Origin of the sequence: Actinobacillus porcinus (assembly GCF_901764995.1) — a bacterium.
Classification (GTDB): domain Bacteria; phylum Pseudomonadota; class Gammaproteobacteria; order Enterobacterales; family Pasteurellaceae; genus Exercitatus; species Exercitatus porcinus.
Genome location: NZ_CABFKI010000008.1, coordinates 57,407 through 115,077, shown reverse-complemented (window position 1 = coordinate 115,077; position 57,671 = coordinate 57,407). Strand labels below are relative to the sequence as shown.

Genomic DNA, 57,671 nt, shown 5'->3' with positions numbered 1-57,671 from the left:
TGCGATATCACCTGCACGAACTTCTTTGATTTCTTCACGTTTGTTTGCGTGCATCTGTACGATACGACCAAAACGTTCACGTTTATCTTTTACAGAGTTCAATACGGTTGCACCGGATTCAATGAAACCTGAGTACACACGGAAGAATGTTAAGTTACCAACGAATGGGTCAGTTGCAATTTTGAATGCTAATGCTGAGAATGGCTCATCATCGCTTGCATGACGCTCACCTTCAGTTTCATCCGGATTAATACCTTTAATCGCAGGAATATCTGTAGGTGCCGGTAAATAATCGATTACTGCGTCAAGCATTGCTTGAACACCTTTGTTTTTAAACGCAGAACCACAAGTTACTAAGATGATCTCAGTTGCTAATACGCGTTGACGAAGACCTGCTTTGATTTCTTCTTCAGTTAATTCTTCACCACCTAGGTATTTTTCCATTAACTCTTCTGAAGATTCTGCAGCTGCTTCAACAAGGTTTTGATGCCATTCTTCACAAGCATCTTGCATATCTGCAGGAATATCTTCGTATGTGAATGTCATACCTTGGTCAGCTTCGTTCCAGTTGATTGCTTTCATTTTTAACAAGTCAACCACACCGGTGAAGCTATCTTCTGCGCCGATAGGAAGTTGTAAAGGAACAGCATTTGCACCTAAACGGGTTTTGATTTGTTCAACAACACGTAAGAAGTTAGCACCTGTACGGTCCATTTTGTTTACGAACGCGATACGTGGAACATGATATTTGTTCGCTTGACGCCATACTGTTTCTGATTGTGGTTGAACGCCACCAACCGCACAGTAAACCATTACCGCACCATCAAGAACACGCATTGAACGTTCTACTTCGATTGTGAAGTCCACGTGTCCCGGAGTATCGATAACGTTGATACGGTGTTGTGGGTATTGTTGTGACATACCAGACCAGAATGCAGTTGTTGCCGCAGAGGTGATTGTAATACCACGCTCTTGCTCTTGTTCCATCCAGTCCATTGTTGCTGCACCATCGTGCACTTCACCGATTTTGTGACTTACACCAGTGTAGAACAAGATACGCTCAGTCGTTGTGGTTTTACCCGCATCGATATGCGCACTGATACCGATGTTACGGTAAAGTGAAATAGGGGTTGTACGAGCCATTATTATTACCTTGTTTGGGTTTAATATTGAAATTCTTTATAAGGGTAAGGCTTCATCACAATGATTGAGATGAAGCCCTGAAGTAATATTGTTAACCGATTACCAACGGAAGTGAGCAAACGCTTTGTTTGCTTCAGCCATACGGTGAACATCTTCACGTTTTTTCACTGCTGCACCTTTATTTTCCGCTGCATCAGATAATTCGTTTGCTAAACGTAAAGCCATTGATTTGTCACCACGTTTACGAGCTGCTTCAACAATCCAACGCATACCTAATGCGTTACGGCGAGTTGGGCGAACTTCAACCGGTACTTGGTATGTAGAACCACCAACACGGCGAGATTTAACCTCAACGGTTGGACGTACGTTTTCTAATGCAACTTCAAATGCTTCTAACGCATCTTTACCGGTACGTTGAGCTAAAGTTTCTAATGCATTATAAACAATTGATTCTGCAATTGATTTTTTACCATCAACCATTAAAACGTTGATGAATTTTGCAAGTAATTCTGAACCGAACTTCGGATCTGGAAGAATTTTGCGTGGTTCAATACGACGACGACGTGGCATTGTAAGTTTCTCCGATATATATTCAGGATAATCCAAAACTCATTAAAAACTGACCGCACTTTAATGCTGTGGGTCAAATTGATACTGGAGTTTATGGTTTAAATATTAATAATTTAGACGTTTGGCCTTACTTAACGGAGAACCATTAAGCTTTAGGACGTTTAACGCCGTATTTAGAACGACCTTGTTTACGATCTTTAACGCCAGCACAGTCTAATGCGCCGCGAATAGTGTGATAACGCACACCCGGTAAGTCTTTAACACGACCACCACGGATTAATACCACGCTATGCTCTTGAAGGTTGTGACCTTCACCACCGATGTATGAAGTTACTTCATAACCGTTTGTTAAACGAATACGGCATACTTTACGTAATGCTGAGTTCGGTTTTTTAGGAGTTGTAGTGTACACACGAGTACACACGCCACGTTTCTGCGGGCAAGCCTCTAATGCAGGAACGTTGCTTTTTACAACCTTTTTCACACGCGGTTTGCGTACTAATTGGTTGATAGTTGCCATTAATTAAGCTCCAGTTAATAAAATTCTAAAAGAATGATAGTTAAAAATCTACTTCATAAAGAAATAGACGCTAAATTTTAATCACAAACAATCCTACTGTCAAGTTTAATGTCACTAATGCCTTCCATAGAAAAAAAGATAAATTTTACATCTTAAATGACTTATCAAGCCCTGCGGGCACTATCTGCAACTTATTGAATTTAAATCAAATAATGTGTAAATAAATTTAAAATTCATTGCTTAGAAAAAGAAATTTCGATAAATAAAGAAGTGCCTTATCCGTCAGTTCATCAAGACTAAATAACGGCAATCATGTCAATTTTGTGATCTTAATTCCAAAACAAGAACGCAAAACTTGTTTAATTATGGGAAATTGGCATAGTAATTTTAATTGAAAACCCTTTACAGCATGATGAGGTGTATTATGCAATTCTTGAAAGATAGTGCAGACGAAGTCCGTCATTTTATGAGTGATCTTCTTAACAAAGAAATCGTGATTAAACCGCTATTCATTGGTAATGGCGTATTTTACGATAATCTCATGTTTGGAATTTATGTCAATCGCGCTTTCCATCTCAAAGCAGAAGGAAAACTGGCTGAGCTTCTTATAAAAAATGGGGCTATTCCTTGGAACTATGCACCAAGAAAACACATAGTAACAGGTTCTACTTATTATCGATTACCTGAAACGATTTACCAAAATCCAGCGATTCTCAAAAAATTTATCTTATTGTCGATAGAACAAATCAAAGCGAAAAAGATTAACGCCGAATTAGCCAAAAAAAGTACCATCCGTGAACTCCCTAACCTGAGTGTCAAACATGAACGCGCTTTAGCTAAAATTGGGATCAATAATGTTGCCGAACTAAAAGCTTGTGGTGCTATTAATGCATTTATTCAATTAAAACAGTCAGGCAAAGATATTAATATTGCTTGGTTTTGGGCAATTCTTGCTGCGTTAGCAAATAAGCATGTTAATGTGCTTTCGCTAGAAGAACGAAAAACGGCATTCGATCAATTAAATCGGATATTAGCGGAAAAGGGAATGCGCTCAATTAAGCCACAAGCCTTACTGAATCAGCTTGCAGATAGACCGTAAGATAACGTTAAATCAAAAGCAGAGCTAACATCCATATTTATAGAATGTTAGCTCTTACTGAGTGTTAATCTAACAGCCTACAAATTATTTTCAAACCAACTCTCTAAAATCAAGCAAGCCGAAATACCATCCACTTTGCCTTTTTTCAAAGCACGAAAGCCGCCGCGTTCAAAAATTTCGGTACGTGCTTGTGTGGTGGTGAGACGTTCGTCTTGCCATTGTACGTTGACACCAAAACGGGCGTTTAAACGGTTGCCAAATTTGCGTGCGCGGTGGGTAAGATCCTGTTCTGTTCCATCCATATTTAAAGGTAAGCCAACAACCACAAAATCAGGTTTCCATTCTTTCAGGCATTTCTCAATGGCATCCCAGTTAGGAATACCGTCTTGTGCTTTGAAAGCGGGCAAGGCTTGCGCAGTGCCTGTAATACTTTGTCCGACTGCGCAGCCAATACTTTTTGTGCCAAAGTCAAAGGCGATCACTGTTTTTCCCATTAGCAATGTCCTGCCTGGCTGGCGAGATTGTAGCTATCAAAACCAAGCACTTTTTGTGCTTCAATCCAGCGTTCTTCATAAGGGGTCTCAAACATAATGCGCTCATCGGCAGGCATCACTAACCAAGAATTTTCTGCAATTTCGCGCTCAAGTTGGTTCGGCGTCCAAGCGGCACAGCCCAGCGCAACGAGATATTTCTCCGGCGCATGGGGTGTGCCGAAAGTATCGATAATATCTGCAGATGTAGTCAGAATAATGCGATCAGTAATCTTAAAGCTGTGCTGAAACGGGTGATCCGTTGGGGTATGCAAAATAAAGCCATGCTCACCGTTAACCGGCCCGCCGGCCAAGACGCATTTATCAGGAAAAGTGCGGTCGGAACTCATCATAAAATGCAGTTTTGCCACCAACTCCGCAATGCTTAAATCCGTAGGTTGGTTTAGCACTAAGCCCATGGTGCCTTTGTCGCTGTGTTCGCAAAGATAAATGACGCTGCGCTGAAAATAATCGTCCCCCATATTTGGCATGGCGATCAATAAATGATTTTGTAATTTCATCATAATGTTATTATTTGGGAAAAGTGCGGTCAGTTTAGCGCAAATTTAGTTTTGTTTCCATTTCGCAAATGCAGGGGAATGGATAACTGCTTGAACGTTGTCATAAGCCACCACTTTACCATTATCCATTAACACCATACGTTCAGCTAATGCGGTTAATTCATCTAAGCTATGCGTGACATATAAAATCGGAATTTCAATTTTTCGAGACAAGGTTTCTAAATAGGCCAGTAATTCCCGTTTACGTGGCAAATCTAAGGCAGAAAGGGGTTCGTCCATGAGCAAAATATCAGGATTAGACAGTAGCGCACGCCCGATGGCAACCCGTTGTTTTTCGCCGCCTGAAAGGGAAAAAGGGTAACGTTTTAATAAATGTTCAATACCCAATAGGCGCAAAATACCGTCAAAATCCACCGCACTTTTATCTTTTACCCCATACAGCAAATTGCCTTTCACGGAATAATGGGGAAACAAGCGCGCGTCTTGAAACACATAGCCAATATGGCGTTTTTCGGGAGCGAGACAAATGTGTTGTTCCGTGTCCACGAGTGTTTTGCCGTTTAATCGAATATAGCCTTTATCGGGATGAGATAAGCCGCTCACCAAATTAATGAGCGATGATTTTCCTGCGCCGGATAGCCCAAAAATTGCCGTTACACCGCGGGTGGGAATATGTAAATCCGCCACCAACGCTAAGTCGCCTAATACTTTTTTGAGATTAATTTCAAGCATGGGTTATCCCTTGTGATTGAGATTTTGCTGCGCACCTTTGGCTAACCATTCGGAAATCAGCAGCGAAATTAAGGAAATAATGATGGCAATAATACATAAACGCGCCGCCGCACCTTCCGCCCCTGGCGTTTCGATAAAAGAATACATGGCAAGGGGAATGGTGCGTGTGACATCGGGGATATTTGACGCAAAGGTGATCGTTGCGCCAAATTCACCCAGCGAACGAGCAAAACCTAAAATCACGCCGGCCAAAATCCCCGTGCTGGAAAGGGGTAGCGTAACGGTAAAAAAGGTGCGGAATGGCGAAGCCCCAAGGGTTCGAGCCGCTTGTTCCAACTTGATGTCCACGCATTCAATGGCAAGACGGATTGAACGTACCATCAGTGGAAAGGTGACCACCGCGGATGCCAGTGCCGCGCCGTGCCAACTAAAGGCAAAACTAAAGCCAAACCAATCCAGCAAATATTTGCCAATTAGCCCATTGCGTCCCATTGCCACTAACAAAAGATAGCCAATGACCACAGGTGGTAACACAAGGGGTAAATGAATAAGGCTATTTAAAATAGATTTACCCCAAAAATCACGGCGCGCCAGTAACCAGGCTATAGCAATGGCAAAAGGCAAGCTACAAACAATCGCCCAAAACGCCACTTTTAGGCTTAAATAAATGGCGCTGAGTTCCGTATTGGATAGGGTAATATATTCAAGCATATAATGAAAATCTCGCCAAAAAAACACGAGAAAATCTCGTGTTTTGGGGTGTTTTATTTACGCGCAATCGGCGGAACGAAAGTTAAACCTAAATCCCAAGGTTGCTCAATCCAAGTATTTTGTGGAATATCGACCACATAATCATCCACAAGCTCTGCACCGGCTGGTTTAGCAAACACGGTGACAAATTTTGCTTTTGGATACATTTTACGGATTTCTCTGGCTGTGTTGCCTGTATCCACCAAGTCATCCACAACAATAAACCCTTCGCCATCAGTGTCTGCGGCATGTAATACACGTAATTCGCCTTGTTGATCATGATCGTAGCTCGCGATACACACGGTTTCAACGTGACGAATGCCTAATTCGCGCGATAATACTGCTGCCGGGAATAAACCACCACGACTTACCGCGATAATGCCTTTCCATTGTGATGCCGGCAATAAACGCTCTGCAAGTTTACGTGAATGCATTTGGAACATATCCCAAGTGACAATATATTTTTCGCTCATAATTGTTTCCCTTTTAATTGGTTTAAAAAAATTGGCTAAGGATAACCCGAAACGCGTTTTTATGCTATTCTTTTAAGAAAAGTGCGGTAAAAAAATCAATATTTTTTAAGGAGAATTCATTATGTCAGCAATTCAATCATTACAACCTGCCCAATTATGGCATTGGTTTGATCAAATTTGTGCCATTCCACATCCGTCTTATCACGAAAATGCCTTAGCGGAATTCATTGTGAACTGGGCAAAAAGTAAAGGTTTCTTTGTGGAACGTGATGACGTGGGCAATGTGTTAATTCGTAAACCCGCCACGCCGGGAATGGAAAATCGCCCTTCTGTTGCCTTGCAAGCGCATTTAGATATGGTGCCGCAAGCCAATGAAAGCACACAGCACGATTTTCTCACCGATCCGATTTTGCCACGTATTCAAGGCGAATGGGTAACAGCAACAGGCACCACTTTGGGCGCAGATAATGGTATTGGTATGGCTTCCGCTTTAGCGGTTTTGGATAGCGATGATATTGCCCATCCTGAACTGGAAGTGTTGCTCACAATGACGGAAGAAGCGGGAATGGAAGGCGCGTTGGGCTTACGTGCCAATTGGTTAAAATCCAATTTAATGATCAACACGGACACAGAAGAAAATGGTGAAATTTATATTGGCTGTGCCGGTGGTGAAAACGCAGATTTAAGTTTGCCGGTTCATCGTCAACCGAATAAATTCCCACATTGTTTTCACATTGCGATCAAAGGGTTAAGCGGCGGTCACTCAGGGTGTGATATTCACACGCAACGCGGCAATGCCATTAAATTATTGGGCGTATTTTTGACCGCACTTCGTTATGTTACCGAAGATTTTGCCATTGTGGATATACGCGGCGGCTCGGTGCGTAATGCCATTCCACGCGAAGCCTTTTTAACGTTGGCGTTGGATGACGCTACCTTATTGACGATGGTGGTGGAAAAATTCAAAGACGTGCTTCAACAAGGGTTACCTGAAGATCCGAATGCTGAGATTATTGTGACAGCACAAGCCTTACCTGAAGAAACCTTTGATATTCCTACCACGCAAACCATTGCACATATTTTAAGTGCGTTACCAAACGGCGTGCAGGCAATGAGCCAATCCGTTGAAGGCGTGGTGGAAACCTCTTTAAGTATCGGGGTGTTAAAAACTGTTGATGATGAAATCAAAGGTACCATTTTATTGCGTTCGTTAATTGAAGGCGGTACCGATGAAGTGAAAGCGGAGTTAACCGATCTTCTACAAAAAAGTGGGGGTAACGTGAAATATTATGGTTATTACCCGGGCTGGGCACCACAACCAAATACAGAAATTGTCACCCTAACGAAAAAACACTATACAGAAATTTTAGGTCATGAACCTGAAATTAAAGTGATTCACGCGGGATTGGAATGTGGTTTATTGAAAAAAATCTATCCAAATTTAGACGTTGTTTCCATCGGCCCAACAATTCGCAACGCACATTCGCCGGATGAAAAAGTTCATATTCCGGCGGTGCAAACCTATTGGCAATTGTTGACTAACGTATTGGCAAGTCTTTAATTACCGCGCATAAAATAAAAGTCGGGACAACCCCGACTTTTTTATATTAACCCGCAACACTCGGCAAAACCCCAGCCTGCATTAAGAATGGGATAACAATAATGATAATCCCCATAATCAAAGCTAAGGCTAAGCCGATATTTCCACCTGCGACGCGATAAGGCAAGTTAGGGTGTAGCTGACGCGTTCTCCACGCTAAGCCGATCGGTAAAATCAATCCATAGAAGGCAAAGAGTAAACCGGCGTAACCTAATGCCGCAATAAAGCCGTTTGGATAGAATAAAGCAAAGGCAAGTGGCGGAATAAAGGTTAATGGCGTAAGCATAAAGCGGTTGTGCGGTAATCTTACTCGTTTTAGTAAATCGCTAACCCCTTCAAAAATGCCCATCGCAACGCCAAGGAAAGAGGTAATTAACGCAAGTGCGGAGAAAATTCGCACCATTTCGCCTAAGATTGCGCTGCCTGTAATTTGGCTTGTCGCTTTTACTAAGCCGTTTAAGGTTGGATCTTGGTTTAGTAAGGTAACAAATTCATTTTGACTTAATACACCGTGGGTTGCCAATTGCCATAATAAATAGGCTGAAAGTGGGATCAAGGTACCAATTAAAATCGCGACACGAATTTTACGAATATCCGCTTCAAGATAGCTGTTAATACTGCCCATAATCACGTGGAAACCAAATGATGTGAAGAAAATCGGCACGGCTGAAATCACGAGTAAATTATCTAATGGCACGGCAGTTAAATTTTCTAATTTTGCTTTTGGCAACATCATCAGTAAGACAAAAACAAAAGCAATAATTTTACCGATAAAGAGTAAACGGGTTAAACCATCTACGCCTTTAATGCCCACAACAACGAATGTGCCTAAAATAAAGGTAAATAATAAAATCCCGATTTTAAGATTGGTATCCCCTTCCGCTTCAGGCAGTAGTCCTGACACTAACGAACCGCCGCCGGTGATATAAGCGGCTAATAAGGCATATAACAAGATAAGCAAACTTACGGTGGCTAAGACACGTCCTGTCATTCCAAAGTATTGTTCTGCAAGGCTTGCAACCCCGACATCAGGTCGTTTAGCGGTTTGATAGGCTTCCATAAAGAGCAAGCCTGTGTAAGTGAGTAATAGCCATAATCCCACTAATAATACCAAAGTCATACCAAAACCCATACCGGCTGAAGTCAGCGGCATCGCAAGCATACCGGCGCCAATGGTGGTGCCTGCAATCATTAAAGCACTACCTAAAATTTTATTCTTCATTTTTTCTCCTATATAACCAATAAAGTGCGGTTGGAATTTTCAATAAAATCGTAGGGATACCACGCTTGGCGTCCCTACATTGTTCATCAATACAAGCGGTCAAATTTTTGCAAATTTTACCAAAATTCCACCGCTTGAAACCGCAATCATTAACCCACAACCTGCGGTAACCAGCCTTGTTCAATTAAGAACGGCACAACCACAATAAACACGCCAATCGCCAAAGCAATAATCAGCGAAGCATTGCCGCCTTTCACACGATAAGCTAAATCAGGTGATTGGCTACGTAATTTCCAAACCATCGCAATCGGTAATACAATCGCATAGAAAGCAAACATTTGTCCTGCATAGCCTAACGCGGTAATAAATCCTTTTGGATAGAAGAATGCAAAAAGCATTGGCGGAATAAAGGTTAATAAACCTAATGTTTTACGCCCTGCATTGATTTTCACACGTTTGAGCAAATCTTCTAATGCTTCAAATAAACCCAATGCCACACCTAGGAAAGAGGTGACCAAAGCTAAAGCAGAGAAAATTTTTACCACGACACTAATCATCGTGCTGCCCGTAATTTGGCGTACCGCTTCGGCTAAACCATTTAAGGTTGGATCTTGTTCTAAGATTTTCAAAAATTCCGTTTGGCTTAATACGCCGTGAGTAGCTAATTGCCACAAAATATAGGCGATAAGCGGAATAGAAGTTCCCACTAAAATAGAAATGCGTAATGCTTTCACATTCCCTTCCAAATATTTATTTAAACTTGGAATTGAACCGTGGAAACCAAATGCCGTGAAAAACACAGGGCTTGCCGAAATCAATAACGCATTGTTAATCGGCATTTCCAATAAATTATCAATAGAGACTTTTGGCAACAGCAAAAACAATACCAACACAAACGCCAAGATTTTTGTGGTAAACAAAATACGATTAATTACGTCCACGCTGGTTGTACCGATAACAATAAAGGAACCAAAAAACACCGTGAAAATCACACCGGCAATTTTGGTCGTGGTTTCCGCATCCACAATGGTTGGCAACACACCGGCTAAAATTGAACTACCGCCCGAAACATAAGCGGACAAAATCGCATATAAGAAAACGATCAATACGGTGGTCGACACAATACGACCAAAAGTGCCGTAATATTTTTCCGCTAAAGTCCCAATCCCCGCATCACTTTCTACGGTTTGATAAACTTCCACAAACAACAACGCACTAAAACACAACAATAACCATAAAGCGACTAATAACGCCACGGTAAAACCAAAACCAATCCCGGCTGAAGTCAGCGGCATTGCAAGCATACCCGCACCAATCGTTGTTCCTGCAACGATTAAGGTACTTCCTAATGTTTTATTTTTCATATAAACACCTGTCAATAAAAATGAACAACCCGATTGTAATAGAAAAAAGCGTTTTTTCCACAAAAAAATGAGGAAAATGTAAAATATTTTTGATATTGTAAAGATTTGTTTACATCAGTTGATTATTTAACACAAAAAGGTCGTGCGAGAAGTGATTATGGCAATGGATAAAGCGTATAGAAGCTAAAAGTACAAAAGCCCAAAAACTAAGGGCTGTTTATGTCGCCATAAACAGCCCTCGTCATTACATACCGATAATCACGCAACTTGCGATGGAAGCGGCTTGTTTTTGAACATTCGCCGTGGCAGGGCGGTCGCCAATAGGGCCAACTAACACGCGGTTCCACTTACCGCTTTCGGTAATGCGTGCATTTAATCCCGTCATGGCTAATTTTGCCTGTAATGCTTCTGCTTTGGCGCGATCATTAAAGGCGCCGCATTGAAGCCCAAATTTTCCGGCAGAGGATGATTTAACTTCTGATTTTGCGGATTCTGTCGTTTTTGTTGCTTCAGCCACTTTTGCGCTTTCAGCTGCTTTTAAGGCTTCAGCTTTTTTCGCGGCTTCTTGTTTGGCTAATTCCGCTTTTTTACGTTGTTCCGCCACTTTCTTTTCTTCCGCAGCTTTTGCAGCTAGAGCCGCTTCTTCCGATGCAGTTGGCACCGCGTCATTAACGTTACTCTCGTTTTTAGGGGCAGATTCAGTTTTCGCTGCAGCGGATTCTGCCGCAGCTTTCGCGGCTTCTTCCGCTTTTAACGCTTTCTCTAATGCCGCTTTCTTTTCCGCTTCTTCTAAACGGCGAAGCTCTTCTTTTTGTTTTTCATTGAGCTGAGCGGATTTTGCCAGAGCGGTACTGTCTGTTGGCACCGTTCGGCTTTCTAATTCTTTAATATAAGACCAAGTTTCTTCAGGGCGACTTGGAAGCTGACTTTTCGGTTTAGCTTTTTCTTGCACTTCCCCTTGCATTTCAGCCACTTCCGGTGATTTTTCTTTAAGCAAATAAAGCCCAAAAGCAAATCCCGCCACGACAATTGCCGCTACCATTAACAATAACGATTTGCTCATTCCATTTGATTTTTTCTTTCTTGAACCGCCACGCGCGGCATAATCTCTCTGCGCCACAATAATCCTATCTCACTGAATTGCTATAAAAAATAGCGGTAATTCTACTCAATAATCCTAATACTGGCTAGTGCTTAGCCTGTTTTTTTACCTAACTTTACAAAGCTAGGAAAGATCCAGAGGATCCACGTCCAAATTTAACCGCACTTGGCTCGTTTTCGCTTCCCATTGCCCGTTGAAATCTGTTAACGCCTTTTGTAACCACGCCCGAGAGGGATGTTGCAATAATAATTGCCAACGGAATTGATCCGCTTTTTTGGCAAAAGGCGCGGGCATTGCGCCAAGAATTTGTAAGTGCGGTTGATTATTCGACTGTTTCCATTGGTAAAAATAAGCGGCAATATCATTTAGCAAGGTTTCCGCATGGGCACTTTGACGGCTTTGCGCTTTAAATAACGCCTGCGCACTAAAGGGCGGTAAGCCCATCGCATGGCGCATTTGCAAAGCATCTTGCGCAAAAGCCGGGTAGCCGTTGGTCAGCAATTGTTGCAACAACGGATGTTCGGGGTAATGGGTTTGTAGCACCACTTCCCCTTGCTTTTCCGCACGCCCCGCGCGCCCGGCCACTTGCACATAAAGCTGTGCCAATCGTTCTTCCGCACGAAAATCCACGCTGAACAAACTGCTATCCACATTAATCAACGCCACCAATGTCACATCAGGAAAATGATGCCCTTTTGCCAACATTTGCGTCCCAATCAAAATTTGGCTTTTCCCCTGTTGAATATCGGCTAAATGTTGCTCTAATTTTCCCTTGCGAGCGGTGCTATCGCGGTCGATACGTGTAATACCGTACTGGGGAAAACGCGCCTTTAAGGTCTCTTCCAGTTGCTCAGTGCCCAACCCGGTTGTCACCAAATGGGTTGAACCACATTCCCCACATTGGCGCGGAATGGCTTTTTGTGTGCCGCAATGATGACATCGCATGGCGCGTTGATGTTGATGATAGGTGAGTGGCTTATCACAATGGGAACAGGTGGAAATCCAACCGCACTCGTGACAAAGCAACACGGGCGCAAAACCGCGGCGGTTGAGAAACAACAGCACTTGATTGCCCTTTTGCAAATGTTCATCCATTTTTTTCAGCAATGCGCCCGACAATCCGTTCACCAGATGTTGATGTTTTAAATCAATCAGTTGGCTTTGGACAGCCAACGCATTGCCCGCCCGTTGCGAAAGGGTGATATGGCGATATTTGCCCAACTTAACATTATTAAGGCTCTCTAAACTTGGCGTTGCCGATCCCATTAAAATGGGAATGTTCAATTGCTTCGCATACACCACCGCTAAATCACGCGCATGATAACGCCAGCCATCTTGTTGTTTAAACGAAACATCGTGTTCTTCATCAATCACAATTAAGCCAAGGGCTGAAAAAGGGGTGAAAATCGCCGATCTGGTGCCAATTATCACCGCACTTTGCCCCGAACGCGCCCGTTGCCACACCTCAAGACGTTGTGTATCGTTCAAATTAGAATGTAACACATCAATGTCCACATGAAAGCGCGAACGAAACCGTTGCACTGTTTGTGGTGTTAAGCCAATTTCAGGTACTAACACTAAAACTTGCTGACCTTTTTTGAGCGTTTCTTCAATCAGTTGCAAATAAATTTCTGTTTTACCTGAACCCGTTACCCCCTCAAGCAAAAACGCCCCAAAACCTTGTTGGAAGAGTAACTGACTTAATACCAACGCTTGTTGTTTATTCAAGGTCAAACGATTTTCCGCTTTTGCGATTTCTTGCCCTTGCAAACGAACTTGCCAAGAAATAGATTGAACCGGCTGCTCAACTTCTTCCACAAAGTGTTTTTCTTTTAATGCCGACCAAATGGCCGCCGCAAATTCATTATTCCCTTTTTCAAGGGGCATATTTGCTAAGGCTTCTGCCGCGGCAAGCTGTTTTTTCGCTTTGTTTAAGTTGCCATTTACCAAGGCTTTCTCACCAAGTGCGGTTAATTTCCAGTAAATTTTGGCTTTTTCCACCGCACTTTCGCCATTGCGCAATTTCACCGGCAACGCGGAAAGCAACACGTCCCCCAAGGGTGCTTGATAATAATTTGCCGCCCAATGCAATAACGCCCATAATGGCTCGCTAAACACAGATTGTTCATCCAATACGTCAATAATCGGCTTCAATTTTTCAGCCGGCAAATCACTTTGTTCAGGAAAGTCCACCACAATCCCAACACGTTTTTGTGTACCAAATGGCACAAGCACGCGCGCGCCAATCGCCGTAGCCTTATCATCAGGCAACAGATAATCAAAACAACGCATAAGCGGTACGGCAAGGGCGATGCGGATAAATTTCATTTTTTATTTGTAATTCCCTAAATAAATGTTTACTATTTCGGCACTTTGTCGGAGGATATATGACAATCAATCAATCAATCAATCAATCAATCAATCAATCAATCAAGATTTTCATCATTAATTTAGAAAAAGCAACTGATCGCCGTCAATTTATGCAACAGCAATTCGATGAATTGCAATCTCAACATCCCGATTTTCACTTCAATTATGAATTCTTCACGGGTATCAATGGGAACGAAAACCCGGATTACCCACTCTTTCGTCAATACAATGCCCAAAAACGTCAAAATCGTAAAGGCAATGAGATGTCTTTATCCCAACTGGGTTGTTTTGCGAGCCATTATTTACTTTTTGAAAAATGTATTCAATTAAATGAACCCATTGTTGTCCTTGAAGATGATGCCGTATTGCTTGATAAATTTTATGATGTAATTAAATTCATTCCACAAGTCGCGGATCAATTTGAATTTTTCCGCTTAAGCAATCGATCCGCAGGAAACGATATCAAATCAACCCCATTATTACAAATCCCAAATACGGCATTGCATATTTCCAAAGTGTACAAAGGTTGGGCGAATTTAACGGGCTATTTTATCACGCCACCCGCCGCAAAAAAATTTTTGAACCAAATGACAGAATGGGTTTACAACGTGGATATTGCAATGGATCGATATTGGGAAAATAAGGTTCATTTTTGCGCGGTATTGCCGAATGTTGTGCGTCCACAAGGTGAATTTGTCAGCCAAATCCAAATGGATCACTCGAAACGTAGTCTCAATGTCAAAGTGAAACGTGAAATTTTTGCGATTTATGATCGGATCCGCAAATTTCTCTTCGATCTTACCCATTAAACCCACTTGAACAAAGAAAAATTTTCGGTATAATTTGCAACCTATTTCGCTTGCCGTGCGTAATCACGCGCGGTGTAATATTAACTTCGTATGGTGTAAGATGGCATTTAGCTGATTTTATAGCGATACGGCTTCAATTTGAGGTTTTCCAATGAAACAAGGTATTCACCCAGAATATAAAGAAATTACTGCAACTTGTTCTTGCGGTAACGTAATCAAAACACGTTCTACTTTAGGTAAAGACTTAAACTTAGACGTATGTGGCAACTGCCACCCATTCTACACCGGTAAACAACGTGTTGTTGATACCGGTGGTCGTGTAGAACGTTTCAACAAACGTTTCAGCATTCCAAGCACAAAATAATTTGTTTTGGTTTAACCCCTGCAGTTGCGGGGGTTTATTTTATCCAGCATAAGGAAAGAGAGATGAAAATAGGCATTAATACCTTAGCGTTGCGCCAAGGCGGTGGCGTGGAACGTTATATTTTGGATTTAATTAATGGCTTTCACCAAGCACAAATCACACCGCGCGTTTATACCTGTAAAGCCGATGCATCCTTGCCTGAAAATCAATTTATTGAGTTAATCAAACATTCTCTCGCTTTTGTGCCACGTAAATTACGCCACACTTTTTTATCCTCTTTTGTCCGCAAAAATCGCCGTCCTGACGAAAAAATCCTGTCGTTGTTTTATCTGTATTGCGATATCTTTATTTGTGGCGGCAACCACAAAGGCTACTTGGCATCTCTCAATCGCCAACCCAATTTCTACGAGCGTTTTATTAAAATTCCTTTTGAGCAAAAGGTATTGAATGAATGTCAACAAGTGATTGCCCATTCACGTTTAATGAAAGAAGAATTAATGCACTTCTACAACGTGCCTGAACATAAAATTCACGTGCTTTATCCCCCTGTTGATACGAAAAAGTTTCAACCTATTTCACTGGAAGCGCGCCAAACGTTACGCCAAAAATGGGGTTTTGCCGAGAATGAAATCATTTATTTATTCCCGTCAACAGGCCATAAACGCAAAGGCTATGACATTTTAAAAGCCTTTTTCAACGCCACGGATTTACCGGTGAAATTGGTGGTGGCGGGCTCGCCTGTAGAGCCGAGTAACAATGTGATTTCCCTCGGTTTCTGCCAAAATATGCCCGAACTTTACCAAGCCGCCGATTTCACCATCATGGCATCCGGCTATGAACCCTTTGGTTTAGTGGGTTTGGAATCCGTGCTTTCAGGCACACCGATTATTTTTTCAGAAAATATGGCCTGTTTAGAAGTCTTCCAAGGGAATTTCGGCTTCACCTTCAACCGCCATGAACCCCAAAGCCTGGAAAGTGCGGTGAAAAATTCCCTTGATTTATGGCAAAAAGGAAAAGCCCGCATTGAACATCCGCAGGCTTGTTTAAGCTACAATCCCGAGCTTTCGGTGCATATTGATGCGTTGCTAAAAATGATTCAGCATGGGAATTAGAATGCGAATATAAAAAATAACCCTGTCGTTGATACAGGGTATTTTTTAATGACTAAATATGCGGCATAAAATCGTCTTTACCGCCTAATTTGTTAAAGGCGCGGCGTCTTGGGTCTTCCAGTTTGGATTTTTTAATCATCGGTTCAATGGTGGAACCCTGTACTAAGATTGAAAATGTCACCACAGAATAGGTCATCAATAAAATCAAATCTCGTACGTCTAAGCTCCCTTCGCTACTTGAAATCATCACCGTGCCGGTCGGAATGGCTAACGCCATGGCTAAGGCTAAACCGCCGCGTAATCCGCCCCAAGTTAGAATACGTAAGGTATAAGGATTATAAGAAGCAAAACGTTTTAACACTTGGTAGGGTAACCAAAGGCTCAAATAGCGCGCTAATAAACAAACGGGGATCGCGATCACCATTAAAATACCGCCGATGGTCGTGAAGTCCACGAGTAAGGCACTTAAACCGATTAATAAGAATAATAAATAGTTTAAAGAATGATCGATCATTTCCCAAAAATGATCTAAATATAAGCGGCTTTGTTCGGAAAAACCTTGGCGGCGAGTCCAGTTGCCGATCATAATGCCTGAGACTACCATAGCTAATGCGCCTGACACATGTAAGTAGTTCGCCACCACAAAGCCAACTGTCGGAACCGTGAGAGTAATCAAAATTTCTAAACTACCGTCATCGGTGGCAGAGATAAATTTATGTGCCACAAAACCGGTGAACAAACCAAAGAGAATACCCCCCACCGCTTCTTGCAAAAATAAACCTAAAATGCCGCTTAGGGTTGCTTCTTGTCCTTCAAAAGCCACGGCGAATACAGTGGTAAAAATCACTAAACCGATACCATCATTAAACAGCGATTCGCCTTCTACTTGCATAGATAAACGTTTTGGGGCTTTTAAACTTTTGATGATGGCAAGAACGGCGATCGGGTCGGTCGGTGAAATGAGCGCGCCGAATAACAGACAATACACAAAACCGATATTAAGCCCAAACAACATCACGATAACGTAAATCAATCCGCCGACAAAAAAGGTTGAAGCCAGGGTTGAAAATAAAGCATACACCGCAATTTCACGGCGTTGTTCTTTCATTAGGGGCAATTTTATGCCAAGGGAACCGGCGAAAAGCAGGAAGCCGAGCATACCGTTTAATAAGAAGCTTTTAAAATCAATTTGTTCCACAATTGAAATGGCCAGTTCATCGACTTTGAGCCAGCTTAATGATCCCAAGGTTAACACCAAAAATGACGCTACAATGGCGGAAGCGGTAATGGCAATGGTGGTTTGAATGTTGTCCGTTAATTTTCGTGTAAAAAAAGAAATGAACATCGATAGTCCGAATAAAAGGCAGATATAAGCGTAGAGTTCCATATTAAGACCTGTTAAGAGAAAAATGGCGTAAGAATACTCCCCATATTTTGGGAATTATATACCTAATATGGGGAGTATAGAGATTACTTTTTCCAACCTTTTAGCGCGTCTGCAAAGGCATTATTGGCAAATTGATTGCGCTGTGGTTGGCGGTTGTCACGTTGTTCTGAGCGTGGTTTGGCACTTAAAGTGCGGTCAGATTTTTCACTATTTTTCACCGCGCTTTCGTCTAATCGCATGGTCAAGGCAATCCGTTTACGCGCTACATCTACTTCCAACACTTTCACTTTCACCACATCGCCCGTTTTCACTACTTGATGCGGATCTTCCACAAACTTGTCGCTTAAAGAAGAAATATGCACTAAACCGTCTTGATGCACGCCAATATCCACAAACGCACCGAAGTTGGTCACGTTGGTAATGGTGCCTTCTAAAATCATCCCTGCTTTTAAATCCGCAATGTCTTCTACGCCGTCCATAAAGGTGGCGGTTTTAAATTCACCGCGCGGGTCGCGCCCGGGTTTTTCCAATTCTTTGAAAATATCCATCACCGTTGGCAAACCAAATTGCTCATCGGTAAATTGTTTTGCATCCAATTGGCGCACCGCACCGGCATTGCCCATAAGATCTTGAATCGATTGTTCAGTCGCTTGTAAGATTTTTTCCACCACCACATAAGATTCCGGGTGAACACCTGAGGCATCCAATGGATTTTTACCATTGGTAATACGCATAAAGCCTGCACATTGTTCGAAAGCTTTCGGCCCTAAACGCGGTACTTTTTTCAATTCCGCACGGCTGTTAAAACGTCCGTTTTCATCACGGTATGCCACGATATTTTGCGCCAAGGTTTTGGTCATCCCCGCCACGCGTGCCAATAATGGTGCAGAAGCCGTATTTAAATCCACACCCACCGCGTTAACACAATCTTCCACCACCGCATCTAGTTTACGCGCCAATTGGGATTGGTTTACATCGTGTTGATATTGCCCCACACCAATAGCTTTCGGTTCGATTTTCACTAATTCCGCCAACGGGTCTTGTAAGCGGCGCGCAATAGATACCGCGCCACGCAAGGATACATCTAACTCAGGGAATTCTGCTGCCGCCAATTCTGATGCGGAATACACAGAAGCCCCCGCTTCACTCACCACCACCGTTTGTGGTTTATTTTCTTTGATTTCCTTGATCACTTCTTTAGCAAAACGTTCCGTTTCACGCGAAGCCGTACCGTTACCAATGGCAATTAATTCCACATTGTGAGCTTTAATCAGTTTGTAAATGGTGACTAATGCGGCATCCATTTGTCCTGTATGTGGATAAATGGTAGCGGTTTCCAACAATTTACCGGTGTTATCCACCACGGCAACTTTTACCCCGGTACGCAAACCCGGGTCTAAGCCCATAGTGTTTTTCGCGCCGGCAGGGGCGGCCATTAAAAGTGCGGATAAATTGCGGGCAAAAACATCAATGGCTTCCTCTTCCGCTTTTTCGCGCAATGCGCCCATTAATTCGGTTTCTAAATGCAACGCCACTTTAATTTTCCACGTCCACGCGATGACTTGCTCACGCCATTTATCCGCAGGCTGTCCGCTGAAACGCACATTTAAATGTTCGCGAATAATCTCTTCACAATAGCTCGAACGGCTGCCTTCTTCTGCATCAGGATCGGCGTTCAAACTTAATTGCAAAATACCTTCGTTACGCCCACGGAACATGGCTAGCGCGCGGTGAGAAGGCACATGGCGTAAAGGTTCTTGGTGATCAAAATAATCTTGGAATTTTGCCCCTTCCGCTTCTTTGCCTTCCAAAACTTTTGAAACCAGCACCGCACTTTGCTGCAAATACGTCCGCACTTTCGCCAACAATTGCGCATCTTCCGCAAAACGTTCCATTAATATATAACGCGCACCGTCTAATGCTATTTTGGTATCGGTCACCCCTTTTTCTGCATCAACAAATTGTGCCGCGGCAGTTTCCGGATCATTGCTCGGTTCATTCCAAAGTAAATCCGCCAACGGCTCAAGACCGGCTTCAATAGCCGCTTGACCTTTGGTGCGGCGTTTTGGTTTGTAAGGCAAATACAAATCTTCTAATTCGGTTTTGCTTTGCGTTTGCAGAATTTTTTCGCGTAACTCATCCGTTAATTTGCCTTGTTCATCAATGGATTTCAAAATGGTTTGGCGGCGATCTTCTAATTCGCGCAAATAAATTAAACGGGTTTCAAAATGACGTAATTGGGTGTCATCCAAGCCACCGGTCACTTCTTTACGATAACGAGCGATAAAAGGAATGGTGTTGCCATCGTCTAATAATTGAATGGCGGCGAGAATTTGTGCGGCGCGAACATTAAGTTCGTCAGCAATAATTTGGCTAATTTGTTGGTTTAACATTGTGTTGCCTTTTTATGAAAAAATTGGCGATAGGATACTGTTTTTATCTCTTGAGCTCAACCTATAAAAAATTTGAATAAAGACTAGCGATTTATCAGATTATGGCACATAATCAGGAAACAATTTGTTCACTTTATAAGGAAATATTATGACAACACAATTAGACGCACTTAAACAAATGACCGTTGTGGTGGCTGATACCGGCGATATCGAAGCCATGAAACTTTATAAACCTCAAGATGCCACAACTAACCCATCTCTCATTTTAAGCGCATCGGCGTTACCACAATACGCCTCACTTATTGATGATGCGGTGGCTTATGCAAAAGCGCAAAGTAGCGATAAAGCTCAGCAATTAATTGATGCCGAAGATAAATTGGCGGTGAATATCGGGTTAGAAATCTTAAAATTGGTTCCGGGACGTATTTCAACGGAAGTGGACGCACGCCTTTCTTACGATACTCAAGGTACCATTGAAAAAGCACGCAAAATCATTCGCTTATATAATGAAGCCGGTGTTTCCAATGATCGTATCTTGATCAAAATCGCATCAACATGGCAAGGTATCCGTGCTGCTGAAATTCTTGAGAAAGAAAATATTAACTGTAACTTAACCCTATTATTCTCTCAAGCGCAGGCGCGCGCTTGTGCAGAAGCAGGCGTTTATTTAATTTCGCCATTTGTGGGGCGTATTTTAGACTGGTATAAAGCCAATTCAGACAAAAAAGACTACGCACCGGCAGAAGATCCGGGTGTGATTTCTGTGACGCAAATCTACAACTACTACAAACAATATGGCTATAATACGGTGGTTATGGGCGCAAGTTTCCGCAATGTGGGTGAAATTACCGAACTTGCAGGTTGCGACCGTTTAACCATTTCACCGGCTTTATTGAAAGAATTACAAGAAAGCGAAACGCCATTAGTGCGTAAATTGGACTACCAAGGCGAAGTGAAAGCCCGCCCTGCCCCAATGACTGAAAGCGAATTCTATTGGGAACACAACGCAGATCCAATGGCCGTAGAAAAACTGGCTGACGGCATCCGTAAATTTGCCGCAGACATTGAAAAATTAGAAGCTATGTTGGCAGCGAAGTTGTAATTTGTCGTTCAAACTACAAAGTGCGGTGAAAAATCACCGCATTTTTTGTTTAAGTTGATATTCTTTAGCAGTCTGTACGGCTAGATTGAGATTAGTGTTAATTTTGATTAGAATATCCTTAAAATTTCTACGTAAATCAGGTATTAATATGGCAAATTGGGACGGTAAATATATTAGCCCTTATGCGGAACACGGAAAAAAAAGCGAACAAGTTAAAAAAATCACCGTATCTATTCCAATTAAAGTATTGGAAATTTTGACTAACGAACGCACACGCCGCCAGCTAAAAAATTTGCGCCATGCGACAAATAGCGAATTACTATGCGAAGCCTTTTTGCATGCATTCACAGGGCAACCTTTGCCAACGGATGAAGATTTGCTTAAAGAACGCCACGATGAAATCCCCGAAGACGCAAAACAAATGATGCGTGATTTGGGGATTAATCCTGATGAGTGGGAATATTAATAAGAAAAATAACCAAAAAAACAACCGCACTTTTATGGCGCTAAGCTCGCTGTAAAGTGCGGTTGTTTTGTTTTATGTTTTTAATCGGCTAGAACTAAAATTTCGCCACAAAATCGGCATAGGCGTTGATAAAACCGTTTAGCATACCTTTGACGGGTTCTGACACAATTTCACCGTTTTCACCAATAACGCCGTTGAAAATACCGCCTACGTTTGCTGCAAATGGTGCAGTTGGCATGTTGATGAAAGTGCCGGAGCAAATGGTACGAAGTTGGTCTGCGGCACGTACGCCACCTGCTGCACCGGCGGCAACAGAAACGATACCGGCAGGTTTGCCGATCCATAAACTTTGACCCATTGGACGCGAGCCAATGTCGATGGCATTTTTGATCATCGCAGAGAAGCTACCGTTGTGTTCCGGGGTGATCAATAACACGGCATCAGCTTTCGCAATTTCACCGCGGAAGCGGTTGTATTGTGCGATGTCTTGTGTGTCTAAATCGCGATCATAAAGAGGAAGATCAGCGATTTGTACCATGTTGAATTGAATGTTTGTCGGGGCAATGCTTTATAAATAACGAGCCACGATTTGGCTAACAGATGTTGCGCTGTTAGAGCCCACTAATACTGCAATTTGTTTTGTCATAATATATTCCTTTTAGATAAAAAATCGGGTTGAACACCCGATTGTATGATTATTTTGTGATTTTTGCATCAAGGGATAATTTGCCTGCGCCTGTAACAAAGATGAATAAGAATGCCATACAGAAAAGTACTGCAGGTTCACCTTTATTTGCAATAGGATCAAAGAATGTTTCTGCGCTGGCGTGGAACATTAAATAAGCCACCGCCATTTGACCGGCTAATAAGAATGCAGCAGCGCGGGTAAATAAACCCACAATAATTAATAGGCCGCCAACGGTTTCAATTAAACCGCCGATGCCGAAAAGTGAGAATAATGGCATATCGCCTGTTAGTTTTTGTAAACCATGTAATACCATAATGTAACCAATCACCACACGAGCGATTAATAATGTCATTGGGCTTAATGCGTCTGAAAGTTTTTCAAATAATTTGTTCATAATGTTTCCTAAATTGTGAATAAAAATCATGTTTGTGAGTGGCGCGTATTTTATTGAAATACAAAAATGCAACAAGTCACATTTTTGCAAAATCATTTTGCATAAATAGAAAGATAGTTCCCTGCGCCTTGCACAGGGAAGCTATTTTTAACGTGCAATTGAGCCAAATTTACCGTTTTGTACATCATTAAAGGCTTGGACAATTTCTTCGCGCGTATTCATCACAAATGGACCATAACCCACAATCGGTTCGTTATGCGGTTCACCGGTTAAAATGAGCAATTTCGCGTCATTGTTTGCTTCAATATGTACATCCGCTTCACCCCGTTCAAAGGTGACCAATTCACCACGGCGTGCAATGTCTGCCCCATTAAATTGCACCGTGTCGTCCAACACTAACACAATCAAATTATGGCTGGCAGGAACGCGGAAGGTATGGTTTTTACCTGCATTCATTCGCACATCCCACATATTCACCGGACTAAAGGTGCTGGCTGCACCTTGTGTGGCTTCAAAATCCCCCGCGATAATGCGTGCGATACCGGTATTGTCACCAAAGGCAACTTCCGGAATATCCGCCGCCTTAATGGCTTGGTATTTTGGTGTGGTCATTTTATCTTTTGCCGGTAAATTGACCCAAAGTTGCACCATTTCAAACATACCGCCTTCTTGCGAGAATTTTTCTGAATGAAATTCTTCGTGCATCACACCGGAACCTGCGGTCATCCATTGCACATCCCCTGTTCCAATCGTACCGCCACCGCCGTAAGAGTATTTATGCGACACTTCGCCTTGATAAGCGATGGTTACGGTTTCAAAACCACGATGTGGATGTTCGCCCACACCACGATAATCGGATTTGCGACCACCATCAAAATGGCGCGGTGGGTTGTAATCCATCAAAAGGAATGGATCTAAGTGTTTATCGGTATCGTGATAACTAAACATGGATTGAACTTGGAAACCGTTACCCACCCAGTGTTTTTGTGGGGCTTGATGTACTTTTGCAACTTTTTTCATACTGTACTCCTTATTCTGTCTGACATTAACACGTTATTTTTATCTCCTAACGCGTTTCGATGTATGCATTTTAATTGAATACAAAATTGCAACAAGATACAATAACGAGAATTTATTTTCCAAAAATGGAAAGATGAAAATGGATAAAATCAGTTTAGACGACATACGATTATTTGTTTCCGTGGTGCAATCCGGCAGCCTAAGCCACGCCGCGGAATTAACAGGCATCCCCGTGTCGCGCTTAAGTCGCCGTTTAACCCAATTGGAACAAGCCTTAGGCACACAATTACTTAATCGCGGTAAAAAAGGGGTTCGTTTGAATGAACTGGGTGAGCGTTTTTTTGAGCGTGCGCAGGCGATGTTAACGGAAGCGGAATTGGCGATTGAAAGCGTACAAAACAGCCTAGTCAAACCGAGTGGTTTATTACGCATTTCTGTGGCAGCAGATATTTTTCATTTGCTTATCGAACCGCACTTAGGGCGTTATTTACAAGAAAATCCCGATGTGAATTTGGATATCAATCTCAGCCACCAAAAAATTAATATGATCCAAGATGGCATCGATTTGGCCATTCGCGTGGGCACCATTGATAACGACAATGTGGTGGCAAAACCTTGGATTTATGCGGAACTTGGGCTATTTGCCAGTCACGACTATTTAATCAAACACAAAGCGCCACAAACCCCTAACGAGCTTTATCAGCATAATATTATCGGGCAGTCATACACTTTTCCGTGGCAATTTAAACGCGAGCAGCATGAAATTGCCATTATGCCCACTTGCCGTTTGGTGTCGAATGATTTTATTGCCATAGAAAAACAAATTCAGCGCGGTGTGGGAATTGGAGCATTACCGATTTTCACCAACCATTCACGCCCCGATTTAGTGCAAATTTTACCTGAATGGCAAATGAAGATTTCCCCGGTTTCTTTGCTTTACTACAAAAATCGCGGCGCCGTGCCTGCGGTGCGCAGTATGGTGGAATTTTTGCAGAGTTTGGTTTAGCCACAGCATAAAGTGCGGTGTCAAATTGCTGACAAAGGTTATATTTGACTAATAACCTAGCACGAGCCGTGCTAGGTTCATTAAACCCAGCCCCGCTGGGGCTGAAAAAAGAGCCGCAGAGCGGCTCAGATTAAGTAACCCTATACGGCTCGTATAGGGTTTGTCAGCGGTCTATCACCACATAAAGTGCGGTCATGCGCTGAAATGCCTTATGGTTCGACAAGCTCACCAACCGTCATTTCAGCTTTATATAATGTTAAAATAAACGTAAAAATAACCGCACTTTTGCAGTATGGATTATGAATTGGAAGGGAAATAATGGAAAAACTCTTTGATATTAACGAACAAGGTCACAGTATTCGTTGCAAATTATTTTATGATAAAGATCCGCACCACGCGGAAAATGTGGTGTTGATTTTACACGGATTTGGTTCAAATAAAGACCTAAAATCCAACAGCAAATTCGGTGAGCGTTTAACGGCAAAATATAAAAATTTTGCGGCTATCGCCTTTGATTTTCCGGCTCACGGCACAGACGCGCGGAAAAAATTGACCGTGGCGGAATGTTTGGATTATATCCAATTGGTGTTGAATTATGCCAAAGAAAAAATGCAGGCGCAGAATGTGTCGGTGTACGCCACCAGTTTTGGCGGTTATTTGATTTTGAAATACCTCGCTGAACAGGGTAATCCTTTTACCAAAATTGCTTTACGCGCGCCGGCCTTGCAAATTTATCATTCCCTTTGGCAGCGTCTAACAGAAGAGGAACAACATAAAATCAGCAAAGGCAAAGAAATTATGTGGGGCTTTGAGCGTAAGATGAAAATAAGCAAAGACTTTTTTGACGACTTAGCACAGGGCGATATTCAGCAATATGAATTTTTGGATGTAGCGGATAATCTGTTAATCGTTCACGGAACCGCGGATGAAATGGTCGATATTTCTGTGTCGCAAACTTTTGCGGAAAACAATGTCATTGAACTCATCACCATTGAAGGCGCTGATCATCCTTTCTCTAATCCTAAACATATGGATGTCGCTATTGGAAAAATAGTGGAGTTTTTGGGAAATTAAACACAAATCAAAGCTAATCCTGCCATTTAATATGTTTTAAATGCCCCAATAAAAAATACCGCCACGAATAAACTTAGGCGGTATTTTGATTTATTTTAAATTATAAAACCAAGGCAACCAGTTTGAAATCGTGCAATTCATTCAAAGTATGATTTTCACTCATTATAGTAATATTACCTTGTTTATCAATACAGAATAATGGAATAAACTCTTTATTATCAGCTTGATATTGCTCAAAACTATAAGTGTCTGTGATATTTGTGACTTTCACATTAGCATTTTTTGACAGCATACTCGATAGTTTTGCATAAGTCGCATTTTGATTAAATAACCAACGGGACTGTAAGTCTTTGTGGCGTTGGTCTTGTTCACGTCTATTGTTATCTTCACTAAATTTTAAGCGGTAAATATTTTCTGCTCCAAATTCATGGCGATAATGCATTTCTGATAACGCATTAAGTTCTCGATCCGTACTCATAGCAAGCAAAATACCGATACCCACTAAGTCAAGATGAGTATCTGCATGCGCTGAAATAGGGCTACCATAATAAGTTCGAAGACCAAGCATACGCGCCTTTGCAATATTATCGTAATTATGAAAAGCAACGACCACATCTATATTTGCTTCTTGCAATGCTTTAGCGACCATTAATGCAACAGGGTTCGAGCCAACAATTAATACGCCATTATTTTTAGCTTGACGTACATTCAGTAAACTAGCCATCGTTTTTGCACTTAGCCCTTGTACAATTACCGTCCCAATAATAATAGTAAATACCAACGGAACAAGTAACTCTACTCCTTTTAAATCACTCTGTTGTAGTCGAATTGCAAAAAGTGATGAAATTGCTGCGGCAACAATACCTCTTGGACCGATCCAACTAATCATTAATTTTTCATTTAATGTTAAATTAGAACCGATTGAAGAAAAGAATACCGCCAGTGGTCGTGCAACAAACATTGCCACCAACAATAAGACTAAACCAGAAAAACCAACACTGATTAATGCCCCTAAATCAACTCGAGCAGAAAGCACAATAAATAACGTGGAAACCAATAATACGGTTAATGATTCTTTAAACTCTAAAATATGATCTTTGGGAAAATCTTTCCAGTTAGCTAAGGCTACACCTAAAATAGTAATCGTCAACAATCCGGATTCATGCTCAACTGCATTAGAAAATGCAAATAGCAATAAAATAAATGCTAACGTAAAAACATTACGTAGATAATCGGGTACCCAGTTCTTTTTTATTAATTGGGCAAGTAGAAACGCACCTATAACTCCTAAAGCGGTTGCCAATACTGCCATTTTTAAGAAGATCAATACGCCTTCTTCACCACTACCAGTGACAATATATTCATAAACTAACACAACAAAAATTGCGCCAATCGGGTCAACAATAATACCTTCCCATTTCAATACATTGGCAATATTGCTATTTGGACGAACGCTACGTAGCAATGGGGCAATCACTGTCGGACCTGTCACACAAACAAGTGAACCAAATAACAATGCAATCTCAAGATCTACATCAAAGAGAACATAGGTTGCGATAGATAAGACGATAATTGTGATTAATGCACCTAAAGTCACAAGTAATTGTACGGTTTTTCCATGTCCTTTGATCTCCTTAAATTCTAATGTTAGCGCACCTTCAAATAAAATGACGGCAACGCCAAGTGAAATCATAGGAAAAAGCAAATCGCCAAAGACAGCATCAGGATTAAAAATGCCTAACACAGGTCCAGATAAGATACCGATAAGAAGTAAAAATAAAATTGATGGTTGTTTAAGATACCAAGCTAACCATTGTGCGAAGATACCTAATCCAACGATAATAGAGAGCAATAATGCTGTATCCATAAAATACCTTATAAAATTTGAAGTTTGTTCATTTAAAATCACGATAAATCTGAATAGTGATACTATAAATCTTTAACACTGTTCTGTTTGTTTTCCAATTCCGTCTCTCCATATTGTATTAAATTCTCTTGGTATCGTTGTACCAATTCATCATCAAAGGGAACTTGTGGTTCTGTACTCATTTCCAGCTCATCTATTGCAGTAGCAGTTGCCATTGGAGTAAAAAGTTGCATTTCAACACGTTCTGATTTAGGTATTGGTTTGGTTCGAACTGCACAACATAGTAAAACAACTGAACAGATACAAAAAAAAGTATAAAAACCGTATTCAGGTGAAAATGCCATGGCTATACCAAGAAGCGGTGGAGCAATCAGCGCGCCAATTCCATAACAAAATAGTAATCCTCGACTGACTTCAACAGTATTCATATTATTTGGCAATTCATCATTTGCACGAGCAATGCTCAACGCATAGAGTGTAAATAAACTACAACCAAAGAAAAAAGCAATAATATATTGATACCAACTACTTGTAGTTTGTAGAAAAAGTATAAATAACCCTATACCTGCTGTAAGAGTTGCAATACTACTACAAATCAAAATGGTATTACGTCTTCCTAGCTTATCAGATAGGCTTGCAACGGGTAATTGACTAAGAAACCCTCCGATCATCGCTGCCATTAAATATAATGAAATTTCACTCAGACTAAAATGTAGCTTTAACATAAAGACTGATACCATTGTGAAAAAGCCATTTACCAACATGCCACTAATAAAGCTCGTTACAAGTGCCAATGGTGAAATTACAAATAAAGAAGGCAAACTAATACGTTCACGTTTAGGCAACTCAGGTTGTGTCATTTTGGTGAGCGCAATAGGGATCATTGACATCACCACTAATATTGTTGAAAGCGTAAAAATATTATTACTTGATAAATCAAAACTTAATAAACTTACACCTAAAATAAAGGCTAGATAGAAAATAATATTATAAGTCGCTAATGCTTTTCCTCGAGTATTAATATTGGTTTTATCGCTTAGCCAGCTCTCCACTAATAGCAATAAACTATAATGACAAAAACCAAGTACTATACGTAAAATTCCCCATATCCATAAATTTTCTAACATCATATGGCTTAGGGCAGCAATTGCAAACACTGCCCCAAAAACACTAAATGAACGAATATGCCCAACACTTGATACGATACGTTGAGCAAAAATGGTGCTCATTGCCGCCCCCATAAAAAAGGCAGCATTTAATAAGCCGATAACCACATCGCTCACCCCCATTTCTGCGAGTTTGATACCCGCAGAATTGAGAAACAGACCGTAACCAAAAAATAAAAAGAAAATCCCTGAAAAAAGCGAGTAAAAAGTGGGTTTCTGCATAAAATCTCCTAAAATGGGGTTCCCCATTGTTATACGGATTTGTTTTCGTCCATATCTTCCAGTTCAGAGTTTGTTTCCATGAAACTTTCCACATCAGCCGTCATCAATTCATGGCTTTCATCCATAGCTAAATTCATAAAGCGTTCGTATTGTTTTAATACATCTGCAATCAACTCATCTTTGGTCATATATTGCACATCATAACCGTAGCGACCATCAAAGAAATAAGTGATCGGCTCATAAATTTGGCTCTCTTCAATATTCGGCACATTGCTATCTTCTACCACTAAATCAGATAATTCACGAGCTTGGCATTCTATACCATATAAGAAATTACGTAAGTTTTCTTTCACCACCTCAAATTCAATTTTGGGATTTTTACCCTCAATAAATCGCATTTGTGCAGTTAAGCCATGCCCTTCAAATTCTTCCACCAACTCTTTAAAGGCTGGGCGTGCTGTTTTTAATAGAAATTGACGAATATCTTTACGATTGGTTGGATTCACGATTTTTTCTAACCGCACTTTCCAATTTTCGCCTGTCCAGTTGCTACTACCGTGCGTAAACTTCTTGCTGGAATATTGGCTATCAACCATAAGCCCTTTCCACAAACCAAAACAAAGGACAATCATAATTGCCATAAAGGGTAAAGCAATGAGTAAGGTCATGGTCTGCAACGATGCTAATCCACCTGAATAAAGTAACGATAAACCTAGCACGGCAAGTAATACTCCCCAGAATATACTTTGCCATTTAGGTGATTTTTCTTCCCCTTGTGAAGCAATATTATTAAGCACAAAAATGCCCGAGTCTGCTGATGTCACAAAGAAGATAGAAATAACGGTTACCGCAACAATAGAAGTTATCGTACCAAATGGTAATTGATTAAAGAAACCAAATAATAACGCTTCTGTGTTATTGCTGAGTGCGGCTAATGCTCCATCGGTTTGTTGATCAAGCCAAATTGCCGAACCGCCAAAACTTGTCATCCACAAAATATTGAATAAAGACGGCACAAATAACACGCCTAAAATAAATTCACGAATCGTGCGCCCTTTTGATATTTTAGCAATAAACATCCCCACAAATGGCGCCCAAGATGCCCACCATGCCCAATACACCACAGTCCAACTATTTAGCCAGCTCTGTTTTTCAGGTTCATAAGCAAAAGTACGAAAACTAATTTCTAATAATGAACTAAAGTAATAACCTAAATTCTCAGTGAAACTGGAAAGTAAATGTAAAGTAGGCCCTGCCACAATAACAAATACAAGTAATAACCCTGCTAAGAGAAGATTAGTTTCACTTAAAATTTTAACGCCCTTTCCTACCCCCGAAATAGCAGATATGACAGCTAATGTCATGGCAATAACCACTATAATAGCAAGCACACCAAAATCATTACTTGTTAAAAGACCAAGATTGTTAAATCCGGCATTAACTTGCATTGCGCCATAGCCTAAGGTTGTCGTTAAACCAAAAATAGTACTGCACAGTGCAACGACATCAATCAAATGTCCCCAAAATCCTGAAATACGATTTTTGAGTAAAGGGTAAAAACCCGAACGAACGGTTAAGGGTAATTTATAGCGAAAACCAAAATAAGCCAAAGCTAAAGCAATAACCGCATAAATCGCCCAAGCATGAATGCCCCAATGATAAAATGTTGTCATCATGGCTTCCTTGGCTCTTGTTGCTTCATCTAACCCTGCTTCTGTTGGTTTTAAGTAATGTAAGATAGGTTCCGCCACACCAAAATACATCAAACCAATTCCCATTCCTGCTGCAAATAACATTGCAATCCAAGACATAAAGGAAAACTCTGGTTCATCTGTATCAGCCCCTAAACGAATGCTACCTAAAGAACTTACACATAAAAAAATCAAAAACAGGAAAAAAATCGAACCGGCTAAAATATAAAACCAACTAAAATGAGTAAAGACAGATTGCTTTACTGTGTCTAAAGTTGTTTGTGCCTGCTCAGGAAAAACTGAACAAAAAATTGCGACAATCGCAACAAAAACCACCGTAGGCACAAAAATTGGGGCTTTTAATGTGCTTGATGCACGAAGTCTATTAATAAACGACATATATGCTCCATTTTTGGATAAAAAAACGACCGCACTTTAGCTACAAAAAGCGATAATGTGCGATGAATAATAAAAATTTAATTTACAGACACCCTACAAGATAGGGGATTTTGAGTGCGGATATTTTAGAGAATATTCGCTTAAGATAGTCAGATGACTAAATTGAAAAGTAGCATCACTACAAAATTAGATTTTGTATCATGCTACACAATTAGACATAAAAAGTCAAATTGCACAAAAAATGACGTATAATATCTCAAAAGAGGAGAAATAAATGAAAACAGCGTTAGTCCTTGAAGGCGGTGCCATGCGTGGGTTATTTACCGCCGGTGTGTTGGATGTGTTTTTAGATGAACACATTCAAGTCGATGGAATGGTCACGGTTTCAGCCGGTGCATTATTTGGCGTGAATTTCCCGTCTCAACAGCGTGGTCGTGTGTTGCGTTATAATTTGAAATATCTTAATGACAAGCGTTATATGGGGTTACATAGTTTATTCACCACAGGCAATATTGTTAATCGCGATTTCGCTTTTTATGAATTGCCTTTTACTTTAGATCCTTTTGACCAAACAAGGTTTTCTCAATCCAATATAGACTTTTGGGTAACGCTCACCAATGTGGAAACAGGCGAAGCGGAATATGTGCCAATTACCGATGCCTTTGCGCAAATGGAAACATTACGCGCCACATCTGCGATGCCCATGGTGTCAAGAATGGTGGAAGTAGATGGTCAACGCTATCTTGATGGGGGGATTGCCGATAGTATTCCGCTGCAGAAAACGCTGGCATTAGGCTATGACAAGATTATTGTGGTGTTAACGCGTCCGTTGGACTACCGCAAAAAACCGAGCTCCACCCTATTGTTTAACTTGATGTATCGCCACTATCCTAAACTCTGTGAACGTTGGGCCAATCGTTATTTGGAATATAATCAGGCGGTGGAACGCGTGATGGAGTTAGAACAACAGGGTAAGATTTTTGTTATTCGTCCGTCTGTAGATTTGCAGATTAGTCGTTTGGAGAAAGACCCGACTAAAGTGCAAGCCATGTATGATTTGGGAATCGCTGATGCTAAAAAACACATTCAAGCATTAAAAGATTATTTGGCTAATTAGGGCTTGTTGATGTTTTGAGGTTGCAAAACCTTAATATCTCAGCATAGCAGAGCCATACTGGGGTACGCATAAATCAGCCCCTTTGGGGCTGAGAATTAGAAACCAACGTTTTGTGCAAAACAAGTAGAAAAACTGATCTTATCGATATTTATCCAAAAAGCGGTAATAAGGAATCCCCACTTTCAAGGCGAGTTTTTTCACAAATTTGCCGCCATAAATGGACGGAATTTTTAGTTGCTCAAACACGCGTAAACGTTCATCATTGCCCAAAATGGCTTCGGCAATAATGCGCCCTGCCAAGCCGGTTAAAGCAACGCCGTGCCCTGAATAACCATGCGCAAAGTAAATATTGGGCTTAATGCGCCCAAAGTGCGGTTGGGAATTCATGGTCATATCAATCGGGCCGCCCCAACCGTAATCAATTTTAACATCCGCTAATTGCGGGAAAACCTTGAGCATATTGCGGCGCATGACCTGCACCATATCTTTATTTGAGCTACTATCGGAGCCAAACAATAAACGATTATCCGCGCTTAAACGATAATAATCTAACAGCAAATTGTTATCACAAACGGACATGCCATTATTGATCACGCTATCCGCCACGGTTTGTTCAAGGGGTTCGGTCGCAATAATAAAACTTTCCACCGGTAAGATTTTGCGTGCGGTGCCTCGGTGAATAGAACGCGGCAAACCTGCGATATAGGCATTGGTCGCAATCACCACATTTTGTGCGGTCACCTGTGCTTTTTTGGTTTTCAACATCACTTTATCCCCTTGGGTTTTCATATCCACCACCGGAGAATGCTCGAAAATTTGTACACCTAAATCCAAACAGGCTTTTGCCAAACCCAGACAATAGTTCAGCGGATGCAAATGCCCTGAATTGCGGTCAAACAAACCGCCCACATAAATGTCAGAGCCCAAATATTGCTTGAGTTGCGCCTTATCCCACAATTGCATTTTGTCATAGCCAAACACTTCGCGGCTGGATTTTTCAATGGCCAGTAAATCATCCATGCGGCGATGATTGAGTGCCAACGTGGCGTAGCCTTTTTTCCAATCGCATTGAATGCCGTATTTCGCAATGCGTTCATCAATAATATCAATGGCTTCTAAGGACATTTGCCACAATTTTTGGGTCATTTCAAACCCAAATTGTTCCACATATTCATCAATGCCATCTTCAAAGCCATTAATCGCTTGCCCACCACTACGTCCGGAAGCACCAAAACCAATGCGCGCGCCTTCCAGTACAATCACGCTTTTGCCCTGTTCCGCCAGTTCTAACGCCGCGGATAAACCGCCAAATCCTGCGCCAATAACGCACACATTCGCCGCTGCGTTTTGCGCTAAGTGCGGTCGAATAATGTCCAGATTTCGGCTGTCGTAATAATAGGTTTTTTTGTGTTCTTGATGAGCAAAGTTAAGCATAATGATTTTCCTAAAGTAATTGGATGGGGATCTTACTCGGCTGAGCGTATATGTCAACGCTTTCCAACTATGCTATAATCTTTTCAAATTCTGACCGCACTTTAAGGAGTACACATCATGAAAGCGATCCTTTCTCGTTCATTAAAAAGTTTAATGCTTTCAGCCATTGCGTTATTTTCTGCACAATCTTGGGCTGAAGAAATCCGTATTTATAACTGGACAGACTACATTCCATCCGATCTCATTGCTGCCTTTACGAAAGAAACCGGCATTAACGTCAATTATTCTACCTTTGAAAGCAATGAAGAAATGTATTCTAAAATGAAGTTAATGCAGGATGCCGGCTATGATTTGGTTTTCCCATCCAGCTATTACATTGGCAAAATGGTCAAAGAAGGGATGTTGGAGAAAATTGATCACAGCAAACTCAGCAATTTTCACCAAATTCCGGACAACCTCTTAAACAAGGAATTTGATCCAAATAACCAATATTCTTTACCTTATGTTTATGGTTTAACCGGTATCGGCGTTAATATTGCGGCGGTTGATCCAAGTAAAATCAGCGGTTGGGGCGATTTATGGAACCCGGAATACAAAGGCAAGGTATTGTTGACCGCGGATGCGCGCGAGGTGTTCCACATTGCCTTATTGTTAGACGGCAAGTCGCCAAATACCACTAATGAAGAAGAAATCAAAGCCGCCTATGAACGTTTGACAAAATTATTACCGAATGTGGCAACCTTTAACTCAGATACGCCTGAACTGCCGTATATTCAAGGGGAAGTGGATTTGGGGATGATTTGGAATGGCTCGGCTTATATGGCGAATAAAGAAAATCCTGATATTAAATTTATCTACCCGAAAGAAGGGGCGATTTTCTGGATGGACAACTACGCCATTCCTAAAGGTTCAAAACACGTAGACGCTGCCCATAAATTTATTGATTGTATGCTTCGCCCGGAACACGCCAAAATCATTATCGAACGAATGGGTTATTCGATGCCAAACAAAGGCGTTAAAGCGTTGCTAAAACCTGAAGATGCAGCAAACCCATTATTATTCCCACCGGAAGAAGAAGTGAAAAAAGGTATTTTCCAAGCAGACGTAGGCAACGCTGTGGATATTTATGAAAAATATTGGAATTTATTAAAAACGCAAAAATAAGGATACCCCCATACGAGCCGTATGGGGTTGTTGAATCTGAGCCGCTCTGCGGCTCTTTTATTATTCAAATACGGTCAATACATCCAAAGGATAACCGTCCCCATGCAAATAATCCTGAATCGCTTGTATCACCAAAGGATTACGCGCACATTGCCCATCTTGCGCAATATAAGCATTAAATTCCTCTAAGGTCAGCCACAAACCGCGTGTAATATCACTGTCCAAGGGGGTAACCTCAACCCAATCATCCAGTTCCAACGCAAACACAAAACGCAAATAATCCGTTTGACTGCGCGGCGCATGCCATTGATAGATTTTGACCAATTTTTGCATTTCAGCACGAATCCCCGTTTCTTCATAAAGCTCACGGCTCGCCCCTTGCAAAATACTTTCATCCTTTTCCAAATGCCCGGCAGGCTGGTTCAACGTACGCTTGCCGTATTCGATTTCTTCCACAAACAAAAACTTACCTTTGCAATGCACAACGCACGCCATCGTGATATTGGGTTTATGCATAATTTATACCTTGATAATCATCTTTACTTTCAACCAAATAAAAAAGCCTATTTAAAAACAGGCTTTCTCATCGTTATTTAATGACTGTTATCGTCCATTTAGCGTCATCGATTTGCTCAAAGTCAGTGACTTCATAACCCTCTTCTGCCGCCCAAGCCGGAATGGCTTCCGTTGCTTGTGTGCAATCAAATTCAATAACAATACCATCCCCTTTATTTAATTTCGCCATTGCTTCTTTGGCTTCCATTAATGGAAAAGGACAAACTAAACCCGCTGTTTCTAATTTTACTAACATATTATTTTCCTTTTATTTTTATTTCGCGCGGCGAACGATTGTAAAATACGCAGCCACCCAAGTACCTAAAATCATAACGGGTAATGAAACCCAACCTTGCCATGAAAAGAACGAAGTTTCTACCATCCCATTACCAATGGAACAGCCACCTGCCCAAGTTGCGCCAATACCCATTAAAACACCACCGGCTGCACTTTTCAATATCGTATCCACATCCGGCACGCGGAAGCGGAATTCATTTGCACCTTTTGCTGCCACAAAGGATCCAATCAAAATACCTAATACTAAGAACACGCCCCAGTTAATAAATTTGCTGTCGCCGGTCACCAAAAATTGCATGATATTCGCAGATGGCCCCGTAATACCTAACCCAAATTCACGTCCGGTTGCGACACTTAACGGCCAGGCGGCAGTGGCGATCAATCCGATAATCACAGCGGTCACAAAAGGGTTCCAGCGTTTTTCAAATAAAATATGCGCAAGCCCCGTTTTCTTTGGTTTCATCGTGGCGAGTTTCACTTTCGGTTTTGAAAGTTGTTGATAAACTAAGAACAGTGTGACCGCACTTAATACGACAACTAAAATCCACGGCGAAACACCTAAGGTTTCATAAATGGTTTTCTGCTCTGTAGTCGCCAAACTTTTCAAGCCGGAATTTAGCTCACCTAATGGGCCAGTGCGCATCATCGCGCTAAATAGCATATAAACAATTAATGCCACCCAGCTACCGATCAAACCCTCACCGGCACGATACCAAGTTCCCGTTGCACAACCACCCGCCAACACAATGCCAACTCCAAACACAAAGGCACCAATCAACACAGCAATAGGGGCAAAGTTTTCCGCGGGCGCGACATTCAACACACCGATTTCCTTAAGCAAGAAAAAACCGACTGATTGCACGGTGATCGCGATAAGCAACGCAATAAACATCTTGTTATTTTTTGTGACATACATATCGCGAAATGCGCCAGTGATACAGAAACGCCCGCGTTGTAACACAAAACCAAACAAGAATCCACATAAAAGACCTGTAATCATAAAAGCTCCTTAGAAGATAAAGAGTTGTATTGTTATCAATTTGTTGCAAACTTGCCAATAACTTTTTATGCTTCGTTATAGCATTTGATTATTACATCTTCATCAACCTAAAAACCCGCTCAATTTCCACCGCGCTTAATTCGCGATATTTTACAATTCCAATGAGTCAGTTTATTACTAGGCACTTTCTCTTTTTATAATATACGTATCAAGTAAAATTGCGTTTTGCGTGTCCCTGTCAGGAAAAGACAATAATTCAAGTAATTTTTTCCCTGCTATTTGTCCTAATTCAGCATAAGGAATATGTAATGTTGTTAATTTCGGATAGGTAGTTTCACTACATTCTAACCCACCTAAACCAATTATCGCGACATCATAAGGCACTGAAATATGCTGTCGTTGCGCTTCAAATAATGCCCCACAAGCTAACTGATCAGATAAAAAGACAAAGGCATCAATTTTTCCCCAACTAGAGAGCGCATCATTAAATAATTTAGCCCCTGTTGAAAATGAAATGGGATCAGAACAATGTAAAACCTGATGTGAATTTAAGTGATGATGATGTAATGCTGTATGCCAACAGGCTAGATATTGTTGAAAGATAGCTTGTTCTTGTTGTGCACAAAGTAACCCAATATCGTGATACCCCTTACTCACTAAATAATCAATCACTTTTTGTACCGCACTTTTTGTATCAATACCAATATTTATCCCCACCGTATTGGTGTGTTTTGAGCCAATTTCTAAGCATACTATTCCACTATTTTGAATCCACTCAGCTTCTTCTTGGGGACAGGATAAATTTAATAATATCACCGCAAGTGGCATATTGTTAATTAACTTATTTAACCAAGAATATTCATTAGCGACTAGAATAACCAATTGAAAATTAGACGATTTTAATTGATTCTGTAATGATTCAAGAATTAAGCTATTTTCTATTGAAAGTAAAGATGATGTTACAACAACGATGTTTCTCGATGAAGCAGAAGCTAACTCTCGCGCTGCAGTGTTTGGAACGTATCCTAATTTTTTGACGGCAAGCTGAATTTTCTCACGAATCGTTTCTGACACCATTTCGGGTGTCCGTAAGGCTCGAGACACAGTCATTGTCCCTACGCCAGCTTCTTTTGCTACATCTGCTAATGTTACTTTGCCTGTCGAACGCCGATGCGTTAAATGAGAATATAACGACATAAAATCTCTCCTACTAATAACAGGGATTCATTTACCCTTTAATAAGATGCCCCCTAGAATATCTATTAAAAAAGACATGGACAAAACTATTTTCTACTAAAATGTGAAGCAGATCACAAAAATAAATTTTAATCATTGATAACGCTATCATTTAGTTTTACATTGACTTCATCGCTAATGGTTGAGGTGTCTATGTTAAAACAATTTTTACCGTTAAGTCATATTCAATTAATTGATTCTGTGGACAATTGGCAGCAAGCGGTGCAATACTGTGCTGAGCCGTTGCTTTCTGAACATCTCATTGAACCGAGTTATGTCGAATGCATATTTCAAACTCATCAAGAATTAGGCCCTTATTATGTGATTGCCCCACAAATTGCAATGCCACATTCTCGCCCTGAAGACGGCGCCAATGAACAGGCTTTATCTTTAGTTGTATTAAAACAAGGTATCAATTTTGGTTCAGATAATGATCCTGTCCATATTATATTGATGTTAGCAGCAAAGGACAGCAAATCTCACTTGGAAATGCTTTCTGTCGTTGCTGAATTGCTTTCTAATGAAGAAGCTGTTCAGCAAATTATTCAGGCAAACAGCATAACTGAAATCACCGACATTCTTTATCGTTACTAAAACAGGAGATTACTATGAAAATTATGGCAGTTTGTGGTCACGGCTTGGGCAGTAGCTTTATGATGGAAATGAACATTAAAAAGGCATTAAAAGCACTTGGAAAAGAAGCAGAAGTTGATCATCAAGATTTAGCTTCTGTGTCAGTAAATGACGCTGATTTATTTATCATGGGCGCAGATATCGCAAGTAGTAGCAACTTACCTGCAGAGAAACTCATTGTGGTAAAAAACATTGTTAGTGTTAAAGAGTTTGAAGAAAAACTCGCAGAATATTTCAATAAATAGGAGTGACTTATGGAATCCATACTTTTCTTTATTTTAGATATTCTCAAAGTACCAGCCGTATTAGTTGGACTTATTGCTTTAGTCGGTCTCATTGCACAGAAAAAATCTGCACCTGACATTGTGAAAGGCACAATCAAAACGATTCTTGGCTTCCTTGTGTTAGGTGGTGGTGCAACGGTTTTATTAAGCTCACTCACACCATTAGGCGGAATGTTTGAACACGCATTTAATGTTCAAGGGATTATTCCAAATAACGAGGCCATTGTATCAATGGCATTAGAAAAATATGGTACTGCAACCGCACTTATTATGGCGTTCGGTATGCTTGCTAATATTCTTGTCGCACGTTTTACGCGTTTAAAATTTATTTTCCTAACAGGTCATCATACATTTTATATGGCTTGTATGATCGGTGTTATTCTTACTGTTGCTGGCTTTGAAGGTATCCAATTAATCTTTGTCGGCTCACTAACCTTAGGATTAATAATGGCGTTTTTCCCTGCTTTAGCACATTTCTATATGAAAAAAATCACGGGCAGTGATGACGTTGGTTTTGGGCATTTCGGTACAATTGGTTATGCACTTTCGGGAGCCATTGGTCAGATTGTTGGTAAAGGTTCAAAATCCACCGAAGAAATGGATTTACCAAAAAATCTAAGTTTCCTACGTGATAGCTCAGTATCCATTTCATTAACTATGATGGTAATTTATTTTGTATTAGCGATTGCGTCCGGTAATGAATATGTATCAGCTAACTTTAGTAATGGTCAGCATTATTTAGTTTATGCAACGATTCAAGCTATCACCTTTGCGGCAGGTGTATATGTTATTTTAGCGGGTGTACGTTTAATCTTAGCTGAAATTGTTCCTGCATTTACAGGTATTTCAGAGAAATTAGTCCCGAATGCAAAACCTGCTCTAGATTGCCCAATTGTATTTCCTTACGCACCTAATGCCGTATTAATTGGTTTCTTATCAAGCTTTGTTGGCGGCATTGTCGGATTAGTATTGCTCGGTCAATTAAATTGGGTATTAATTCTACCTGGTGTTGTTCCGCACTTCTTCTGTGGTGCAACGGCGGGTGTGTTTGGTAATGCAACAGGGGGACGCCGTGGCGCAATTCTAGGCGCATTTGTACACGGTGTATTAATCACATTCTTACCTGTGTTCTTATTACCGGTTCTAGGTTCATTAGGTTTTGCTAATACCACTTTCTCTGATACTGATTTTGGTGGTGTTGGTATTGTATTGGGCAATATGGCGCAATTTATGTCTAAAGATATGATTATGGCAACCATTATTGCGATATTCTTATTACTTGTCGCTTACAATTATCTCGCTAAAAAACCAGCAAAACAGGAAGAATAATCCCAAAAGATAAGGCGGCTATAGTCCGCCTTAATTCATTGATAAATAGTCACTTTCTTATTATTTAATAACAGTAATCATCTATTTTACAGGTACAAATCTGTATTACATCTTCATCAACCTAAAAACTCGTTCAATTTCCACCGCGCTTAATTCGCGGTATTTGCCGTTTTCAATGCCGTCTATGGTTAAGCCCGCTGTGGCGTAGCGCACTAAGCGCAAAGTCGGAAAGCCAATATGGGCAGTCATACGGCGTACTTGGCGGTTTTTGCCTTCGCTGATTTTGATTTCTAACCAACTAGTTGGGATTTGTTTACGTTCGCGAATAGGGGGAACACGTTGCCATAAATTCGGTTCGGAAATTAACCGCACTTTAGCGGGCTTGGTTAAGCCGTCTTTGAGTTCCACGCCGTGGCGTAAAAAACCCAAATCCTGTTCCGTAGGAATCCCTTCCACTTGGACCCAATAGGTTTTTTCTGTTTTAAATTTGGGATCTGCTAAACGGTGTTGTAATGCGCCGTTGTTGGTTAAAATCAACAGTCCTTCACTGTCGCGATCAAGGCGACCGGCGGCATAGATATTCGGAATGGGAATAAAATCTTTGAGTGTGGCGCGCCCGTTTTCATCGGTGAATTGAGTTAGCACATCAAAGGGTTTATTAAACAAAATAATTTGGGTTTCCGCTAAAGAAAGGGGTGTAGAATGCGGTTTAGTCGGTGTTTTTTTACGTTGGCGATAAAATATTGGCGTTTTCATAAGCAAAATGAATAAGAAATTTAAACGCCAATATAGCAATTATTCCCTTGGTCTGGCAACCGAACTGCGCGCGATAACTTCAGGTTTGAGAACTAAAGTGCGGTTTGTTTTTTCAGGGTTTTTGATGCGTTCTAACAACGTCTCTACCGCTAATTTGCCCAATTCTAGTTTGGGCTGGTGCACGGTGGTTAACGGCGGTGCAAGGTATTGAGCCAAATCGATATTATCATAGCCAATAATAGATATATCTTTTGGCACGCTTAATTGATGTTTCCAAAGGGTTTGATACGCGCCCACGGCGATGGTATCGCTACAAGCGAATACGGCAGTCGGGCGTTCTTTTTGTTGCAGCAACTTCTCCATTCCCACAATACCGCCCTCAAAATCAAAATGGCTTTCCACAATCCAATGATCATTTAAGGGAATTTGCGCTTCGGATAGGGCTTTTTTGTAACCATTTAGACGATTTAACGCCAGCGGTTTTTGCAAGTTTCCTGTGATAATCCCGATTTTTTGGTGCCCCTGTTCAAGCAAATATTTTGTAGCAAGATAACCGCCCAGCTCAGAATCTTCTAAAATTTTGTCCGCACTTAATGCCGTTGGCCACCAATCCATTACCACCGCAGGAATATTGATTTCAAGAGAAAGCTGCTCCGCTAAATGGGTTTCTGTACTCATCAGCAACAAACCGTCCACTTGTTTTTGGATTAACATCTGCAAACTGCTTTGCAAGCGTTGGCTGTCGCCATTGGTGTTAGCCAAAATGAGATTGTAATCATTTTGGGCGCAATAGCCTTCCACCGCCGCCACTACTTCGGCAAAAAAAGGGTTATTGCTGGCAGTAACCAACATACCGATAGTTTGGGTTTTTTTGAGTTTAAAACTACGGGCTAAAGCAGAAGGTTGGTAATTCAATTCACGCACCACCGCCATAATTTTTTCACGCATTTCATCACTCACAAACCGCGTCCCATTAATCACGTGGGACACGGTTGAGGTGGAAACTTGCGCGATACGCGCGATGTCTTTCATTGTCGCCATAAGTTCAAAACTCTAATGTTGCTGAGCCAAAAAATCCAAGGCTTCCTGTCTTGACGGAATAGACGGTTGCGCCCCTTTGCGCGTCACGCTAATCGCCGCCGCTGCGTGAGCAAATTTAATGGCTTCGAAGGTGGTTTTTCCGTCTAAAAGTGCGGTTAAAAATGCGCCGTTAAAGGTATCTCCTGCCGCCGTGGTGTCCACGGCATTAACCCGAAAACCTGACACAATTTCGCCCTTCCCGTTTTCGCTAACATACACACCTTTTGAGCCTAAGGTAATCAACACCATCGCAATGCCTTTTTGGTGAAAAACTTGCGCCGCTTTAACCGCACTTTGTTCATCTGTCACGGTAACACCCGTCAAAATTTCCGTTTCTGTTTCATTCGGGGTGATAATGTCGATTTGGCGTAATAATTCATCAGGTAAACTCCGTGCTGGTGCAGGATTTAACACGACTTTTGTGCCATGGGCTTTTGCTAATTGGGCGGCTTTAATAATAGCCGGCAAGGGCGTTTCAAGTTGCATCAGCAAGGCATCCGCTTGCGTGATTTCATCGGCAAACTGCGCCACTTGTGCTTCATCCAAACTTCCATTAGCACCGGCTGAAATCACAATACTATTCTCACCGCTCGCCGCCACTTGGATCATCGCAATGCCTGTGGTTTGCCCTGGTTTTTCCAAAATAGGCGCAACATGAATACCGTCATCCGCAAAGGCTTGTTTCATCGTTCGCCCAATGCCATCCGCTCCAATACAACCAATAAAGCTAATGGCTGTTGTCGATTTATCGCACAAACGCGCCGCCGCCACCGCCTGATTTGCCCCCTTGCCACCATAAGCAATATGGTAATCCGAGCCTGTGAGCGTTTCCCCAGGTTTAGCAAAGTGCGGTACAGAAATCACATGATCTGCGTTAATACTGCCTAGAATTGTGAGTTTTTTCATAATGTGACCTTGGTAAAAATAGGGCGTAAATATACGCCCTTTGAGTTAACTCATTATTCCGTTACGACTTTTAATGCCACTGGAATTTTCGCTTCAACTTTCTCGCCTTTTAAGATTTTATCAGCTGTTTCTACGCCAAGGCTACCGATTAATTCAGGTTGTTGTGCCACGGTTGCCGCAAGTTTGCCACTTTTCACCGCTTTTACACCATCATCGGTACCATCAAAACCCACAACGAGCACTTTTTTATTTGCCGCGCCAATCGCACGCAATGCACCTAACGCCATTTCATCATTTTGCGCAAAGATAGCTTGAACATCACCTTTGCTTGCTAACAGATTTTCTGTCACATTCAAACCTTTGGTTCGGTCAAAATCTGCCGGTTGGCTGGCAAGTACAGCAAATTTATGTTCATCAACCGCTTGTTTAAAACCTTCCCCGCGTTCACGCGCAGCTGATGTACCGGCTAAACCTTCCAGTTGAATCACTTTTGCGCCATTTCCTAATTTTTGCGCAATGAAATCACCAGCCATTTTACCGCCAGCCACGTTGTCTGACGCAATATGGCTCACTACATCACCTTTTGCCGCACCACGGTCTAAGGTAATAACAGGGATTTTGTTTCGATTAGCAATCGCCACTGCATTACCTACCGCGGCACTATCTGTTGGATTAATTAATAATACTTTGGCTCCACGAACCGTTAAGTCTTCTACGTTTGAAAGTTCTTTTGCAGGGTCGTTTTGACTATCTAACACCACTAATTTATAGCCTAATTCATCTGCTTTTTTCTGCGCACCATCTTTTAATGACACAAAAAATGGATTATCAAGAGTGGATACGGTTAATGCGATGGTCTCTTTTGCCAATGCAGCACTACTTAATGCGAAAGATAATGCTAAAGCCGATGCAATTGTTGTTAATTTTTTCATAGGATTCTCCTGTGATGGTTATACTTTTTTACTACCAAGATAATTGTCTGCGAGTACCGCCACTAAAATCACTAACGCTTTAGCAATCATTTGGTAATAAGATGAAATATCTAATAAATTTAATGCGTTATTTAGGAAACCAATAATTAAGGCACCGATAAGGGTTCCCATAACGCGCCCTTTACCGCCCATTAAACTTGTTCCGCCAACAACGACCGCAGCAATCGCGTCTAATTCATAAGAAACGCCGGCTGTAGGTTGTGCTGATGATAGACGTGAAGTCACGATCAAACCCGCTAAGGCAGACAAGAAACCGCTGACAGCAAAAACAAATACTTTGATTTTATTGACATTAATCCCTGAAAGTTGCGTTGCGGCTTCATTGCCCCCTAAGGCATAAATATAACGTCCAATTCGGGTGTGTTTTAAAATGTACCAAGCCACCGCAAAAACAATGGCCATTAACCAAATTGGCACAGGAATTCCTAATAAATAGCCTGTTCCTAAAAATGCAAACTGATCGGCGGCATCGGAAAAGCCTGTACTAATTGGACGACCATCGGTATAAACCATGGTCACACCACGTAATAATGTCATCGTCACTAAGGTCGCGATAAAGGCTTGAACTTTCCCTTTTGCCACAATGGCGCCACTAATACCGCCGAGTAATGTACCTAGTACTAAAACTGCAGGTATTACCAATAAAATCGGATATTCACTGCCTACAAGTGATGCTGCAATCGCGCCGGTCAATGCTAATACAGAGCCGACAGATAAATCGATCCCTGCAATTAAAATCACGAATGTCATTCCCACCGCAATAATCGCATTCACCGATGTTTGGCGAAGAATATTGAGAATATTATCAATCGAGAAAAAATCAGGGTTGATAAATGAAACAATGGCAATCAGAACCAATAACGCCACAATAGAACGTTGTTCAAGTAAGAATTTGCCTAATTTGAACGTATTTTGCGTACTCATAAAAACTCCGTCAGTTTAAACCGCACTTTTACCAATTGCAGCGGCAAGTAATTTTTCTTGTGTCGCGTCTTCGCGAGAAAATTCACCACTAATTCGCCCTTCGCGCATTACTAATATGCGGTCGGACATTCCCAACACTTCAGGCATTTCTGATGACACAATAATGATACTCAAGCCATCTTGTTTAAATTTATTAATGAGTTGGTAAATTTCTTTTTTCGCCCCAACATCAACGCCACGTGTAGGTTCATCTAGAATTAAGACATTAGGACGGGTCATCAACCCTTTTGCAATCGCCACTTTCTGTTGGTTTCCCCCTGAAAGTAAACCAATTTGCTGATCACGACTTGGGGTTTTGATATTGAACATTAAGATAAAATCATCTACGACAAGTTGCTCCGCATCGTGACGAATACGGCAAGCTTTTGAAAAATGATCTAAGGCAGTCAGCGACATATTTTCTTTTACCGACATCCCTAAAATTAAACCATCGCCCTTACGATCTTCTGAAATATAAACAATGCCATTATTCAAGCCGTCTTGCGGACAATCATTTGAAATCGTTTTCCCATTTAACCGCACTTCACCACTTTCTTTAGGCAACGCACCATAAAGCACTTTCATTAATTCTGTGCGTCCTGCGCCCATTAATCCTGAAATGCCTAAAATTTCACCTGCACGCAATGTAAAGCTCACGTTGTGCACACCACTACCGGAGAGCTGATTAACTTCTAAACGAACTTCGCCTTCAGGAACATCAACATGGGGATATTGCTCATCAAGACGGCGTCCAACCATCATTTCAATCAAACGATCTTCCGTTAATTCCGCAACGGCCACTTCACCGATAAATTGCCCATCGCGTAAAACCGTCACATCATCACAAATTTCAAAAATTTCTTTAATTCGATGTGAAATATAAACAATGCCCCGTTTCTCCGCTTTTAACTCGCGAATAACCTTGAATAAGGCTTCGGTTTCCGTATCTGTTAATGCATCCGTTGGTTCATCCATAATGATGACTTTGCTTTCAAAACTTAAGGCTTTGGCAATTTCCACCATTTGTTGCTCGCCAATGGACAATTCTGAGCAAAGTTGATGGCTACTATGAGGAACATTTAAACGCGCTAACAGTTTATCCGCTTCTGCGTGCATTTTTTTCCAATCGATAGATCCAAAAGGCGTAGTAAATTCGCGACCTAAGAAGATATTTTCAGCAATGGTTAAATTACCCACCAAATTTAATTCTTGATGAATAATACTGATACCCGCTTCTTGCGAGTTTTTCGGGCCTTTGAATGCCACTTGCTGACCAAGATATTCAATCGTGCCTGCATCTTTACTATAAATCCCTGTCAGCACTTTCATTAATGTTGACTTACCCGCGCCATTTTCCCCCATTAATGCCATAGCACGACCGGCATAAACAGATAAACAGGCATTACTTAATGCTTTCACACCAGGGAAAGATTTATCGACACCACTAATTTTTAAGAGTGTTTCTCGTTCCATAACATCGTCCTAAAATGGCACACCGGACACTAAAATAATATTCGCATAAGGCGAACATTCCCCAGAACGCACAATCGCTTTGGATTCATGGCTCAGTTTTTTGAATTCTTCATGGGAAATATATTCCACAGGAATGTTATTGCCTTGCGCTTTTTCCAATTCGCTCAAATGCGCTAAAAGTGCGGTCAAAATTTGTGGATTTTTTTGTTTAATCTCATCCGCCAAAATAGCACGTTCTACAAACATTTCGCTGGTGGTGGCATAAAGCGTGTCAAGAAAACAAGGAATACTTTTGGTTAACGCTAAATCAATGCGCTCCACAAATTCAGGAATAGGTAATCCCGCATCACAAATTGTGATCATATCGGTATGCCCAAGGGTCGCAATAGCATGAGAAAGTTGAGCATTTAAAATTGTCGTTTTTTTCACTTTTTACGCTCCTTTATATTATTTTCCTGCCCATCGAAACGTTTCGATAACGTTTTTTACGCAAAATAACGGAAAACAATAAAAAATAAAATCGATTTTTTCTTGTTCTGTGAAGTGGATCACAAAATTTATTTTTAGCGAAGATTACTTGAAGATTATGGGTATATCTTATTTAAGATAATGCTAAAAGTGCGGTCAATTTTCTGTTAGAATACCCCGACTTTTTAATCGCATCATTGACAATTTACGTGACCATTGAAAATTTCCAGCGCGGGTTTGTGTTGCACCGTAAGGCGTATAGTGAAACAAGTTTGTTGGTGGATCTGTTTACGGAAGAAACGGGGCGGTTGACTGTGCTTGCGAAAGGGGCGCGTGCGAAGCGTTCGGCGTGGAAGAGTGTGCTGCAACCTTTTACCCCTTTGTTGTTGCGTTGGTCAGGAAAAGGCAGTTTAAAGATTTTGACCAAAGCGGAACCGGCATCCATTGCGTTGCCGTTGCAACAAACGGCGTTGTTTAGTGGTTTTTATGTGAATGAATTGCTGTGTCGGGTAATCGAGCCTGAAACGCCGAATGGGGTGTTATTTCAAGATTATTTATGTTGTTTGACCCGTTTGGCGGCAGAAGATTTCGTTGAGCCTGCCTTGCGTACCTTTGAATTTCAGTTGTTACAAACCCTAGGTTATGGGGTGAGTTTTACCCATTGTGCCGGTTCGGGGTTGCCTGTAGATAGCGAAATGACTTATCGTTATCGTGAAGAAAAAGGATTTATTGCGTCTTTGATTAAGGATAATTTGACCTTTTATGGTCGCGAGTTGTTGGCTTTTGATGCGCAAGATTTTCGAGAGCCTTCGGTTTTGCAGGCGGCAAAGCGGTTTACGCGGATTGCGTTAAAGCCTTATTTGGGCAATAAACCCTTGAAAAGTCGAGAATTATTCACTCAAAACATATTACATTTAAAATAATGGCATTATTCTACACTTCTCAAAAACCAACCAAAAAAGCACCGCACTTTTCTTCACAAAATCAGGTGGTGGACATTGTTGATCTTGATTATCAAGGGTTAGGCGTGGCAAAAATCCAAGGGAAAACGTGGTTTGTGGAAAATGCGTTGCCGACAGAACGGGTTCAAATGCGTGTGACGGAAGAAAAACGTCAATACGGTTTGGCGGTGGTACAAAAGATTTTGTCGGCAAGTGCGGTGCGTCAAACGCCTAAATGTGCTTTTTATGGGGTTTGTGGCGGTTGTCAGTCTCAGCATATTCCCGTTGAAATGCAACGTTTCGCCAAGCAAAAATCCTTATTCCGGCGGCTGCAAAATTTGCAGGCAGATGTTGAGCTGATGCCGATGATTGTGGGAGAACAATGGGGGTATCGCCGCCGCGCTCGCTTGAGTATGTTATTCAATACAAAAACCAAGAAACTTGAGATTGGCTTTCGTCAGAAGGGATCGTCACAGATTGTGGCGGTTGATCATTGTGATGTGATTGAGCCTGTATTGAATAATTTACTGCCTAAATTAACCGCACTTTTTATGCAATTTGGTCAACCTAAATCCGTGGGACACATGGAACTCGTGTCGGCGGATAATGGGGTGGCGATGTTGTTACGTGTGACACAAAACTTGTCAGAAGCAGACCACGCTTTGTTAATGGCGTTTGCCGCGCAACATGCGTTGAGTTTGTTTGTGCAAGATAATACGCAAATTCAACATCTTTGTGGTGAGTTGCCTTTTTATCAATTGAATGGGTTGCGTTTAAATTTTGATATTCGTGATTTTATTCAAGTCAACGCGCCGCTTAATCAGAAGATGGTTCAAACGGCCTTGGATTGGTTAGCCTTGACCCCTGAAGATCGGGTGTTGGATTTGTTTTGTGGAATGGGGAATTTTACGCTTCCTTTAAGTCGTTACGTGCAAAGTGCGGTGGGCGTTGAAGGTGTTTGGGACATGGTGGAAAAGTCGAAGGCAAACGCTGAACAAAACGGGTGTTTGAATGTCGAATTTTATCAAGCGGATTTGGATCAATCTTTTGCACAACAGCCTTGGGCAAAACAAAAATTTAATAAGATTTTGCTTGATCCGCCCCGTAGCGGCGCGTCATTTGCCTTGAGCGCGTTAGTGGAACTGGAAGCAGAAAAAATACTTTATGTTTCCTGCAATCCGGCGACCTTGGTGCGTGATGCGGAAATTCTGCTAAACTCAGGTTATCGGTTGGCGAAAGTGGCGATGGTTGATATGTTCCCAAATACAGGTCATCTCGAAAGTATCTCATTATTTGAACGAAAAGAATAAGGACGTTTTATGGTTGCTGTGCGCTGTTCTCACCTGTTAAACCCAAAAGATTTTGCTGTGACAGACTGGTGTCAATCTTTGAATTTGCCTGTTGAAACGGAACAAAATTTGGTGCGAGCGTGGCATTATGCGCAAGAAAAAGCCCAACAGCTTTTCTTAAATAGCCATTGGTATCTGCGTGATGGCGTGGAAATGGTGGATATTTTGCATAGCCTGAATATGGACGGCGATACCTTATTAGCGGCAATGTTGTTCCCGGTGGTGAATGCCAAAATCGTGAATATTGAGCAAGTGAAAGAAGATTTTGGTGCGAAAATCTGTAAGCTCGTTAAGGGCGTGGTGGTGATGAACAATATTCGCCAATTAAACGCCAGTCAATCGGGTGATAGTTCGCAGGTGGACAATATCCGCCGTATGTTGCTGGCAATGGTGGACGATTTCCGTTGTGTGATTATTAAACTGGCGGAACGAATTACCTATCTTCGCGATGCGGACAAGCGTTATACGGAAACGGAAAAAATTGCCGCCGCCAAAGAATGTTCCAATATTTATGCGCCACTCGCCAATCGTTTAGGTATTGGTCAGTTGAAGTGGGAATTGGAAGATTATTGTTTCCGCAATTTGCAACCTGACGAATATTTCAAAATTGCCAAACAGTTGAAAGAACGCCGTTTGGATCGTGAACAATATATTCAAGATTTTGTGTCCGAATTATCGGGCTATCTCAGCGAAAGTATTACCAATGCTACGGTTTATGGTCGTCCAAAACATATTTACAGCATTTGGCGCAAAATGCAGAAAAAACACTTGGAATTTAGTGGGTTATACGATATTCGCGCCGTACGCGTATTAGTGCCGACTTTGCAAGATTGTTATACGGCATTGGGGATTATTCATACCAAATATCAACACTTATCCAAAGAATTTGATGATTATATTGCCAATCCAAAACCCAACGGCTACCAATCTATTCACACCGTAGTATTAGGCAAAGGTGACAAACCGATTGAAGTGCAAATTCGTACGCAAAAAATGCACGATGATGCAGAGTTGGGTGTCGCGGCACACTGGAAATACAAAGAAGGCACCACAGGTTCCATGTCTGCTTACGAAGAAAAAATCTCTTGGTTGCGTAAACTGTTGGCGTGGCAAGATGATATGGCAAGCAGTTCGGAAATCGTGGATGAAATGCGTAGTCAGGTGTTTGATGACCGCGTTTATGTGTTTACGCCAAAAGGCGAAGTGGTGGACTTGCCAACGGGCTCTACGCCATTGGATTTTGCCTACGCCATTCATAGCGATGTGGGGCATCGTTGTATCGGGGCGAAAGTAGCGGGGCGCATTGTGCCTTTTACCTATCAGTTGCAAATGGGTGATCAGCTAGAAATTATTACCCAAAAAAATCCAAACCCAAGCCGCGACTGGTTAAACCCAAATTCAGGTTTTACCCATACGCAAAAAGCGCGGTCAAAAATTGCAGCGTTTTTCAAAAAACTTGACCGCGATAAAAATATTCCGCTGGGCAAAGAACAATTTGATGCTGAACTCAACCGCTTGGGATTAACCTTAAAACAAGCGGAACAATTGGCTTTGCCACGTTATAACTTGAAGCATTTAGATGATTTGTATAACGGTATTGGTAGCGGTGATATTAAACTCAATCAGTTGATGAACTTCTTACAAAGTAAGTTGGTCAAACCAACGGCGCAAGAAGCAGATAATGAAATATTGCGCCACGTCACCCAAAAAAGTGCCATTTACGCACAACAAAAAGCCGAGAAAAAAGGCTATGTTGTGGTGGAAGGAGTGGATAATTTGATGCACAGTATGGCGCGTTGTTGTCAGCCTTTACCGGGGGATCAAATTGTCGGTTACGTCACCCAAGGACGTGGTATTTCGATTCACCGTGCAGACTGTGAACAACTGGCAGAATTGGCGAATGCCCATCCTGAGCGTGTGGTCGAAACCAGTTGGGGTAATCAAGATCATCATACCGCCTATCATGTGATGATCCGCGTTTTGGCAAGCGACCGCAACGGATTATTGCGTGATATTACGACTGTGTTGGCAAATGAAAAAATCAGCGTGACCGGGGTTTCAAGTCGTTCAGACAACAAACGCCAAACCGCCACCATGGATTTAGAGATTCAGTTGAACAACGTAGAAATGCTCAGCAAAATCTTAGCTCGACTTTCCGCGCTGGAAGATGTGATTGATGTAAAACGGTTATAAACCAGAGCCGCAGAGCGGCTCAGATTAAGTAACCCTATACGGCTCGTATAGGGTTTATCAATATTTAGGACTTTTTATGGAATACAAAACCACAGGCTTAACCCATTTAATTAACTCAACCAAATATTCGCTACAAGGTTTGCGTAGCGCATTTAAAAATGAAGCGGCGTTTCGTCACGAAGTGTTGCTCGGGATTTTTCTTGTGCCCTTAGCCTTTATCTTGGCAAGCAATAAAATCGAATTGATTTTAATGATCGGGGCTTATTTAATTGTGCTTATTGCAGAATTGCTCAATAGTGCGGTGGAATGTGCCATTGATCGCATTGGCACAGAACGCCACGAATTATCAGGACGCGCCAAAGATCAAGGCTCGGCAGCCGTTTTTGTTGCCTTGGTGAATTTGGCAATGGTTTGGGCGGCGGTTTTATTCTTTTAAGGAAATGGGATGAAAAAACTCTTTTTAATTTTATTGGCGTTGCCGTTGACAGCGTTAGCGCAAGACAAAACGGAAGAACCTAAATTGCCGCGCGTTAATTTTTCCGTAGATGTGGAAAAAGAAGTGACGATGGATATTTTGCAAGTCGGTCTTTTTCTTCAAGAAGAAAATACGGATTTAAAAGCCTTGCACAAAAATATTTCTGAAAAATTAAATCAAGCCTTGGCAAAAATTAAGGCGCAAAGTGCGGTGAAAATTCAGCAAAATAATCGTCATACTTCGGCGCGTTATAATGAAAAAGGACGTAAAACAGGCTGGATTGAACGTGCGGATTTAGTGTTGGAAAGCAAGGATTTCTTTGCGCTTTCGCAGGTGATTGACGACATTTCCGATCTTTTTTCCATTGATTTTGTGCAAGCAAAATTGTCAAAAGAGGTGCAACATCAATTGGAAGATGAAATGACGAAAGCGGTGTTGGAAAAATTCCGTCAAAAAGCACAACTCACAACGGGTACACTGCAGGCAAAAGGTTATCGTATTGTCACATTGAATTTCCCTAAAATGAATGAAGATGTGGGATTTGCCCGAAATTACGCCATGGATAGCGTGCCAATGGTGGCGGTAGCAAAAAGCGCAGAACCGGTGCAATTAGAAAGTGGTACCACACACTTGAAAAGTACGCTCCATGCCACCATTGAGTTAGAGCAGTAAACAATAATGACAGGGCGGTATAGATCCTATACAATACCGCCGATTTTAACTCCCTATAAGGAAACAAAATGAAAGTAGCAAAAAATGTTGTCGTAAGTATCGCTTACCAAGTTCGCACAGAAGACGGTGTATTAGTTGACGAAGCACCGGCGAACCAACCCTTAGAGTATTTACAAGGTCATAACAATTTAGTTGTTGGTTTAGAAAATGCCTTAGAAGGCAAATCTGTTGGTGATAAATTTGAAGTTCGTGTTAAACCTGAAGAAGGTTATGGCGAATACAATGAAAATATGGTTCAACGCGTACCAAAAGATGTGTTTGTGGGCGTAGATGAATTAGAAGTGGGTATGCGTTTTATTGCGGATACGGATATGGGGCCATTACCTGTTATCATCACCGAAGTGTCAGGCGATGAAGTGGTGGTTGACGGTAACCATATGTTAGCCGGTCAAGAATTACACTTTACCGTTGAAGTAGTCGCAACTCGCGAAGCCACGTTAGAAGAAATCGCACACGGCCATCTTCACAGCGAACACGGCTGCGGTTGTGGCGGTCACGATCACGATGAAGAACACGAATGTTGCGGCGGTCATGGTCACCATCATCACGACCACGATCATCACCACGGTCACGGCGGCTGTGGTTGCGGTGGACACCATCACCACTAATGTCTGATTTAAGATAAAAATAAACCGCGCTTTGTCATTGGATAAAGCGCGGTTGTTTTTTTTGGGGAAGAATTATCAGATCGTCATTGCCAATGAAAATCTGACTATCCCCAAAATCCCCCCCTAAATTTGGTTGCAAAAATTATCTTAATGCATTAATCTTATTGAGAATTAATTTCATTTACACTATATAAATAAAGGAGAACTTATGCGTTTAAAATCCCTCACCCTTGCGATTTCAAGTTTATTTGTTGCCACTTCAGTTTTTGCAACGGATTTATCCAAAGAAACCCAAACTTACAAAGAATTTGTCGTTGGGCAAATTGATCAGTTGGTTGCGGATACTGAAAAATTCGTCGGCTATTTGAAAAGCGGCGATGTGCAAAATGCGAAAAAAATCTATCCGCTTGCACGTATGTACTTTGAGCGTTCAGAGCCGATTGCAGAGAGTTTTGGCGATTTAGATCCGCGTATTGATGCTCGCCTTGCCGATTTAACTGAAGAAGGGAAAACCGAGAAAGATTGGTCGGGTTTCCATAAAATTGAAAAAGTGCTTTGGGAGCAAAATACCACAAAAGGCACAGAAACGACCGCTGATCAGTTAGTTAAAGATGTGAAAGAGTTACGTGCGAAAATTCCAACGGCGGAAGTAACTCCTGATTTAATGATTACCGGTGCGGTGGATTTATTAAATGAAGTCTCCACCACAAAAGTAACGGGCGAAGAAGAAATTTTCTCAAAAACTGACCTTTATGATTTCAAAGCCAACATTGAAGGGGCGGAAAAAATTTATGAGATCTTTAAGGCAAAATTAGAGCAAAAAGATGCAAAATTGGCAAAAGAGATTGCTGATCGCTTCCAAGACGTGAATGTGTTATTGGCGAAACATAATAAATCAAAAGACGGCTATGATTATGTACCTTATACAGATTTAACCGATAAAGACATTAAAGCGCTTGCGGAAGCGGTGAATAAATTAGGTGAGCCCTTAGCATAAATGGGTATTCTTTTGGGTAAATAAGGATAAACAATGAGCGAAAAATTAACTGATCGCCGTGTGTTTCTTAAACAAGTGGCATTAGTGGGGGCTGGTGTAATGGCGAGCCCTGCTTTTGCCCTAGAACCACGTACCACACCGAAAATTAAAAATATCTATCCATTTTACGGAGCACATCAACAAGGCATTGCCACGCCGGCACAAAAAAACATCTACTTTATGGTGTTAGATCTGCATTCTACCGATCTCAATAAAATCAAAGAGATGTTTAAAATATGGACGGATTATAGTGCCAAATTAACGCAGGGGCTGAATGTAAAAAGCTATCCTGATAATGCCTACATTCCGCCAACCGATACGGGCGAAGCAGACAGCTTAAATCCGTATAATCTCACGCTAACCTTTGGTGTTACCGCTTCTTTCTTTGATAAGCTAGGCATTGCTCAATTCAAGCCAAAACAGCTTAAAGATCTACCGCACTTTCCGCGTGATCAGCTCAAAGAGCATTACACGGGAGGCGACATCTGTATTCAAGCCTGTGCCGATGATCCGCAAGTAGCATTCCACGCCGTGCGTAACTTGGTGCGAGCTGCTCGTGCGAACATTACGATGCGTTGGAGCCAAGCCGGTTTTAATTCCTTTGAAGGAGGCGACACGCCACGCAATCTGTTTGGTTTTAAAGACGGTACGGGTAATCCGCAAGGCAAAGCTCTTGATGAAACCGTCTGGTATCAGGACGATAACTGGTTGAAAAACGGTACATTTTTAGTCGCTCGCCGTATTCAAATGCATTTGGAAACTTGGGATCGCACAAATCTTAACGGGCAGGAAGAAACCTTTGGCCGCCATCGGGATAGCGGTGCGCCGATTGGTAAAAAACAGGAGTTTGATACGGTTAATCTTGAGCAGAAAGATGAAAAAGGTAAACCGATTATCCCTGAAATTTCCCATTTGCATTTGGCGAAAAAGACAGGGTTACAGATGTTAAGACGTTCCTTCTCTTATGCCAGCGGTGTTGATCCGAAAACAGGGCAGTTTGATGCAGGTTTGTTGTTTATCTCGTTCCAAAAAGATCCGCAACAATTTATTACCATTCAAAACAGCCTTGGCAATATCGACAAGATGAACGAATACATTACCCATATCGGTAGCGGATTATTTGCGTGCTTTGCAGGAGTTAAAGATGAAAATGATTACTTGGGTAAATCATTGTTTGAACAACTTTAACCGCTTTTTTGTTGTATTTACGCTCAGCTTAACGCTGGGCGTTGCTTATGCAAAGGTGGAAACCGGCCACTTATTTGTGCATTTATCCGATGCGATGGCGGAAGTGAAAAAAGGGGAAAGTGCAAAATCTCAGCCATATTTGACCGCTTTACAGCAAGAATTTGAAGCGATCCCAAGCCATCAATCGCAAGCAGGGCAAGCGGTCAGTTCTTCGCTAAAAATTGCGATTGCTCAACCTGATTTAGCCCATTTTGAGCAGCTTTCCAAAGCCCTTTATGCCTTTGAGAAAGAACAAAACCCCGTAGATTACGAGCAGAAGCGTCAGCAATTTGCCAAACGAGTGATGCCTGTTTATCAAAAACTGTTGCAAGCAACGCAACAACAGGATTTAGATGAGGTTCAACAAGCCTATAAACGTTTTAACCAAACCTGGACGTTGAATGAAAAAGTGGTGCGAGAAACCAGTCTTGGGCATTATGGACAGATTGAAACAGCGATGACCTTGCTGCGTATTGCGATGTTGTCTGAACCGGCAAATTTCCCTGAAATGCAAACACAAGCGGTCAAATTAGGCGATGCGTTAGCGGATTTTAAATCGGGCAACCAGTTGCAACCGCAAGCGGTGCAAGCCGACGCACCTACAACATTGAAAGACGGCATTGCGTTGCTGGAAAAAAGTTATCAAGCCTTTAGCGAAAACCAAATTTCGCAAGGGCAAGCGGACATTACGCTCTTTATTCAGCAATGGGCGGTCTTTGAAGGGGAAGTGCGAACACGGGACGGTGCGTTATATAATCGAGTGGAAAGCGATTTGCCGATCATTTTGGTGAAGGGCAATCAGGCGGAAAATCTGTCGCATTTCAGAACCTTGCTTGACGATCTGCAACGGCTTGATTTGGCTTCAAGCTATGGCATTGTTGATGCAATGTTGATTTTATTGCGTGAAGGAACGGAAGCTCTGCTGATTATTATGGCGTTGCTCACCACCCTAAATGTTGCCAACCAACCCCAAGCAAGACGCTGGGTTTATGTGGGGGCAGGGCTGGGCGTGGTAGCAAGTATTGTCGGAGCAGTTGCCTTACAACAACTTTTCCCAGCGATTTCTGCCGGCACAAACCGTGAAATTCTCGAAAGTGCGGTGGGAATTGTGGCAGTTTTGATGATGCTTTTTGTCGGGGCGTGGCTACATAGCAAGGCTTCGCTCAAAGGCTGGCAGAACTTTATCAATAAACAGGTCGCTCAAGCCCTTGCCACGGGCAGTTTATTCTCAATGTTGGCGTTGAGTTTTTTATCGGTCTTTCGAGAAGGGGCAGAAACGATTTTATTTTACGCAGGAATGTTGCCGTTAATGACGATGCAAGATTTCTTGCTTGGGATTTTATCTGCCCTTATTTTGCTAGCGATAATGGCGTGGGCGATGCAACGCTTTTCCCACAAATTGCCGATCCATCATCTGTTCAAAGTGATGACCGTCTTGATTTACGGGCTTGGCTTTAAAATCCTTGGGGTCAGTATTCAAGCCTTGCAACTGACACAAATGCTACCACGCCATATTATTGACGGGCTACCGAATATTACCGCTATTGGCTTTTATGCTTCAATGGAAGGACTGACGGCACAGCTGGTTTATTTGGCGTTAATTCCTGTGGTGGTAAGGCTAATGCAGAAATAGACTTTTCTCTAACTAAACGTTAACCGCACTTCGTAGAAGATAAAAGTGCGGTTATTTTTCTTAATGTTTTTTATTGATAATTTGTTGTACTTCTGCCATTAATTCCTGATCCACTTCCAAGGCAATTTTGGTAAGTTCTGCATTTTCAAAAGGCGCAATTTTCGGATCATAAACTTCCGCCATTACCTTGATAGAATGGCGGTCTTTGTCAAAATAGGTTTCCGTAATTTCATTCACTACGTCCATATCCATCCCTAAAGAAAGCAAGGCTTTTTTACCTGCGCGTAATGCGGAATCAAAGGTTTCTCGCACTTGAATATCTGCGCCGGCATTATACAAATCGAATACCGCAAGGCGATCATAAGCACGTGCAATGATTTTAATTTGAGGATTCATTTTTCGTGCTAATTCAACGATATGTAAGGCTTGATGTTTATCATCGATTGCCACAATTAATAGTTCCGCATGTTCTACGCCGGCAGCATGTAAAAGTTCAGGACGTGTGGCATCGCCATAATAACTTTTAATGCCACGTTTTTTCATATTGCCAATTAAATGCGCGTCTTTATCAATAATAGTTGGGTGATATCCTGTCATCACGAGCATTTGATTGATAATTTGCCCAAAACGCCCC

The 57,671-nt window shown here is 41.6% G+C and carries 55 protein-coding genes and 1 pseudogene (2 of these 56 running past the window's edge); 23 read left to right on the top strand and 33 right to left on the bottom strand.

Going from position 1 to position 57,671, the window contains the following annotated elements; all coding sequences use genetic code 11:
• The 3 genes from fusA to rpsL all read right to left on the bottom strand — a co-directional run.
• A protein-coding gene (gene fusA / locus E7T07_RS07485) for an elongation factor G (protein ID WP_135710400.1) crosses the window boundary here: on the bottom strand, positions 1 to 1,143 show its 5' portion. Its footprint begins 960 nt before the window's first position; 1,143 of the gene's 2,103 nt are visible here — the first part of the coding sequence; its start codon is at positions 1,141 to 1,143; the stop codon falls past the left edge of the window.
• Positions 1,144 to 1,242: 99 nt separating this feature from the next.
• On the bottom strand, positions 1,243 to 1,713 hold the full coding sequence (gene rpsG, locus E7T07_RS07480) for a 30S ribosomal protein S7 (protein WP_135710398.1): 471 nt from the start codon (positions 1,711 to 1,713) through the stop codon (positions 1,243 to 1,245).
• Between the two features lie 145 nt (positions 1,714 to 1,858).
• Positions 1,859 to 2,233 (bottom strand): 30S ribosomal protein S12, encoded by a 375-nt coding sequence (gene rpsL, locus E7T07_RS07475; RefSeq protein ID WP_135710395.1) that lies wholly within the window; start codon positions 2,231 to 2,233, stop codon positions 1,859 to 1,861.
• Positions 2,234 to 2,657: 424 nt separating this feature from the next.
• Between rpsL and E7T07_RS07470 the strand changes: the two genes are divergently transcribed.
• Positions 2,658 to 3,332, top strand: a complete 675-nt coding sequence (locus E7T07_RS07470) for a TfoX/Sxy family DNA transformation protein (protein ID WP_167874944.1) — start codon at positions 2,658 to 2,660, stop codon at positions 3,330 to 3,332.
• Between the two features lie 77 nt (positions 3,333 to 3,409).
• On the opposite strand, the gene ruvX is transcribed toward E7T07_RS07470, so the two are convergent.
• The 5 genes and pseudogenes from ruvX to gpt form a co-directional block, all read right to left on the bottom strand.
• A complete protein-coding gene (gene ruvX / locus E7T07_RS07465) occupies positions 3,410 to 3,826 on the bottom strand; it encodes a Holliday junction resolvase RuvX (protein WP_135710385.1) in 417 nt (138 codons plus the stop codon).
• Positions 3,826 to 4,383, bottom strand: a complete 558-nt coding sequence (locus tag E7T07_RS07460) for a YqgE/AlgH family protein (protein WP_135710411.1) — start codon at positions 4,381 to 4,383, stop codon at positions 3,826 to 3,828. Before E7T07_RS07460 ends, ruvX begins: the two co-directional genes overlap by 1 nt.
• 54 nt (positions 4,384 to 4,437) lie before the next feature.
• Positions 4,438 to 5,115: pseudogene (gene modC / locus E7T07_RS07455) on the bottom strand (molybdenum ABC transporter ATP-binding protein); the annotation flags it as partial.
• Between the two features lie 3 nt (positions 5,116 to 5,118).
• Positions 5,119 to 5,826, bottom strand: coding sequence for a molybdate ABC transporter permease subunit (gene modB / locus E7T07_RS07450; protein ID WP_135710379.1), 708 nt, complete (start codon positions 5,824 to 5,826; stop codon positions 5,119 to 5,121).
• A gap of 53 nt (positions 5,827 to 5,879) precedes the next feature.
• Entirely contained in the window at positions 5,880 to 6,338 is a 459-nt protein-coding gene (gpt, locus tag E7T07_RS07445; RefSeq protein ID WP_135710375.1) for a xanthine phosphoribosyltransferase, read from the bottom strand.
• 121 nt (positions 6,339 to 6,459) lie between these two features.
• Between gpt and E7T07_RS07440 the strand changes: the two genes are divergently transcribed.
• The gene (locus tag E7T07_RS07440) at positions 6,460 to 7,899 is read left to right on the top strand and encodes an aminoacyl-histidine dipeptidase (RefSeq protein ID WP_135710372.1); all 1,440 of its coding nucleotides are present in this window, start codon (positions 6,460 to 6,462) and stop codon (positions 7,897 to 7,899) included.
• A 46-nt stretch (positions 7,900 to 7,945) separates the two neighbouring features.
• On the opposite strand, the gene E7T07_RS07435 is transcribed toward E7T07_RS07440, so the two are convergent.
• From E7T07_RS07435 to priA, 4 genes are all read right to left on the bottom strand, one after another.
• Complete coding sequence (locus tag E7T07_RS07435; RefSeq protein ID WP_135710369.1) at positions 7,946 to 9,160, bottom strand: aromatic amino acid transport family protein; 1,215 nt, start codon at positions 9,158 to 9,160, stop codon at positions 7,946 to 7,948.
• Between the two features lie 149 nt (positions 9,161 to 9,309).
• Positions 9,310 to 10,524 (bottom strand): aromatic amino acid transport family protein, encoded by a 1,215-nt coding sequence (locus E7T07_RS07430; protein WP_135710367.1) that lies wholly within the window; start codon positions 10,522 to 10,524, stop codon positions 9,310 to 9,312.
• Positions 10,525 to 10,768: 244 nt separating this feature from the next.
• The gene (gene ftsN / locus E7T07_RS07425; protein ID WP_135710364.1) at positions 10,769 to 11,644 is read right to left on the bottom strand and encodes a cell division protein FtsN; all 876 of its coding nucleotides are present in this window, start codon (positions 11,642 to 11,644) and stop codon (positions 10,769 to 10,771) included.
• A gap of 105 nt (positions 11,645 to 11,749) precedes the next feature.
• Complete coding sequence (gene priA, locus E7T07_RS07420; RefSeq protein ID WP_135710362.1) at positions 11,750 to 13,954, bottom strand: primosomal protein N'; 2,205 nt, start codon at positions 13,952 to 13,954, stop codon at positions 11,750 to 11,752.
• A gap of 59 nt (positions 13,955 to 14,013) precedes the next feature.
• Here priA and E7T07_RS07415 point away from each other — a divergent pair, with 59 nt between their 5' ends.
• From E7T07_RS07415 to E7T07_RS07405, 3 genes are all read left to right on the top strand, one after another.
• The gene (locus E7T07_RS07415; RefSeq protein WP_135710359.1) at positions 14,014 to 14,805 is read left to right on the top strand and encodes a glycosyltransferase family 25 protein; all 792 of its coding nucleotides are present in this window, start codon (positions 14,014 to 14,016) and stop codon (positions 14,803 to 14,805) included.
• 151 nt (positions 14,806 to 14,956) lie between these two features.
• Entirely contained in the window at positions 14,957 to 15,169 is a 213-nt protein-coding gene (gene rpmE, locus E7T07_RS07410) for a 50S ribosomal protein L31 (RefSeq protein ID WP_115636995.1), read from the top strand.
• Between the two features lie 62 nt (positions 15,170 to 15,231).
• Positions 15,232 to 16,281, top strand: coding sequence for a glycosyltransferase (locus tag E7T07_RS07405; RefSeq protein ID WP_135710356.1), 1,050 nt, complete (start codon positions 15,232 to 15,234; stop codon positions 16,279 to 16,281).
• Positions 16,282 to 16,333: 52 nt separating this feature from the next.
• Here E7T07_RS07405 and E7T07_RS07400 read toward each other — a convergent pair whose 3' ends face one another.
• A complete protein-coding gene (locus E7T07_RS07400) occupies positions 16,334 to 17,668 on the bottom strand; it encodes a cation:proton antiporter (RefSeq protein ID WP_135710353.1) in 1,335 nt (444 codons plus the stop codon).
• An 83-nt stretch (positions 17,669 to 17,751) separates the two neighbouring features.
• Positions 17,752 to 20,061, bottom strand: a complete 2,310-nt coding sequence (locus tag E7T07_RS07395) for a Tex family protein (protein ID WP_135710350.1) — start codon at positions 20,059 to 20,061, stop codon at positions 17,752 to 17,754.
• A gap of 148 nt (positions 20,062 to 20,209) precedes the next feature.
• On the opposite strand from E7T07_RS07395, the gene tal reads away from it, so the two are divergent.
• On the top strand, positions 20,210 to 21,163 hold the full coding sequence (tal, locus tag E7T07_RS07390) for a transaldolase (protein ID WP_135710348.1): 954 nt from the start codon (positions 20,210 to 20,212) through the stop codon (positions 21,161 to 21,163).
• Positions 21,164 to 21,311: 148 nt separating this feature from the next.
• On the top strand, positions 21,312 to 21,629 hold the full coding sequence (metJ, locus tag E7T07_RS07385; RefSeq protein ID WP_135710345.1) for a met regulon transcriptional regulator MetJ: 318 nt from the start codon (positions 21,312 to 21,314) through the stop codon (positions 21,627 to 21,629).
• A gap of 94 nt (positions 21,630 to 21,723) precedes the next feature.
• Here the strand turns inward: metJ and E7T07_RS07380 are convergent, their stop codons facing one another.
• From E7T07_RS07380 to E7T07_RS07370, 3 genes are all read right to left on the bottom strand, one after another.
• Positions 21,724 to 22,194 carry an NADPH-dependent FMN reductase gene (locus tag E7T07_RS07380; RefSeq protein ID WP_342773697.1) on the bottom strand — a complete coding sequence of 157 codons (471 nt, stop codon included), beginning with the start codon at positions 22,192 to 22,194 and terminating at the stop codon, positions 21,724 to 21,726.
• Positions 22,195 to 22,324: 130 nt separating this feature from the next.
• Entirely contained in the window at positions 22,325 to 22,711 is a 387-nt protein-coding gene (locus tag E7T07_RS07375) for a DoxX family protein (protein ID WP_135710339.1), read from the bottom strand.
• A 147-nt stretch (positions 22,712 to 22,858) separates the two neighbouring features.
• Positions 22,859 to 23,731, bottom strand: a complete 873-nt coding sequence (locus E7T07_RS07370; protein ID WP_135710336.1) for a pirin family protein — start codon at positions 23,729 to 23,731, stop codon at positions 22,859 to 22,861.
• Between the two features lie 139 nt (positions 23,732 to 23,870).
• Between E7T07_RS07370 and E7T07_RS07365 the strand changes: the two genes are divergently transcribed.
• On the top strand, positions 23,871 to 24,737 hold the full coding sequence (locus E7T07_RS07365) for a LysR family transcriptional regulator (protein WP_135710333.1): 867 nt from the start codon (positions 23,871 to 23,873) through the stop codon (positions 24,735 to 24,737).
• A 318-nt stretch (positions 24,738 to 25,055) separates the two neighbouring features.
• The gene (locus tag E7T07_RS07360; protein WP_135710331.1) at positions 25,056 to 25,811 is read left to right on the top strand and encodes an alpha/beta hydrolase; all 756 of its coding nucleotides are present in this window, start codon (positions 25,056 to 25,058) and stop codon (positions 25,809 to 25,811) included.
• 100 nt (positions 25,812 to 25,911) lie between these two features.
• Here E7T07_RS07360 and E7T07_RS07355 read toward each other — a convergent pair whose 3' ends face one another.
• The 3 genes from E7T07_RS07355 to E7T07_RS07345 all read right to left on the bottom strand — a co-directional run bounded on the left by E7T07_RS07355 (position 25,912) and on the right by E7T07_RS07345 (position 31,156).
• Positions 25,912 to 27,678 (bottom strand): cation:proton antiporter, encoded by a 1,767-nt coding sequence (locus E7T07_RS07355; RefSeq protein WP_135710328.1) that lies wholly within the window; start codon positions 27,676 to 27,678, stop codon positions 25,912 to 25,914.
• Positions 27,679 to 27,740: 62 nt separating this feature from the next.
• On the bottom strand, positions 27,741 to 29,066 hold the full coding sequence (locus tag E7T07_RS07350; protein WP_135710325.1) for an MFS transporter: 1,326 nt from the start codon (positions 29,064 to 29,066) through the stop codon (positions 27,741 to 27,743).
• Positions 29,067 to 29,095: 29 nt separating this feature from the next.
• On the bottom strand, positions 29,096 to 31,156 hold the full coding sequence (locus E7T07_RS07345) for a BCCT family transporter (RefSeq protein ID WP_135710322.1): 2,061 nt from the start codon (positions 31,154 to 31,156) through the stop codon (positions 29,096 to 29,098).
• Positions 31,157 to 31,430: 274 nt separating this feature from the next.
• Between E7T07_RS07345 and E7T07_RS07340 the strand changes: the two genes are divergently transcribed.
• The gene (locus tag E7T07_RS07340; RefSeq protein WP_135710320.1) at positions 31,431 to 32,273 is read left to right on the top strand and encodes a patatin-like phospholipase family protein; all 843 of its coding nucleotides are present in this window, start codon (positions 31,431 to 31,433) and stop codon (positions 32,271 to 32,273) included.
• A 138-nt stretch (positions 32,274 to 32,411) separates the two neighbouring features.
• On the opposite strand, the gene E7T07_RS07335 is transcribed toward E7T07_RS07340, so the two are convergent.
• Complete coding sequence (locus E7T07_RS07335) at positions 32,412 to 33,707, bottom strand: NAD(P)/FAD-dependent oxidoreductase (protein ID WP_135710317.1); 1,296 nt, start codon at positions 33,705 to 33,707, stop codon at positions 32,412 to 32,414.
• Between the two features lie 117 nt (positions 33,708 to 33,824).
• Here E7T07_RS07335 and E7T07_RS07330 point away from each other — a divergent pair, with 117 nt between their 5' ends.
• The gene (locus tag E7T07_RS07330; protein WP_135710316.1) at positions 33,825 to 34,871 is read left to right on the top strand and encodes an extracellular solute-binding protein; all 1,047 of its coding nucleotides are present in this window, start codon (positions 33,825 to 33,827) and stop codon (positions 34,869 to 34,871) included.
• A gap of 60 nt (positions 34,872 to 34,931) precedes the next feature.
• On the opposite strand, the gene E7T07_RS07325 is transcribed toward E7T07_RS07330, so the two are convergent.
• From E7T07_RS07325 to E7T07_RS07310, 4 genes are all read right to left on the bottom strand, one after another.
• Positions 34,932 to 35,387 (bottom strand): NUDIX hydrolase, encoded by a 456-nt coding sequence (locus tag E7T07_RS07325; RefSeq protein WP_135710315.1) that lies wholly within the window; start codon positions 35,385 to 35,387, stop codon positions 34,932 to 34,934.
• A 73-nt stretch (positions 35,388 to 35,460) separates the two neighbouring features.
• A complete protein-coding gene (locus E7T07_RS07320; protein ID WP_135710314.1) occupies positions 35,461 to 35,682 on the bottom strand; it encodes a sulfurtransferase TusA family protein in 222 nt (73 codons plus the stop codon).
• Between the two features lie 18 nt (positions 35,683 to 35,700).
• A complete protein-coding gene (locus tag E7T07_RS07315) occupies positions 35,701 to 36,723 on the bottom strand; it encodes a YeeE/YedE family protein (protein ID WP_135710312.1) in 1,023 nt (340 codons plus the stop codon).
• A gap of 177 nt (positions 36,724 to 36,900) precedes the next feature.
• Positions 36,901 to 37,920, bottom strand: a complete 1,020-nt coding sequence (locus E7T07_RS07310; protein WP_135710310.1) for a LacI family DNA-binding transcriptional regulator — start codon at positions 37,918 to 37,920, stop codon at positions 36,901 to 36,903.
• 192 nt (positions 37,921 to 38,112) lie between these two features.
• Between E7T07_RS07310 and E7T07_RS07305 the strand changes: the two genes are divergently transcribed.
• The 3 genes from E7T07_RS07305 to ulaA are packed head-to-tail and all read left to right on the top strand — an operon-like array spanning position 38,113 to position 40,205.
• Positions 38,113 to 38,553: a PTS sugar transporter subunit IIA gene (locus E7T07_RS07305; protein WP_135710308.1), complete on the top strand. Its 441-nt coding sequence runs from the start codon at positions 38,113 to 38,115 to the stop codon at positions 38,551 to 38,553.
• Positions 38,554 to 38,567: 14 nt separating this feature from the next.
• Positions 38,568 to 38,837 (top strand): PTS sugar transporter subunit IIB, encoded by a 270-nt coding sequence (locus E7T07_RS07300; RefSeq protein ID WP_135710306.1) that lies wholly within the window; start codon positions 38,568 to 38,570, stop codon positions 38,835 to 38,837.
• 9 nt (positions 38,838 to 38,846) lie between these two features.
• Positions 38,847 to 40,205, top strand: a complete 1,359-nt coding sequence (gene ulaA, locus E7T07_RS07295) for a PTS ascorbate transporter subunit IIC (protein ID WP_135710305.1) — start codon at positions 38,847 to 38,849, stop codon at positions 40,203 to 40,205.
• A 105-nt stretch (positions 40,206 to 40,310) separates the two neighbouring features.
• On the opposite strand, the gene E7T07_RS07290 is transcribed toward ulaA, so the two are convergent.
• The 7 genes from E7T07_RS07290 to rbsD are packed head-to-tail and all read right to left on the bottom strand — an operon-like array spanning position 40,311 to position 46,804.
• The gene (locus E7T07_RS07290) at positions 40,311 to 40,961 is read right to left on the bottom strand and encodes a pseudouridine synthase (RefSeq protein WP_135710303.1); all 651 of its coding nucleotides are present in this window, start codon (positions 40,959 to 40,961) and stop codon (positions 40,311 to 40,313) included.
• A 39-nt stretch (positions 40,962 to 41,000) separates the two neighbouring features.
• On the bottom strand, positions 41,001 to 42,002 hold the full coding sequence (locus tag E7T07_RS07285) for a substrate-binding domain-containing protein (RefSeq protein ID WP_135710302.1): 1,002 nt from the start codon (positions 42,000 to 42,002) through the stop codon (positions 41,001 to 41,003).
• Positions 42,003 to 42,014: 12 nt separating this feature from the next.
• Entirely contained in the window at positions 42,015 to 42,947 is a 933-nt protein-coding gene (rbsK, locus tag E7T07_RS07280) for a ribokinase (RefSeq protein WP_135710300.1), read from the bottom strand.
• 53 nt (positions 42,948 to 43,000) lie between these two features.
• Positions 43,001 to 43,879: a ribose ABC transporter substrate-binding protein RbsB gene (gene rbsB, locus E7T07_RS07275; protein WP_135710299.1), complete on the bottom strand. Its 879-nt coding sequence runs from the start codon at positions 43,877 to 43,879 to the stop codon at positions 43,001 to 43,003.
• Between the two features lie 18 nt (positions 43,880 to 43,897).
• Positions 43,898 to 44,863 (bottom strand): ribose ABC transporter permease, encoded by a 966-nt coding sequence (gene rbsC, locus E7T07_RS07270; RefSeq protein ID WP_135710297.1) that lies wholly within the window; start codon positions 44,861 to 44,863, stop codon positions 43,898 to 43,900.
• 15 nt (positions 44,864 to 44,878) lie between these two features.
• A complete protein-coding gene (gene rbsA / locus E7T07_RS07265; RefSeq protein WP_135710296.1) occupies positions 44,879 to 46,375 on the bottom strand; it encodes a ribose ABC transporter ATP-binding protein RbsA in 1,497 nt (498 codons plus the stop codon).
• Positions 46,376 to 46,384: 9 nt separating this feature from the next.
• The gene (gene rbsD, locus E7T07_RS07260; protein WP_135710294.1) at positions 46,385 to 46,804 is read right to left on the bottom strand and encodes a D-ribose pyranase; all 420 of its coding nucleotides are present in this window, start codon (positions 46,802 to 46,804) and stop codon (positions 46,385 to 46,387) included.
• A 242-nt stretch (positions 46,805 to 47,046) separates the two neighbouring features.
• Here rbsD and recO point away from each other — a divergent pair, with 242 nt between their 5' ends.
• The 9 genes from recO (at position 47,047) to E7T07_RS07215 (ending at position 57,037) form a co-directional block, all read left to right on the top strand.
• Positions 47,047 to 47,766, top strand: a complete 720-nt coding sequence (recO, locus tag E7T07_RS07255) for a DNA repair protein RecO (RefSeq protein ID WP_135710408.1) — start codon at positions 47,047 to 47,049, stop codon at positions 47,764 to 47,766.
• Positions 47,766 to 49,094: a 23S rRNA (uracil(1939)-C(5))-methyltransferase RlmD gene (rlmD, locus tag E7T07_RS07250; RefSeq protein ID WP_135710293.1), complete on the top strand. Its 1,329-nt coding sequence runs from the start codon at positions 47,766 to 47,768 to the stop codon at positions 49,092 to 49,094. The genes recO and rlmD overlap by 1 nt, the downstream gene beginning before the upstream one ends.
• A 9-nt stretch (positions 49,095 to 49,103) precedes the next feature.
• Positions 49,104 to 51,326: a GTP diphosphokinase gene (relA, locus tag E7T07_RS07245; RefSeq protein ID WP_135710291.1), complete on the top strand. Its 2,223-nt coding sequence runs from the start codon at positions 49,104 to 49,106 to the stop codon at positions 51,324 to 51,326.
• Positions 51,327 to 51,402: 76 nt separating this feature from the next.
• Positions 51,403 to 51,762: a diacylglycerol kinase gene (locus E7T07_RS07240; protein WP_135710290.1), complete on the top strand. Its 360-nt coding sequence runs from the start codon at positions 51,403 to 51,405 to the stop codon at positions 51,760 to 51,762.
• A 9-nt stretch (positions 51,763 to 51,771) separates the two neighbouring features.
• Positions 51,772 to 52,473: an SIMPL domain-containing protein gene (locus E7T07_RS07235; RefSeq protein ID WP_135710289.1), complete on the top strand. Its 702-nt coding sequence runs from the start codon at positions 51,772 to 51,774 to the stop codon at positions 52,471 to 52,473.
• Between the two features lie 68 nt (positions 52,474 to 52,541).
• The gene (gene slyD, locus E7T07_RS07230; RefSeq protein WP_135710287.1) at positions 52,542 to 53,141 is read left to right on the top strand and encodes a peptidylprolyl isomerase; all 600 of its coding nucleotides are present in this window, start codon (positions 52,542 to 52,544) and stop codon (positions 53,139 to 53,141) included.
• Between the two features lie 208 nt (positions 53,142 to 53,349).
• Positions 53,350 to 54,138, top strand: coding sequence for an iron uptake system protein EfeO (gene efeO, locus E7T07_RS07225; RefSeq protein WP_135710285.1), 789 nt, complete (start codon positions 53,350 to 53,352; stop codon positions 54,136 to 54,138).
• A 33-nt stretch (positions 54,139 to 54,171) separates the two neighbouring features.
• Complete coding sequence (gene efeB, locus E7T07_RS07220; RefSeq protein ID WP_135710283.1) at positions 54,172 to 55,365, top strand: iron uptake transporter deferrochelatase/peroxidase subunit; 1,194 nt, start codon at positions 54,172 to 54,174, stop codon at positions 55,363 to 55,365.
• Positions 55,322 to 57,037 (top strand): FTR1 family protein, encoded by a 1,716-nt coding sequence (locus E7T07_RS07215; RefSeq protein ID WP_135710281.1) that lies wholly within the window; start codon positions 55,322 to 55,324, stop codon positions 57,035 to 57,037. The genes efeB and E7T07_RS07215 overlap by 44 nt, the downstream gene beginning before the upstream one ends.
• Before the next feature lie 60 nt (positions 57,038 to 57,097).
• On the opposite strand, the gene E7T07_RS07210 is transcribed toward E7T07_RS07215, so the two are convergent.
• On the bottom strand, positions 57,098 to 57,671 hold the 3' portion of the coding sequence (locus E7T07_RS07210; protein WP_135710279.1) for a monovalent cation:proton antiporter-2 (CPA2) family protein. It continues 1,229 nt past the right edge of the window; only the last 574 of its 1,803 coding nucleotides appear in the window; the start codon falls outside the window, past its right edge; it ends in the stop codon at positions 57,098 to 57,100.

Bases quoted from the DNA above. Each gene is read 5' to 3' on its own strand.
- rpsG (WP_135710398.1), bottom strand. From the start codon at position 1,713: ATGCCACGTCGTCGTCGTATTGAACCACGCAAAATTCTTCCAGATCCG.
- rpsL (WP_135710395.1), bottom strand. From the start codon at position 2,233: ATGGCAACTATCAACCAATTAGTACGCAAACCGCGTGTGAAAAAGGTT.
- E7T07_RS07470 (WP_167874944.1), top strand. From the start codon at position 2,658: ATGCAATTCTTGAAAGATAGTGCAGACGAAGTCCGTCATTTTATGAGT.
- ruvX (WP_135710385.1), bottom strand. From the start codon at position 3,826: ATGGGAAAAACAGTGATCGCCTTTGACTTTGGCACAAAAAGTATTGGC.
- E7T07_RS07460 (WP_135710411.1), bottom strand. From the start codon at position 4,383: ATGAAATTACAAAATCATTTATTGATCGCCATGCCAAATATGGGGGAC.
- modB (WP_135710379.1), bottom strand. From the start codon at position 5,826: ATGCTTGAATATATTACCCTATCCAATACGGAACTCAGCGCCATTTAT.
- gpt (WP_135710375.1), bottom strand. From the start codon at position 6,338: ATGAGCGAAAAATATATTGTCACTTGGGATATGTTCCAAATGCATTCA.
- E7T07_RS07440 (WP_135710372.1), top strand. From the start codon at position 6,460: ATGTCAGCAATTCAATCATTACAACCTGCCCAATTATGGCATTGGTTT.
- E7T07_RS07435 (WP_135710369.1), bottom strand. From the start codon at position 9,160: ATGAAGAATAAAATTTTAGGTAGTGCTTTAATGATTGCAGGCACCACC.
- E7T07_RS07430 (WP_135710367.1), bottom strand. From the start codon at position 10,524: ATGAAAAATAAAACATTAGGAAGTACCTTAATCGTTGCAGGAACAACG.
- priA (WP_135710362.1), bottom strand. From the start codon at position 13,954: ATGAAATTTATCCGCATCGCCCTTGCCGTACCGCTTATGCGTTGTTTT.
- E7T07_RS07415 (WP_135710359.1), top strand. From the start codon at position 14,014: ATGACAATCAATCAATCAATCAATCAATCAATCAATCAATCAATCAAG.
- rpmE (WP_115636995.1), top strand. From the start codon at position 14,957: ATGAAACAAGGTATTCACCCAGAATATAAAGAAATTACTGCAACTTGT.
- E7T07_RS07405 (WP_135710356.1), top strand. From the start codon at position 15,232: ATGAAAATAGGCATTAATACCTTAGCGTTGCGCCAAGGCGGTGGCGTG.
- E7T07_RS07400 (WP_135710353.1), bottom strand. From the start codon at position 17,668: ATGGAACTCTACGCTTATATCTGCCTTTTATTCGGACTATCGATGTTC.
- E7T07_RS07395 (WP_135710350.1), bottom strand. From the start codon at position 20,061: ATGTTAAACCAACAAATTAGCCAAATTATTGCTGACGAACTTAATGTT.
- tal (WP_135710348.1), top strand. From the start codon at position 20,210: ATGACAACACAATTAGACGCACTTAAACAAATGACCGTTGTGGTGGCT.
- metJ (WP_135710345.1), top strand. From the start codon at position 21,312: ATGGCAAATTGGGACGGTAAATATATTAGCCCTTATGCGGAACACGGA.
- E7T07_RS07375 (WP_135710339.1), bottom strand. From the start codon at position 22,711: ATGAACAAATTATTTGAAAAACTTTCAGACGCATTAAGCCCAATGACA.
- E7T07_RS07370 (WP_135710336.1), bottom strand. From the start codon at position 23,731: ATGAAAAAAGTTGCAAAAGTACATCAAGCCCCACAAAAACACTGGGTG.
- E7T07_RS07365 (WP_135710333.1), top strand. From the start codon at position 23,871: ATGGATAAAATCAGTTTAGACGACATACGATTATTTGTTTCCGTGGTG.
- E7T07_RS07360 (WP_135710331.1), top strand. From the start codon at position 25,056: ATGGAAAAACTCTTTGATATTAACGAACAAGGTCACAGTATTCGTTGC.
- E7T07_RS07355 (WP_135710328.1), bottom strand. From the start codon at position 27,678: ATGGATACAGCATTATTGCTCTCTATTATCGTTGGATTAGGTATCTTC.
- E7T07_RS07350 (WP_135710325.1), bottom strand. From the start codon at position 29,066: ATGCAGAAACCCACTTTTTACTCGCTTTTTTCAGGGATTTTCTTTTTA.
- E7T07_RS07345 (WP_135710322.1), bottom strand. From the start codon at position 31,156: ATGTCGTTTATTAATAGACTTCGTGCATCAAGCACATTAAAAGCCCCA.
- E7T07_RS07340 (WP_135710320.1), top strand. From the start codon at position 31,431: ATGAAAACAGCGTTAGTCCTTGAAGGCGGTGCCATGCGTGGGTTATTT.
- E7T07_RS07335 (WP_135710317.1), bottom strand. From the start codon at position 33,707: ATGCTTAACTTTGCTCATCAAGAACACAAAAAAACCTATTATTACGAC.
- E7T07_RS07330 (WP_135710316.1), top strand. From the start codon at position 33,825: ATGAAAGCGATCCTTTCTCGTTCATTAAAAAGTTTAATGCTTTCAGCC.
- E7T07_RS07325 (WP_135710315.1), bottom strand. From the start codon at position 35,387: ATGCATAAACCCAATATCACGATGGCGTGCGTTGTGCATTGCAAAGGT.
- E7T07_RS07320 (WP_135710314.1), bottom strand. From the start codon at position 35,682: ATGTTAGTAAAATTAGAAACAGCGGGTTTAGTTTGTCCTTTTCCATTA.
- E7T07_RS07315 (WP_135710312.1), bottom strand. From the start codon at position 36,723: ATGATTACAGGTCTTTTATGTGGATTCTTGTTTGGTTTTGTGTTACAA.
- E7T07_RS07310 (WP_135710310.1), bottom strand. From the start codon at position 37,920: ATGTCGTTATATTCTCATTTAACGCATCGGCGTTCGACAGGCAAAGTA.
- E7T07_RS07305 (WP_135710308.1), top strand. From the start codon at position 38,113: ATGTTAAAACAATTTTTACCGTTAAGTCATATTCAATTAATTGATTCT.
- E7T07_RS07300 (WP_135710306.1), top strand. From the start codon at position 38,568: ATGAAAATTATGGCAGTTTGTGGTCACGGCTTGGGCAGTAGCTTTATG.
- ulaA (WP_135710305.1), top strand. From the start codon at position 38,847: ATGGAATCCATACTTTTCTTTATTTTAGATATTCTCAAAGTACCAGCC.
- E7T07_RS07290 (WP_135710303.1), bottom strand. From the start codon at position 40,961: ATGAAAACGCCAATATTTTATCGCCAACGTAAAAAAACACCGACTAAA.
- E7T07_RS07285 (WP_135710302.1), bottom strand. From the start codon at position 42,002: ATGGCGACAATGAAAGACATCGCGCGTATCGCGCAAGTTTCCACCTCA.
- rbsK (WP_135710300.1), bottom strand. From the start codon at position 42,947: ATGAAAAAACTCACAATTCTAGGCAGTATTAACGCAGATCATGTGATT.
- rbsB (WP_135710299.1), bottom strand. From the start codon at position 43,879: ATGAAAAAATTAACAACAATTGCATCGGCTTTAGCATTATCTTTCGCA.
- rbsC (WP_135710297.1), bottom strand. From the start codon at position 44,863: ATGAGTACGCAAAATACGTTCAAATTAGGCAAATTCTTACTTGAACAA.
- rbsA (WP_135710296.1), bottom strand. From the start codon at position 46,375: ATGGAACGAGAAACACTCTTAAAAATTAGTGGTGTCGATAAATCTTTC.
- rlmD (WP_135710293.1), top strand. From the start codon at position 47,766: ATGGCATTATTCTACACTTCTCAAAAACCAACCAAAAAAGCACCGCAC.
- relA (WP_135710291.1), top strand. From the start codon at position 49,104: ATGGTTGCTGTGCGCTGTTCTCACCTGTTAAACCCAAAAGATTTTGCT.
- E7T07_RS07240 (WP_135710290.1), top strand. From the start codon at position 51,403: ATGGAATACAAAACCACAGGCTTAACCCATTTAATTAACTCAACCAAA.
- E7T07_RS07235 (WP_135710289.1), top strand. From the start codon at position 51,772: ATGAAAAAACTCTTTTTAATTTTATTGGCGTTGCCGTTGACAGCGTTA.
- slyD (WP_135710287.1), top strand. From the start codon at position 52,542: ATGAAAGTAGCAAAAAATGTTGTCGTAAGTATCGCTTACCAAGTTCGC.
- efeO (WP_135710285.1), top strand. From the start codon at position 53,350: ATGCGTTTAAAATCCCTCACCCTTGCGATTTCAAGTTTATTTGTTGCC.
- efeB (WP_135710283.1), top strand. From the start codon at position 54,172: ATGAGCGAAAAATTAACTGATCGCCGTGTGTTTCTTAAACAAGTGGCA.
- E7T07_RS07215 (WP_135710281.1), top strand. From the start codon at position 55,322: ATGAAAATGATTACTTGGGTAAATCATTGTTTGAACAACTTTAACCGC.